The sequence below is a fragment of the Reyranella sp. genome, from assembly GCF_004297405.1.
GTDB lineage: Bacteria > Pseudomonadota > Alphaproteobacteria > Reyranellales > Reyranellaceae > Reyranella.
The window spans coordinates 1-55,404 of the sequence record NZ_SCVC01000021.1 but is presented as its reverse complement, the minus strand read 5'-3'; the positions used below and the strand labels follow the sequence as shown (position 1 = coordinate 55,404).

General features: G+C 65.1%; 56 protein-coding genes, 1 tRNA gene and 1 pseudogene (1 of these 58 only partly in view). 29 read left to right on the top strand and 29 right to left on the bottom strand.

Features of this window, described 5'->3' with window-relative positions; genetic code table 11:
• Positions 1 to 63, top strand: partial view of an MFS transporter gene (locus tag EPO50_RS13910; RefSeq protein WP_296344950.1) — the 3' end only. The gene continues 1,140 nt to the left of window position 1, outside the view; the window shows 63 of its 1,203 coding nt (coding positions 1,141–1,203); its start codon lies beyond the left edge, outside the window; it ends in the stop codon at positions 61 to 63.
• A gap of 43 nt (positions 64 to 106) precedes the next feature.
• Positions 107 to 556: a hypothetical protein gene (locus EPO50_RS13905; RefSeq protein WP_296344948.1), complete on the top strand. Its 450-nt coding sequence runs from the start codon at positions 107 to 109 to the stop codon at positions 554 to 556.
• Between the two features lie 75 nt (positions 557 to 631).
• Here EPO50_RS13905 and EPO50_RS13900 read toward each other — a convergent pair whose 3' ends face one another.
• The 6 genes from EPO50_RS13900 to EPO50_RS13875 form a co-directional block, all read right to left on the bottom strand.
• Entirely contained in the window at positions 632 to 1,813 is a 1,182-nt protein-coding gene (locus tag EPO50_RS13900; protein ID WP_296344946.1) for an acetyl-CoA C-acetyltransferase, read from the bottom strand.
• A complete protein-coding gene (locus EPO50_RS13895) occupies positions 1,810 to 3,030 on the bottom strand; it encodes an acyltransferase family protein (protein WP_296344944.1) in 1,221 nt (406 codons plus the stop codon). The genes EPO50_RS13900 and EPO50_RS13895 overlap by 4 nt, the downstream gene beginning before the upstream one ends.
• 14 nt (positions 3,031 to 3,044) lie before the next feature.
• Positions 3,045 to 4,829, bottom strand: a complete 1,785-nt coding sequence (locus tag EPO50_RS13890; protein ID WP_296344943.1) for an FAD-binding oxidoreductase — start codon at positions 4,827 to 4,829, stop codon at positions 3,045 to 3,047.
• A 124-nt stretch (positions 4,830 to 4,953) separates the two neighbouring features.
• Entirely contained in the window at positions 4,954 to 5,808 is an 855-nt protein-coding gene (locus tag EPO50_RS13885; RefSeq protein ID WP_296344941.1) for a LytTR family DNA-binding domain-containing protein, read from the bottom strand.
• Entirely contained in the window at positions 5,805 to 7,013 is a 1,209-nt protein-coding gene (locus EPO50_RS13880) for an alpha/beta fold hydrolase (RefSeq protein WP_296344940.1), read from the bottom strand. Before EPO50_RS13880 ends, EPO50_RS13885 begins: the two co-directional genes overlap by 4 nt.
• Entirely contained in the window at positions 6,931 to 7,293 is a 363-nt protein-coding gene (locus EPO50_RS13875; RefSeq protein ID WP_296344939.1) for a hypothetical protein, read from the bottom strand. Before EPO50_RS13875 ends, EPO50_RS13880 begins: the two co-directional genes overlap by 83 nt.
• A gap of 154 nt (positions 7,294 to 7,447) precedes the next feature.
• On the opposite strand from EPO50_RS13875, the gene phaR reads away from it, so the two are divergent.
• Genes phaR through coaA form a run of 3 tightly spaced genes read left to right on the top strand, consistent with a single transcriptional unit; the run spans position 7,448 to position 9,231 of the window.
• Positions 7,448 to 8,092: a polyhydroxyalkanoate synthesis repressor PhaR gene (gene phaR, locus EPO50_RS13870; RefSeq protein ID WP_296344938.1), complete on the top strand. Its 645-nt coding sequence runs from the start codon at positions 7,448 to 7,450 to the stop codon at positions 8,090 to 8,092.
• A 7-nt stretch (positions 8,093 to 8,099) separates the two neighbouring features.
• Complete coding sequence (locus EPO50_RS13865) at positions 8,100 to 8,288, top strand: DUF1289 domain-containing protein (protein WP_296344937.1); 189 nt, start codon at positions 8,100 to 8,102, stop codon at positions 8,286 to 8,288.
• 10 nt (positions 8,289 to 8,298) lie between these two features.
• Entirely contained in the window at positions 8,299 to 9,231 is a 933-nt protein-coding gene (gene coaA / locus EPO50_RS13860) for a type I pantothenate kinase (RefSeq protein ID WP_296344936.1), read from the top strand.
• A 16-nt stretch (positions 9,232 to 9,247) separates the two neighbouring features.
• Here the strand turns inward: coaA and EPO50_RS13855 are convergent, their stop codons facing one another.
• The gene (locus EPO50_RS13855; RefSeq protein WP_296344935.1) at positions 9,248 to 10,057 is read right to left on the bottom strand and encodes an enoyl-CoA hydratase/isomerase family protein; all 810 of its coding nucleotides are present in this window, start codon (positions 10,055 to 10,057) and stop codon (positions 9,248 to 9,250) included.
• Between the two features lie 81 nt (positions 10,058 to 10,138).
• Between EPO50_RS13855 and EPO50_RS13850 the strand changes: the two genes are divergently transcribed.
• Positions 10,139 to 11,749 carry a serine hydrolase gene (locus tag EPO50_RS13850; protein ID WP_296344934.1) on the top strand — a complete coding sequence of 537 codons (1,611 nt, stop codon included), beginning with the start codon at positions 10,139 to 10,141 and terminating at the stop codon, positions 11,747 to 11,749.
• A 2-nt stretch (positions 11,750 to 11,751) separates the two neighbouring features.
• Here EPO50_RS13850 and EPO50_RS13845 read toward each other — a convergent pair whose 3' ends face one another.
• From EPO50_RS13845 to EPO50_RS13800, 10 genes are all read right to left on the bottom strand, one after another.
• Positions 11,752 to 12,771 carry an amino acid ABC transporter substrate-binding protein gene (locus EPO50_RS13845; protein ID WP_296344933.1) on the bottom strand — a complete coding sequence of 340 codons (1,020 nt, stop codon included), beginning with the start codon at positions 12,769 to 12,771 and terminating at the stop codon, positions 11,752 to 11,754.
• Between the two features lie 79 nt (positions 12,772 to 12,850).
• The gene (locus EPO50_RS13840; protein ID WP_296344932.1) at positions 12,851 to 14,956 is read right to left on the bottom strand and encodes an alpha/beta hydrolase; all 2,106 of its coding nucleotides are present in this window, start codon (positions 14,954 to 14,956) and stop codon (positions 12,851 to 12,853) included.
• A gap of 4 nt (positions 14,957 to 14,960) precedes the next feature.
• On the bottom strand, positions 14,961 to 15,581 hold the full coding sequence (locus EPO50_RS13835) for a TetR/AcrR family transcriptional regulator (RefSeq protein WP_296344931.1): 621 nt from the start codon (positions 15,579 to 15,581) through the stop codon (positions 14,961 to 14,963).
• Positions 15,502 to 16,317, bottom strand: coding sequence for a methanethiol S-methyltransferase (gene mddA / locus EPO50_RS13830; RefSeq protein ID WP_296344930.1), 816 nt, complete (start codon positions 16,315 to 16,317; stop codon positions 15,502 to 15,504). Before mddA ends, EPO50_RS13835 begins: the two co-directional genes overlap by 80 nt.
• A 182-nt stretch (positions 16,318 to 16,499) precedes the next feature.
• Complete coding sequence (locus tag EPO50_RS13825) at positions 16,500 to 17,279, bottom strand: succinate dehydrogenase iron-sulfur subunit (protein WP_296344929.1); 780 nt, start codon at positions 17,277 to 17,279, stop codon at positions 16,500 to 16,502.
• A gap of 15 nt (positions 17,280 to 17,294) precedes the next feature.
• On the bottom strand, positions 17,295 to 19,139 hold the full coding sequence (gene sdhA / locus EPO50_RS13820; protein ID WP_296344928.1) for a succinate dehydrogenase flavoprotein subunit: 1,845 nt from the start codon (positions 19,137 to 19,139) through the stop codon (positions 17,295 to 17,297).
• A gap of 2 nt (positions 19,140 to 19,141) precedes the next feature.
• Positions 19,142 to 19,528, bottom strand: coding sequence for a succinate dehydrogenase, hydrophobic membrane anchor protein (sdhD, locus tag EPO50_RS13815; RefSeq protein ID WP_296344927.1), 387 nt, complete (start codon positions 19,526 to 19,528; stop codon positions 19,142 to 19,144).
• Positions 19,529 to 19,538: 10 nt separating this feature from the next.
• A complete protein-coding gene (sdhC, locus tag EPO50_RS13810; RefSeq protein ID WP_296344926.1) occupies positions 19,539 to 19,937 on the bottom strand; it encodes a succinate dehydrogenase, cytochrome b556 subunit in 399 nt (132 codons plus the stop codon).
• A gap of 133 nt (positions 19,938 to 20,070) precedes the next feature.
• Positions 20,071 to 21,150 carry a MaoC family dehydratase gene (locus tag EPO50_RS13805; protein WP_296344925.1) on the bottom strand — a complete coding sequence of 360 codons (1,080 nt, stop codon included), beginning with the start codon at positions 21,148 to 21,150 and terminating at the stop codon, positions 20,071 to 20,073.
• On the bottom strand, positions 21,147 to 22,025 hold the full coding sequence (locus EPO50_RS13800; RefSeq protein WP_296344924.1) for a CoA ester lyase: 879 nt from the start codon (positions 22,023 to 22,025) through the stop codon (positions 21,147 to 21,149). Before EPO50_RS13800 ends, EPO50_RS13805 begins: the two co-directional genes overlap by 4 nt.
• Positions 22,026 to 22,104: 79 nt before the next feature.
• On the opposite strand from EPO50_RS13800, the gene pdxY reads away from it, so the two are divergent.
• On the top strand, positions 22,105 to 22,968 hold the full coding sequence (pdxY, locus tag EPO50_RS13795; protein WP_296344923.1) for a pyridoxal kinase PdxY: 864 nt from the start codon (positions 22,105 to 22,107) through the stop codon (positions 22,966 to 22,968).
• A gap of 7 nt (positions 22,969 to 22,975) precedes the next feature.
• Positions 22,976 to 23,671, top strand: a complete 696-nt coding sequence (locus EPO50_RS13790; RefSeq protein WP_296344922.1) for a LysE family transporter — start codon at positions 22,976 to 22,978, stop codon at positions 23,669 to 23,671.
• 68 nt (positions 23,672 to 23,739) lie between these two features.
• On the opposite strand, the gene EPO50_RS13785 is transcribed toward EPO50_RS13790, so the two are convergent.
• The 3 genes from EPO50_RS13785 to EPO50_RS13775 form a co-directional block, all read right to left on the bottom strand.
• Complete coding sequence (locus tag EPO50_RS13785) at positions 23,740 to 24,972, bottom strand: acetyl-CoA C-acetyltransferase (RefSeq protein WP_296344921.1); 1,233 nt, start codon at positions 24,970 to 24,972, stop codon at positions 23,740 to 23,742.
• A gap of 26 nt (positions 24,973 to 24,998) precedes the next feature.
• Positions 24,999 to 25,784, bottom strand: coding sequence for an SDR family NAD(P)-dependent oxidoreductase (locus tag EPO50_RS13780; protein ID WP_296344919.1), 786 nt, complete (start codon positions 25,782 to 25,784; stop codon positions 24,999 to 25,001).
• A gap of 168 nt (positions 25,785 to 25,952) precedes the next feature.
• On the bottom strand, positions 25,953 to 26,534 hold the full coding sequence (locus EPO50_RS13775; protein ID WP_296344917.1) for a malonic semialdehyde reductase: 582 nt from the start codon (positions 26,532 to 26,534) through the stop codon (positions 25,953 to 25,955).
• Between the two features lie 148 nt (positions 26,535 to 26,682).
• On the opposite strand from EPO50_RS13775, the gene EPO50_RS13770 reads away from it, so the two are divergent.
• The 3 genes from EPO50_RS13770 to EPO50_RS13760 are packed head-to-tail and all read left to right on the top strand — an operon-like array spanning position 26,683 to position 28,891.
• On the top strand, positions 26,683 to 27,621 hold the full coding sequence (locus tag EPO50_RS13770) for a radical SAM protein (RefSeq protein WP_296344915.1): 939 nt from the start codon (positions 26,683 to 26,685) through the stop codon (positions 27,619 to 27,621).
• Complete coding sequence (locus tag EPO50_RS13765) at positions 27,576 to 28,304, top strand: TIGR04283 family arsenosugar biosynthesis glycosyltransferase (protein ID WP_296345795.1); 729 nt, start codon at positions 27,576 to 27,578, stop codon at positions 28,302 to 28,304. The genes EPO50_RS13770 and EPO50_RS13765 overlap by 46 nt, the downstream gene beginning before the upstream one ends.
• A complete protein-coding gene (locus tag EPO50_RS13760; RefSeq protein WP_296344914.1) occupies positions 28,301 to 28,891 on the top strand; it encodes a TIGR04282 family arsenosugar biosynthesis glycosyltransferase in 591 nt (196 codons plus the stop codon). The genes EPO50_RS13765 and EPO50_RS13760 overlap by 4 nt, the downstream gene beginning before the upstream one ends.
• 5 nt (positions 28,892 to 28,896) lie before the next feature.
• Here the strand turns inward: EPO50_RS13760 and EPO50_RS13755 are convergent, their stop codons facing one another.
• Together EPO50_RS13755 and EPO50_RS13750 are read right to left on the bottom strand one after the other, a co-directional pair.
• A complete protein-coding gene (locus EPO50_RS13755) occupies positions 28,897 to 30,321 on the bottom strand; it encodes a tetratricopeptide repeat-containing glycosyltransferase family protein (protein ID WP_296344912.1) in 1,425 nt (474 codons plus the stop codon).
• A gap of 132 nt (positions 30,322 to 30,453) precedes the next feature.
• Positions 30,454 to 31,467, bottom strand: a complete 1,014-nt coding sequence (locus tag EPO50_RS13750; RefSeq protein ID WP_296344910.1) for an aspartate-semialdehyde dehydrogenase — start codon at positions 31,465 to 31,467, stop codon at positions 30,454 to 30,456.
• Between the two features lie 196 nt (positions 31,468 to 31,663).
• Here EPO50_RS13750 and EPO50_RS13745 point away from each other — a divergent pair, with 196 nt between their 5' ends.
• The 9 genes from EPO50_RS13745 (at position 31,664) to murJ (ending at position 39,939) form a co-directional block, all read left to right on the top strand.
• A complete protein-coding gene (locus EPO50_RS13745; RefSeq protein WP_296344908.1) occupies positions 31,664 to 32,875 on the top strand; it encodes a CaiB/BaiF CoA-transferase family protein in 1,212 nt (403 codons plus the stop codon).
• Positions 32,872 to 34,110, top strand: a complete 1,239-nt coding sequence (locus EPO50_RS13740; protein WP_296344906.1) for a CaiB/BaiF CoA-transferase family protein — start codon at positions 32,872 to 32,874, stop codon at positions 34,108 to 34,110. The genes EPO50_RS13745 and EPO50_RS13740 overlap by 4 nt, the downstream gene beginning before the upstream one ends.
• Positions 34,111 to 34,132: 22 nt before the next feature.
• On the top strand, positions 34,133 to 34,465 hold the full coding sequence (locus tag EPO50_RS13735; protein WP_296344904.1) for a DUF962 domain-containing protein: 333 nt from the start codon (positions 34,133 to 34,135) through the stop codon (positions 34,463 to 34,465).
• 95 nt (positions 34,466 to 34,560) lie between these two features.
• Positions 34,561 to 35,496: a thioredoxin gene (trxA, locus tag EPO50_RS13730; RefSeq protein WP_296344903.1), complete on the top strand. Its 936-nt coding sequence runs from the start codon at positions 34,561 to 34,563 to the stop codon at positions 35,494 to 35,496.
• Positions 35,497 to 35,512: 16 nt separating this feature from the next.
• Positions 35,513 to 36,226 carry an LON peptidase substrate-binding domain-containing protein gene (locus EPO50_RS13725; RefSeq protein ID WP_296344900.1) on the top strand — a complete coding sequence of 238 codons (714 nt, stop codon included), beginning with the start codon at positions 35,513 to 35,515 and terminating at the stop codon, positions 36,224 to 36,226.
• Positions 36,227 to 36,289: 63 nt separating this feature from the next.
• Positions 36,290 to 36,508 (top strand): Trm112 family protein, encoded by a 219-nt coding sequence (locus tag EPO50_RS13720; RefSeq protein ID WP_020698518.1) that lies wholly within the window; start codon positions 36,290 to 36,292, stop codon positions 36,506 to 36,508.
• Positions 36,509 to 36,518: 10 nt separating this feature from the next.
• Positions 36,519 to 36,932 carry a DUF971 domain-containing protein gene (locus EPO50_RS13715; protein ID WP_296344894.1) on the top strand — a complete coding sequence of 138 codons (414 nt, stop codon included), beginning with the start codon at positions 36,519 to 36,521 and terminating at the stop codon, positions 36,930 to 36,932.
• 4 nt (positions 36,933 to 36,936) lie between these two features.
• Entirely contained in the window at positions 36,937 to 38,190 is a 1,254-nt protein-coding gene (locus EPO50_RS13710) for a flavin-dependent oxidoreductase (protein ID WP_296344892.1), read from the top strand.
• 162 nt (positions 38,191 to 38,352) lie between these two features.
• Complete coding sequence (gene murJ / locus EPO50_RS13705) at positions 38,353 to 39,939, top strand: murein biosynthesis integral membrane protein MurJ (protein ID WP_296344890.1); 1,587 nt, start codon at positions 38,353 to 38,355, stop codon at positions 39,937 to 39,939.
• Here the strand turns inward: murJ and EPO50_RS13700 are convergent.
• Positions 39,908 to 40,849, bottom strand: coding sequence for a succinylglutamate desuccinylase/aspartoacylase family protein (locus EPO50_RS13700; RefSeq protein WP_296344887.1), 942 nt, complete (start codon positions 40,847 to 40,849; stop codon positions 39,908 to 39,910). The genes murJ and EPO50_RS13700 overlap by 32 nt on opposite strands.
• Positions 40,850 to 40,919: 70 nt before the next feature.
• On the opposite strand from EPO50_RS13700, the gene EPO50_RS13695 reads away from it, so the two are divergent.
• A complete protein-coding gene (locus tag EPO50_RS13695; protein ID WP_296344885.1) occupies positions 40,920 to 42,203 on the top strand; it encodes an MFS transporter in 1,284 nt (427 codons plus the stop codon).
• Between the two features lie 4 nt (positions 42,204 to 42,207).
• Here the strand turns inward: EPO50_RS13695 and EPO50_RS13690 are convergent, their stop codons facing one another.
• Entirely contained in the window at positions 42,208 to 43,998 is a 1,791-nt protein-coding gene (locus EPO50_RS13690; protein ID WP_296344883.1) for a peptide ABC transporter substrate-binding protein, read from the bottom strand.
• 243 nt (positions 43,999 to 44,241) lie between these two features.
• Here EPO50_RS13690 and trpS point away from each other — a divergent pair, with 243 nt between their 5' ends.
• Positions 44,242 to 45,342 (top strand): tryptophan--tRNA ligase, encoded by a 1,101-nt coding sequence (gene trpS, locus EPO50_RS13685; protein ID WP_296344881.1) that lies wholly within the window; start codon positions 44,242 to 44,244, stop codon positions 45,340 to 45,342.
• Between the two features lie 40 nt (positions 45,343 to 45,382).
• Here the strand turns inward: trpS and EPO50_RS13680 are convergent, their stop codons facing one another.
• Positions 45,383 to 47,110, bottom strand: coding sequence for a heparinase II/III family protein (locus EPO50_RS13680; RefSeq protein ID WP_296344879.1), 1,728 nt, complete (start codon positions 47,108 to 47,110; stop codon positions 45,383 to 45,385).
• 263 nt (positions 47,111 to 47,373) lie between these two features.
• Between EPO50_RS13680 and EPO50_RS13675 the strand changes: the two genes are divergently transcribed.
• Both EPO50_RS13675 and EPO50_RS13670 read left to right on the top strand, forming a co-directional pair.
• Complete coding sequence (locus EPO50_RS13675) at positions 47,374 to 47,838, top strand: Hsp20 family protein (RefSeq protein WP_296345793.1); 465 nt, start codon at positions 47,374 to 47,376, stop codon at positions 47,836 to 47,838.
• Positions 47,839 to 47,876: 38 nt separating this feature from the next.
• A complete protein-coding gene (locus EPO50_RS13670) occupies positions 47,877 to 48,098 on the top strand; it encodes a DUF1150 family protein (protein WP_296344877.1) in 222 nt (73 codons plus the stop codon).
• 25 nt (positions 48,099 to 48,123) lie between these two features.
• Here EPO50_RS13670 and EPO50_RS13665 read toward each other — a convergent pair whose 3' ends face one another.
• From EPO50_RS13665 to EPO50_RS13650, 4 genes are all read right to left on the bottom strand, one after another.
• Positions 48,124 to 48,594 carry a PTS sugar transporter subunit IIA gene (locus EPO50_RS13665; RefSeq protein ID WP_296344875.1) on the bottom strand — a complete coding sequence of 157 codons (471 nt, stop codon included), beginning with the start codon at positions 48,592 to 48,594 and terminating at the stop codon, positions 48,124 to 48,126.
• A gap of 116 nt (positions 48,595 to 48,710) precedes the next feature.
• Positions 48,711 to 50,249 carry an RNA polymerase factor sigma-54 gene (gene rpoN, locus EPO50_RS13660; protein ID WP_296344873.1) on the bottom strand — a complete coding sequence of 513 codons (1,539 nt, stop codon included), beginning with the start codon at positions 50,247 to 50,249 and terminating at the stop codon, positions 48,711 to 48,713.
• Between the two features lie 82 nt (positions 50,250 to 50,331).
• On the bottom strand, positions 50,332 to 50,943 hold the full coding sequence (locus EPO50_RS13655; protein WP_296344871.1) for a ribonuclease H-like domain-containing protein: 612 nt from the start codon (positions 50,941 to 50,943) through the stop codon (positions 50,332 to 50,334).
• 26 nt (positions 50,944 to 50,969) lie between these two features.
• Positions 50,970 to 51,054: transfer RNA gene (locus EPO50_RS13650), tRNA-Leu, on the bottom strand.
• Positions 51,055 to 51,155: 101 nt separating this feature from the next.
• On the opposite strand from EPO50_RS13650, the gene EPO50_RS13645 reads away from it, so the two are divergent.
• The 5 genes and pseudogenes from EPO50_RS13645 to EPO50_RS13625 form a co-directional block, all read left to right on the top strand.
• Positions 51,156 to 52,109, top strand: coding sequence for a complex I NDUFA9 subunit family protein (locus EPO50_RS13645; protein ID WP_296344870.1), 954 nt, complete (start codon positions 51,156 to 51,158; stop codon positions 52,107 to 52,109).
• A gap of 254 nt (positions 52,110 to 52,363) precedes the next feature.
• Positions 52,364 to 53,806 (top strand): NAD(P)-dependent oxidoreductase, encoded by a 1,443-nt coding sequence (locus EPO50_RS13640; RefSeq protein ID WP_296344867.1) that lies wholly within the window; start codon positions 52,364 to 52,366, stop codon positions 53,804 to 53,806.
• A gap of 4 nt (positions 53,807 to 53,810) precedes the next feature.
• On the top strand, positions 53,811 to 54,422 hold the full coding sequence (locus EPO50_RS13635) for a glutathione S-transferase family protein (RefSeq protein WP_296344866.1): 612 nt from the start codon (positions 53,811 to 53,813) through the stop codon (positions 54,420 to 54,422).
• Positions 54,349 to 54,621, top strand: a complete 273-nt coding sequence (locus EPO50_RS13630) for a 4-oxalocrotonate tautomerase (RefSeq protein WP_296344864.1) — start codon at positions 54,349 to 54,351, stop codon at positions 54,619 to 54,621. Before EPO50_RS13635 ends, EPO50_RS13630 begins: the two co-directional genes overlap by 74 nt.
• Before the next feature lie 24 nt (positions 54,622 to 54,645).
• Positions 54,646 to 55,404: pseudogene (locus tag EPO50_RS13625) on the top strand (glutamate synthase subunit alpha); the annotation flags it as partial.

Here is a 55,404-nt window from a genome sequence, read left to right as displayed (position 1 = left end):
TCCACCCTCGTCATCGTGCTGTCACCGCTTGCCCGCTTGCGGGTCATGCCGGCTGCCGCTTGACCCGCAGCCGCGGCCGTCGGACTTTGCGGCCGGAGGTCGTTGCATGAAGACGTTGTTGTGCGCCGTTGTCGTGGCTCTGTCAGTGGCCGCCTGTCAGCAAGGCGGTTTGAGTTCATACCAGCAGGCCTACGGGACGAACTTTCCCGGGCCGAAGGATGGCATGGCCGCGGTCTATCTCGTGCGCGGCGCGGCGGCGCCCGACGCGCCACCGATCCCGATCTCGGAAGGCCGTCAGGCTGTCGGCAGTCTGGCCGGCTCGACCTGGATACGCCTGGATGCCTTGCCGAATCCGCTCGATCTCAGGGCCTACGGCAGCCAGGACAGCACCGAACTCATCATCACCGTCGCGGCCGGTGAGACGTATTTCCTGATCGCAGAGCCGGTAGGCACCACCAATGCCAAGCTCATGACGATCTCGTGGGACCAAGGCCGTCGCCTCGTCCGTCAGGGTCAGCAGGTTCCCAGCAACTACTACACAGGCATCAGTAACTAAGCCTGACCACCAAATGAAAACGCCCGAAGGATATCCTTCGGGCGTTTTGTTTTAGGCCGAGGCCTTCATCGTATCTCAGTCGCGCTGAACGCACATGGCGATGCCCATGCCGCCGCCGATGCAGAGCGTGGCGAGGCCTTTCTTGGCATCGCGCTTCTGCATCTCATAGAGCAGCGTGGTCAGCACGCGGGCGCCCGACGCACCGATCGGATGGCCGAGCGCGATGGCGCCGCCGTTCACGTTCAGCTTCTCCGGATCGAGGCCGAGCTGCTTGCCGACCGCAACGGCCTGCGCCGCAAACGCTTCGTTGGCTTCGACGAGGTCCAGGTCCTTCACGGTCCAGCCCGCCTTCTTCAATGCCGCCTGCGACGCGGTGACGGGGCCGATGCCCATGATCGCCGGATCGACGCCGGTGGTCGCCCAAGACACGATCTTCGCGAGCGGCTTGACGCCACGCTTCTTGGCTTCATCGGCGCTCATCAGCACCAGCGCCGCCGCACCATCGTTGATGCCCGAGGCATTGCCGGCCGTGACCGAGCCGCCTTCCTTGGTGAAAGCGGGACGCAGCTTGGCCAGCGCCTCGACGGTGGTGCCGTGACGGGGGAACTCGTCGGTGTCGACCACCACTTCGCCCTTGCGGGTCTTCACGGTGACCGGAACGATCTCGTCCTTGAAGCGGCCGGCCTTCTGGGCCGCCTCGGCCTTGTTCTGCGACGAGGCCGCGAACGCATCCTGCTCGGCACGCGTGATCTGGAACTTCTGCGCGACGTTCTCGGCGGTGTTGCCCATGTGATAGCCGTGGAAGGCATCCCACAGGCCGTCCTTCAGCATGGTGTCGACCATCTTGAGCTCGCCCATCTTGGTGCCGTCGCGCATGTGCGCCGCATGCGGCGCCTGGCTCATGCTCTCCTGGCCACCGACCACCATGATGTTGGCGTCGCCGTTGCGGATCGCCTGCCAGCCGAATGCGACGGCGCGCAGGCCGGAGCCGCAAAGCTGGTTGATGCCGAGGGCGGTCTTGTCGACCGGGATACCGGAGTTGACTGCCGCCTGACGCGCCGGGTTCTGGCCCTGACCGGCCCCCAGGATCTGGCCCATGATGACTTCGTCGACTTCCTCGGGCTTCACCTTGGCGCGCTCAAGGGCACCCTTGATGGCGACCTTGCCGAGGTCGTGCGCGGGTACGGAACCAAAAGCCCCGTTGAACGAACCAACAGGCGTGCGCGCTGCGCTCGCGATGACGATTTCAGTGCTCATAGAGTCCTCCTTGGGGCCGCCCTGGGAACATTTATAGGCTCGCCGTACGGGCGGGGCAAAGCCCCCTGCTCCCTCACTCCCAACGGCTTCATGCCGAACAGCGGCCTTACCCAACTCCAGGGACGCACGAGCCCTGCATAAACACACCAGGTGCCCAGGAAGGTCGCCAGCACAGTCAGGATGAAACCAGCCACCGGCGGAGCACCCGCCGCCAGCAACCAATAGACGACGATCACCGCGACGGTCTGATGGATCAGATAGAACGGAAAGACGGCCTCAGTCGCTTCGGCGAGGAACACAGGCCGACGCGTGAAGTAGCGGTGGCCGAACCCCAGGATGGCGAACAGCCAGGCCATCGTGTTGATCGCCGACAGAAGGGAGTAAGCGAGCCGCAGCTCCGGCGCGATGACCGGCCGGACCGCCCCGGCAAAGAACACCACGTACAGGCAGGCGTAGGCCACGATTCCAATCGCCAGCGAAACACGGCGCTGCCGCTGCAATGCCACGAGGAGTTCCGGCGAGGCGAACAGGAACGCGCCGTAAAGCAGCAACGCCCCGTAGTAAGCGAGGCCATACCAGTCGCCGATCAGGCCGTTGGTATTGTGCGAGATCGGCGCCAGCCACAGAGTCGCTGCTGCAAGCGGAAGCGCCATTGCCCAGTGCAGGCCCGTGCGCGCGATGAAGCGGCCGGCTGCACCTTGGGCTGCCTGCCCGGAGGCGCTGCGCGCCCAGAGGAAGTACGGCAGCAGGACGAGCGTGAGCACCAGGACGTAGGCCACGAACCAGAGATGATGCCAACTCGTGTTGCCGCTCGGATAGACACCCTGGAACGCATGCGGCAGCCACTCGAAGAACGATCCGGTGAACTGCCCGCGATAGAGCCGCTCCAGATAGACCTGCGGCGGCACGAGGACGAGCATGCCGAAGACCAGCGGCAGCAGCAGGCGCTTGAGGCGATCGACCACGAACGCGCCCGGCGTCCGTGCACCCAGCGCCAACATGATGGCCGCCCCCGAGACGACGAAGATCAATGGCATGCGCCAGCGATTGAGGAAGCGCATCACCTCGCGCAGCCAGGCGATGTCGTCGGTGCTGGTCACGTGCCAGCTCCATCCCGACCACGCCATGCCGGCGTGGTAGAAGATGAGGAGAGTGAAGGCGAGGACACGCAGCCAGTCGAGGTCAGCGCGCCGGGCGGCGAAAACAGCGGCGGGCATGATGTCCTCCGCCTTCAGCTACGCCGGCTGAAACCGTCGGCACTCCACGCCTCGCTGCCCACACCGTGATGCACGAAGAAGAGCCCATTCGGGTCGTACTTCTGCTTCACCGCACGGAGCCGCGGATAGTTGGCACCCCAGAAAGCCTGCTGCCAGTCCGCTTCGAAGTAATTGGACTCCGAAACGTAGGCTCCAGGTTCCGGCACCAGCTTGCGCAACTCGCCCATGGCGGCGGTAACATCGCGCGCCGTGATGCGTGCCTTTGCGAGATCGGGTTCATGACCGGCGATGCCTGCAAAGGCCGGCGGCCCTTCGCCGGCACTGATCGCCAGCGCGAAGGCCTCGACGGCGGCCGGGTTGGTCGCCGTGTCGCGCGCTGCGGCAATCTCTTCGGGCGGCGCTCCCGCCAGGCCTTTGTTGAAGTGCAGCGACATCTGCCAATGCCGCGAGCTAGCGAACAGCGCATCGACGAGCTGGCCGCGACGCTGGTCGTCGAGCAGCGACGCCGGCATCCAGGTCGATTGATAGGCGTGCAGGAACCAGCCTGCCTCGCCGAGGTTGCTGCTCCAGAAGATGTTGTCGGCTGACGCACCAGGGCGATCGTCGCTCAGGACCAGGTGCGGCGCGTTCTGTTTCAGGAACGTCGGATCCCACAAGAACTTCGCCGGAAGCGCCACTATGGCCGACGGCTCGCTCCACGTGTAGTCGCCGCCTTGAGCTGCGATCCAGGAGAGGAACGGTTGCCATACCGCTGCCGCGGCATCGCGATCGAGGCCCTCGAACACCATGCTGATGGCCATCGTATTGTCGCGGCGGAAGCGGACCTGTTCACCCCAGCGCAGGTTGAACAGGCTTTCGCGATAGAAGGTCATGAAGCGGTCGATCAACCGCCGGAACGCGGCATCCGAATTGGCCTTCACGGCACCGAAGATGGCGCCGACGACTGCCGGCAGGTCGTGCGTGCGCAAGGTGAGCCGCGTGACCACACCGAGGCTGCCGCCGCCACCGCCCTTCAATCCCCAGAACAAATCAGGGTTCGTACAGGCATTGGCGATACGCACCTCGCCATCGGCCGTCACGACTTCGGCCTCGAGCAGGCCTGCGGCCGCCAAACCAAAGCGCTTGGAGAAGCTGCCGAAGCCGCCGCTTTGGATGAGACCGGCCACACCCACGGTGAGGCATCCCCCGCCCTGCACATAGCGGCCGGCCTTGGCGGCGGCGCCATAGGCATGCAGCCACAGTGCGCCCGCGCCAACCGACAGGGCCGGCTGAGGCGGGGTGTTGCAGCCCTGCGCCACGAACGCGTCGTGCACGACCGTGCTGTTCATGTGCCGCGTCCAGACAAGCAGCGAATCGGGCGCGCAGGAGGTGCCCTGATAGCTATGCCCACCACCCTTCACGACGAGGCGCAGGCGGTGCTCGCGGGCGAAGTTCACGGCCGCCGCGACGTCCTGGGCGCTGCGGGCAGCGACGCAGTAGGCACTGGGTGAAGATGTCCAGGCGTCAGCCCAGCCGCTGGTCTGGGTGAGCCCCGGCGTGTCGCCGATGTACCAGGGGTTCTTCAGTCGCTGGAACAGGGTCTCGCACTCGGGGCCGGTGGGGGCGGCACGGCAGGCATCGAGCGGCGACTGCACCTGGGAGAGCTGGCCGGCCACGCGGGCCTTGAGCGCGTCCCATTGCGCCGGCGACGGCCAAGCCGGATCGCCGGGACGGTTACGCCGGAAAGGGGTCCCTTGAGCATAGGCGGTCGACATCAGCGGCAGCCCTCCAGCGAGTTTGAGCAGGTGGCGTCGGTTCATGACAAGCCTCCAGGAAGATCAGGTCGGACGCTGGCCGTTTACTCTCCAAGCCATTGATATCGCTAGAAATTGTGACGACCGGCTTGCCGAATGGGATGACCGGCGAAGGCGCCGGGACGATCGGTCAGCTACGAACCGGCACCAGGGCCTCGAAGCGCTGGCGATAGCGCCGGCTGAGGTTCACCTCGGCGCCATCCTGCAGGCGAATCCGCCAATCGCCACTAACCCAGGGCGTCACCTCGACGATGCGCGCGACATTAACCAGGTGAGATTTATGGACGCGCACGAACCGTTTCGGATCGAGCTCACCCTCGAGCTTGGTAAGGGAGGACCGGATCTCCAGGGTTTCCCCACCGACATGGAGGACGGCGTAGTTGCCGGACGCCTCGACCCAATCGATGTCGGCGACCTCGACCATGATCTCCTTGCCGCGACGACGCACGGCGAAGCGCTCGGGCAGGCGCGGATCGACAACAGGCGGCGCGGCAACCGGCTGCGCTTCTGCCTGGATGGGCGCCGGCGACAGCCGCCCGAACAGATAGCGAAGACCGAGAACACCGCCGCTCAACATGCCGTAGGAAAACACATCCTTGGCGAACTCGTAGGCGAGGCGCTCGAAGGTCAGCGGAAAGCTATAGGCCTCGCCCAGGATGCCGCTGAACCACAGGAGACGAAGCGCCGCCATGCCGAGCGTATGCACGATGCTGAAGGGGACGACAGCCAGAACGTGGATCGCGGCGTTGCGCAGCCCGCCCGTGATCGGCCAGCGCCGATGCAGCCAGTAGAGGACCGGCACCAGGGCGCCGACGACAATGTGGCTGGCCACTTCAATGGCAAAGACGCGGCCGAAGGCGACGGGATGGCCGCGCCACGCCGTATCGGCGACCCCGACATAGGTCCGCGTGACGATCGATACGACGAAGATGGCCGTCCAGACCGCCGGCACGCGCCAGTCGAAGGGTCGCTCCTCCGCCGTCATCTACGCTGCTTGGCGGGGATGTTGCTGAGCCATTCCAGCAGTGGCGTCCAGCAGAGATCGCGCGCGCGGCTGCTGACGACCATGCCGATATGGCCGAGCGGCAGATCGATCCGCGTGGTGTTGCGCAACCCCTTCACAGGATCGGCGAGCGCGGCTGCCGACAGAGGCGGCACGATGCGATCGCCCGACGGGATCATGACCAGCGATGGCACGTTGATCTTGGATGGCACGATACGCCGGCCATTGACGACCCACTTGCCGGCGCCGGGCGTGTTCTCGCCATACCAGCCGACCAGACATTCGCGCGCCGTCGGACCGGCCAGCGGCGCACCGTCATTCAGCCAATCCTCGAGCAGCACGAACTCCCGGGCGGAATCGCCCTGCTGGTCCATGCCGAGGAACCGGCCGAACTTCTTCACGGCAAGCCAGGGATCGAGCGACCAGAACAAGGTCTGCAGGATATCGACCGGCAACTCGCCGACCTTGTCGGCCACCTGGGCCAGCAGCGGACCGCTGGCAACGAGAAAGGCCTGGCCGGTGCGATCGGCATGGAAATCCCAAGGGGCCGCAAGCAGAGCAAGGCCGGCGACGCGGCGCGGCTGGCGTGCGGCGAGCGCGACTGTGAGCGTGCCGCCCATGCAGTAGCCCATCACCGCCGGCGCGCGCCGCGCCCGCTTGGCAAGGAACGCGACCGCCCGCTCCAGCCGCGCGACATAGGCCGTCGTATCGAAGCGGCGTTCCTCGGCATTGGGCGTTCCCCAATCGACCAGATAGGGCCGCAGCCCGTGCGCTGCCATGGCACGCAACAGGCTCTTCTCCGCCGTGAGGTCGAGCACTTCCCAGCGGTTGATCAGCGACGGCACGACCAACACCGCCCGCGCACCGCGGACCCGCGCCGCACGATGGGTGGCGCCATAGTCGAGCAGGCGGGTGTTGCCTTCGCTCCAGGCGGCCGGCGGATTCTCGAGCGTGCGGTGAACGTGGTGGCGGCGATAGGCCAGTACGCCATCGGCCAGCCGCTCCATCCGCCGGCCGACCTCGCGCCTCAGCGCCTCCTCGAACTTGCCCGCGCCGGCGCGCGCTTCGAGGGCGGCGATCTCCGGCAGCAGCGCTGCGATGGCTTCAGGCGCGGGAGAGGCGGGATTCGAGCTCAGCGACCCGGATTTCCAGAGCCTCAAGGCGCTTTCGGAGCTCGCCCACGTCATCAGCGCCGTCCCCAGATGCAGCGGCAGTGGCCGGGGTCCCAGTCGGCTGCCAACCTGTCGTGCCTGCATGAGCTGCTCCCTGGGTCGCTTGCATTGCCGACGCGACCTGTGTGTTCGCGGCCGCGAACAGGCGGGCGATCTGCTCGGTCACCGCCTGGTCCGAGGACAATCCGGCAAGCTGGGTCTGCCAAAGATCGAGGTAACGCCGGGCCAACTTGTCGAAGTCGGCACCAGTATCGGTGCCGTGACCGGCAGTCTTGTCGTCGTTTTCAGAAGCCATGGCCGCACTATAGCCGATCGCATCGCGGCGTCGTGTGAAGGCTGTATTCGCAGGCGCAAAGCTCGCCTTGTCGCACTGCGGCATCGGCGCTAAGGTGGCCAATCCGAAGTAAACGGGCGTTCACTGCGCGCGGGGGCTAGAGGAGCGAAGCGTAATGGCCGATCAGGCAGTACCCGAGGGCGGACCGAAGCCGGCGCCTGTGGTCATCAAGAAATACGCGAACCGGCGTCTCTATAATACTGCGACATCGGCATACGTGACGCTTGATCACCTGTCGCAGATGGTGAAGGACAAGACTGACTTCGTCGTCTACGACGCCAAGACCGGTGACGACATCACACGATCGGTGTTGACGCAGATCATCTTCGAGGAAGAGAGCAAGGGCGGGCAGACGCTGCTGCCGATCCCGTTCCTGCGCCAACTCATCTCTTTCTACGGCGACAGCCTGCAAGGCGTCGTGCCGCAGTACCTCGAAATGTCGATGACGCAGTTCGCCCGCAATCAGGAGCAGATGCGGCGCTATATGCAGAACGCGTTCGGCTTCAACCCGTTCCAGCAGTTCGAATCGATGGGCAAGCAGAACATGGCGATGTTCGAGCAAGCCATGCGCATGTTCAACCCGTTCGGCACAGGACCCAACGGCCAGCCGATGCCCCGACCGCCGGGTGCCGCCAATGGACAGGAGCCGCCGAAATCCGACGCCGCGGCGCCGGCCAGTGGCGAGACGGCGATCGACGACCTGAAGCGTAAGCTCGACGAGTTGCAGGCACAGCTCGCGGAACTCGGCAAGAAGCCCTGACGACGCCATGGCTGTGCCGACATCATCGATGACGCGGCGAGTCATGTCGCCCTGCATCGGCATCTGTAAACTCGACCAGAAGAGCGGCTTCTGCATCGGCTGCAAGCGTACGATCGAGGAGATCGGCCGCTGGGCGATGCTCGAAGATCCCGAACGCCAGGCCATCCTCGACAAGCTTCCGGGCCGTAAACTCTAAACTTTAAGACATGCGATCAGACACCTATCGGGCATTCGCCCGCGACGAATGGGCGTCGCTGCGCGCCCACACGCCCCTCACGCTCTCCCTCGACGAACTGAGCGCGCTGCGCGGCATCAACGACAGCGTTTCGCTCGAGGAGATCGCCGATATCTACCTGCCGCTGACGCGCCTGCTCAATCTGCATGTGCGGGCGGCGCGCAACCTGAACAGCGTGGCGGACACCTTTCTCGGCAAGCCGGTCGGCTCTCGCACTTATGTCGTCGCCATTGCCGGCAGCGTGGCCGTGGGCAAGAGCACCTTCGCGCGCGTCCTGCGGGCGCTGATGGCGCAGTGGCCCGATCATCCAAGGGTCGATCTCGTCACGACCGACGGCTTCCTGCATCCCAACCGCCAGCTTGAGGAAGAGAAGCTGATGCGGCGCAAAGGTTTCCCGGAGAGCTACAACACCCGCGAGATGGTGCAGTTCCTGGCCGACGTGAAGGCCGGCCACGCGGAAGTGCGTGCACCGGTCTACTCGTTCCAGACCTACGACATCGTGCCGGGCGAATGGCAGACCGTGCGCCGGCCCGACGTGCTGATCTTCGAGGGTCTGAACGTCTTGCAGCCCGGCCTTGCCGGTGGCCGGCCAGCCTCGGTGATCCTCTCCGACTTCTTCGACTTTTCGATCTATCTCGATGCCGAGATCGCCGATCTTGAGAGTTGGTATCTCGCTCGCTTCCAGTTTCTGCAGCGCACCGCCTTCCAGAAGCCGGCCTCCTACTTCCATCACTACAAGGATCTCTCGCCGGAAGAGACACGCGAGGTCGGCCGCCGCCTCTGGGCGGAGATCAACGAGGTGAACCTGCGCGAGAACATCCTGCCGACGCGCGAACGCGCCGACGTGATCCTGCGCAAGCGCGCCGACCATTCGATCGGCCAAGTGTCGCTGCGCCAGCTCTGAGGTCGAGCGCTCTTCCCTACCGCCCCTTGAAGACCGGCTTGCGCTTCTCGCGGAAGGCCGAGGTGCCTTCGACATAATCTTCGGTCAGGCCCGTCAGGATGTTCTGATCGGCATCCATGTGAGCCCCGAGATCGTCGAGCGCATGGGCGAGCCGGTTCACCGTGCTCTTGGTCATGCGCACCGGGATCGGCGGCTGGCGCGCGATGCGTTCGGCGAACTCCATCGAAGCGGCGAGCGCCTGTCCGTCATCGACGACCTTCTCGACCAGGCCCCAGTCCAGCGCTTCGGCCGCGCCGATCCGGTCGGAGGCCAGGATCACGGCCTGCTTGGTGCGGGCCGGGCCCATCAGCGCCAGCATGCGCGGGATCGAGCCCCAGCTCATGTTCATCCCGAGCTCGATCTCGGGAATGCGGAAATGGGCGGAGCGGCCGCAGGTGCGAAAGTCGAGCGACACGACCAGCGCGGCGCCACCGCCGACGCAATGGCCTTCGATGGCCGCAATGGTGACCTGGTCCATCTCCTGCCAGGCCCGACACATCTTGGGGCCGAGCCGCTGCTTGTGAATGCGCTCGCCGACCGACAACCCATCGCGCGCGCGTCCTTCGGGATCCTTGAGATCGAAGCCGGCACAGAACGCTTTGGCCGAACCGGTCAGGATCACGACCGACGTTTCGAGATCGTCTTCGAAGTCGCGCGGCACGTCGCGCAGCTCGCGCATCGCCTGCTGGCTCATTGCATTGATGTTGTCGCCGCGGTCAAAACGCACGACCGCTATGCGGCCCTGCGGACCCAGACCCTTCTCGATCTTCACGAACTGGCGGCTCATCGCGGTCATTCCCTCCAACATTTCAATCGACCCTAGCGCCTCGCCTTTACAAGCGCGAGTTGCTTCGATTGACTGCGTCTCATGTCGAAATCGATTGGTTCCATTGCTCTCGAACGCCGCGTCGACGCGCTGTTCGCCCGTTACACCGCGCCCGGTTCACCCGGCGCCGTCGTCGCCGTCATGCAGGGCGGCGAGGTCGTGCTCAGCAAGGGCTATGGCCTGGCGAGCATCGAGCTCGGCGTGCCGATCACGCCCGCAACCCGCTTCCGCATCGCATCGGTCAGCAAGCAGTTCACGGTATCTGCGGCGCTGATGCTGGCGGCCGAGGGCAAGCTCGACCTCAAGGCGGCGCCGCACAAGTACCTGCGCGAGCTGGCGCCTCTGCCGGTGACCATCGACCAGATGATGCGCAACTGCAGCGGCCTGCCGGACTTCCTCGAACTGCTGCGGCTGGGCGGCCACGGTCTCGACAAACCGGCGCGGCCCGAGGATCTCTACGCTGCCTGCGTACGCAACCGGCACCTCAACTTCACGCCGAACAGCCGCTTCCTCTATAGCAACACCAACTTCCTGCTCCTCGGCCTGATCGTCGAGCGGCTGTCGAAGATGAAGCTTGGCGATTTCCTGGCGGAGCGCATCTTCAAGCCGCTGGGCATGAGCTCGACCATGCTGGCCGCCAGCGTCGACACGGTGATCCCCGGTCTCGCCACCGGCTATCTCGGTGATGCCAAGAACGGTTTCCGGCGCGCCGCACATGCCTATCCGCAGGGCGGCGAAGGCGGCCTCACCTCCTCCGTCGAGGACCTGCTGATCTGGAGCCGGCACTTCGATCAGCCGACGCTCCAACCGAAAAACTTGCCGGCACAGCTTGCGGCCGTGTCGCCCCTCACCGGCAAGCACACCAACAAGTATCGCCGTGGCGTGCAGGCAGACGACCTGCGCGGCCTCACGACGATCGGGCATGGCGGCCTGTGGCCGGGGTTCCGCACCGAATTCCTGCGCGTGCCCGAGGCCGGCCTCACCGTCGTGGTGATCGCCAATCTCGGCAGCATTGACCCGTGGCGGCAGGCCCGCGCCATCGCCACCCTGGCATTGGAAAACAACAAGAAGCTGAAAGCCGCTCCGGCACCGATCACGGAGGCCGAGATCAAGCCGCTGGCCGGTACATGGTTCAATGCCCAGGAACCGTCGATGTTCGAACTGGCCTGGCAGAACGGCGAGGCAACGGTCACGCAGAATGGCTTGCCCTTCGTGCTCGGCCGGCGTGCCGACGGATGGCTGGCGGCCGAGCGCGGCTCTTTCGAGTTCGCCATGAAGCCAGGGGCCAAGGGTACGGTGCGTGTCGATCTCGGCGCAGGTCGCGTGATGACCTTCGCCAAGCTGGGACGCCGTAAGGCCGTACCGGCGGCGCTCGCCGGCACCTATGTTTCAGCAGATAGCGGGGCCATCTGGCAGGCCGAACGCAAGGGTGACGCCTGGGAGATGATTGTCAGCGGCCCGTTGATCGCAGGCGGCGCGCCATGGATGGTCCAGGGGATCGACGACGATACGGTCGAGGTCGCAAGCCCGGCCGGGAGCTGGATCAGCGTCACCCAGCTCGCCCACATCGTCCGTGACCGCAAGGGCAAGATCACGGCTCTCGAAGTCTCGACCGGCCGCATCAAGAAGATGCGGTTCGAGCGAGAGGACTGATTTCAGCGGAACGGGATCGCGTACATCAGGCCGCCGTTGGTCCATAGCGCGTTCTGGCCACGCTCCAGCTTCAGCGGCGTGGCCGGGCCGACATGGCGGTCGTAGCTCTCGCCGTAGTTCCCGACCTGCTTGATGACGTTGTACATCCACTTCTCGTCGACGCCGACGGCCTTGCCGAAGCCCGGCGTGACACCGAGGAAGCGCTTGATCGCAGGATCCTCGCTCTTCAGCATTTCATCGACGTTCTTGGAGGTGATGCCCATCTCCTCGGCCTCGATCATGCCCATCAAGGTCCACTTCACGAGGTCAAGCCACTGGTCGTCGCCATGGCGCACGATCGGCCCCAGCGGCTCCTTGGAGATGCGCTCCGGCAGGATCGTGTGCTCGCCCTTGCCGGCAAGCTGGCCGGCGCGGACGGCGGCGAGGCCCGAGGCATCAGTCGTATAGGCGTCGCAGCGGCCGGCGGCGTAAGCCTGCAGCAGCTCGTCGAGCTTCTCGATCAGCACCGGCTTGAAGGTCATCTTGCTCTTGCGGAAATAGTCCGCGAGGTTGAGCTCGGTCGTGGTGCCCGGCTGGACGCAGATCGTGGCGCCGTTCAGTTCCTTGGCGCTCTTGATGCCGCTCTTGGCCGGCACGATGAAGCCCTGGCCGTCGTAGAAATTGACGCCGGCAATGTTGAAGCCGAGCGAGGTGTCGCGCAGCAGCGTTTGCGTAGCGTTGCGGGTGATGACATCGACCTCGCCCGACTGCAGGGCGACGAAGCGCTGCTGGGCGGTGGTCGGCGTGAACTTCACCTTCTCGGCGTCGCCGAACAGGGCCGCCGCAATCGCCTTGCAGAGATCGACGTCGAGGCCGGTCCACTTGCCCTGGCTGTCGGCGAAGGAGAAGCCCGCCAGGCCGGTATTGACCGCGCACTGGACGAAGCCCTTGGCCTTGACGGCATCGAAAGTCTGGCCGGCCGATGCCGGCATCGCCGCAGCGACCGAAAGGACCGCCACCGCGGTGAGACGTTTAAGAAACATTTGCTGAGCCCCCTACCCTAATCATGTTGCGCTCACTCTAGCAAAAGCAGAGCCGATCCATCACCGGCCATTCTTGCCTCTAGAGGAGTTCGGCGATCATGCGGGCTGCCCGCTGGGCACCATCGGCCTCCACAGGCGCGAAGGCCACCGGCGATCGCAACGCGGCGATCATCGCATCGGCGATGATTTCGGGTGTGGCTGTCTCGTAGTCCATACGCTGGCCGGCGCCATAGCGGTCGAGGCGATGGGCGACGTGGAAGTTCTGCTCGAAATGGTTCTTGAGCGGGAAATACAGGAAGGGCGTTCCTGCCGCCGTCAATTCCATGCAGGTCGTGAGGCCGCCTTGCACGAGCGCCAGATCGCAGACTGCGAGATGGCGATCGAGATCGGGCACGAACGCGCGCACCTCGACGCCCGCTGGCGCGACGAGCGAGCGCGAATCGATGCGAGGCCCCGTCACCACGACGATGCGCAGCTCCGGCAGCCGGCGCCGAACGATCGGATAGCTCTGCAGGATCCGACGGATCAAAGGGAGGCCGACGCTCGAACCGCCAACCGTGACAATGCAGACCCGTTCGTCGGGCCGGTAGCCGAGCCTCTGGCGCAGCTCCGCCCGGCTGCCCCAAGCCTGGGGATGCTCGCCCATGATGTAGCCGGAGAAGTCGAAGTGGCGGGCAATCCAGTCTCCCATCTCGGGCAGGTCCTTGCCGAAGGATCGCGGCAGGATGTCGGCTGGACCGCCGACGAAAATGGCGCGGTCGCGTACGCCGGGAGAGCCTTCGACATGGGCGATCATCTCGGCGTTGTAGTCGGTCGTGAGGAATTCCTCAACTTCGCCGCCCGTCGGCATCGGCACGAAGCCCACGAAGTCGGTGAACCAGGCAAGCTTCGCCTTCTTGAGTTCCGGGTGTTCGTGCCAGTAATGGTCGACGTCCCAGGCTTCGTCGGCGATCACCAGGTCGTAGCCGCCCTCGTCGATTGCCTCCTGGAAGGTCATGAAGTTGGCGATCAACACCTCGTCCATGCGTCGCAATGCCTGGAAGCAGTGCAGGTCATGCTCGCCCGCTTCCAGCTCGATGTGCTGCGATTCACTGACCAGTCGCGAGCTCAGGGGATGGAGGCGCTCGCCCGCGGCGTCGAGCAGGCGCGAGACGGGATCCTGCGCCAGCCAGTCGACCTGCACGCCGGGATGCAGTAGCCGCAACTGTCGCGCGACGGCAATGTCGCGCCTTCCGTGTCCCAGGCCGATCGGCGAGGAGAGATAGAGCACCTTCTTGCCGCGACGAGGCTGTGCCGCCTTCCACGTCGATGTGGCGGCAGGAAGCCGGCGGCTCAAAAAATCAGCAATGAGGGTGTTGGCCTTCGCTGGAATACGGCCGAGCGGATTGTGGCCGCCACCCGCGATGGTCACGAGTTCCGCGCCGGTCACCGAAGCCACGGCCTGCGCGCGGGCGTAGGGTTGAATGTGGTCGTCATCGCCGTGGATCATCAGGATCGGGCATCGGATCTTGCGATACATCGCTTCGCTGATGTCGAAAGCCGGCATCATCGGACGGGCTTCCACCGTCCTGGCGAGCACCTCGCCCGTGGTCTCACCGGCCCAACCGACGGCATCCTCGATCTGCTTGGTCGAATGGGGTTCGGAGAAGATGTTGCGGACGAAGAATTCGGCGAAGTCCGGATAGGACGTCATCCAGTAATCGCGATTGAACTTGTCCCAGCCTTCGACGGATGACTTCTTGTCCCGGAAATTCTCGATCGTCGTGTGGGGATGGCTTGGCCCAATGCTTGCCGACGTCCCTACCAGGACCGCCGCCCTCACCCGTTCGGGATGATGCGCCGCCAGGACGGAGATGAGCATGCCACCGAAGGAAAGCCCGACGAAAACCGCACTGTCCGTTGCGGTCGCCTCCATGACGGCCAAAACGTCGGCGACGTAGTTCTCCAGGCTGTAGGCCGCCACTTCCTGCGGCCGGTCAGACTTGCCGTTGCCACGACCATCGTAGGTGATGCAGCGGTATCGTCTGCTGAAGTAGGGCAGTTGCGCCTTGTAGACGCGGGAATGGACGATGCTCCACGGCGGCACAAAGATCAGGGTTTCAGGCCCAGATCCGTAGATTTCGTAGGAGAGCCGAACGCCGTCACGCACGACGAATCCGGTCTCGTCGGGCAGCTTGGCGCGCATGGCATCACCTCGCCAAAGTGTTCGCCTCCAGGGTACGGATCAGATCGCCGACGCGACGGAGGCCGAGGCGAGCCGGCGAGCCTTTCTTTTCGACGCCGAGCAGGTAGAGGCTTTCTGCACCGATGAACGCGTTGGCAACGAGGGCGCCGAATTCCTCGGGCGAGAACGGACCGAGAGTGCCGAATTCAACCTTGGCCCTGCGTGCCGCGTCGACAATCAGATCGATCCAACCCATCAGGCCTGTCCGGACGATCTCGGCGACCGCCGGATCGGCCCAGCTTGCCGCGATCATCTCCTGAAGGACGCGCACATAGCCAGAGGCAATGTCGTCTTCGAGATAGTCGCAAGCCCGATCCCATTGTTCAGACAACTTGAGCGTCGGATCGCCGAACAAGGCATCCTGGCGGCCGAGCAGCTGGACGTTGAGATACTCGAACAACGCCAGCACGAGGCCCTGCTTCGATCCGAAGTGATAATGGATCTGGCTGAGCGGAACGCCCGCCGCCGCGGCGACGTCCCGCGTCGACAAGCCGGCGTAGCCTTTGTCATGCAGCATCTTCCTGGCGGCTTCGAGCAGCGAGATGTCCGTCTCGGCCTTTTTCGCCGTTGTCTGCTTCAGCTTCATCAAGGCCTCTCTTGCGTGGCAGAGGGAGGAGCATCGATACCTGCTCACGGTAGCGGCGGTACTGATCGCCGAACAAGGCGATGAGGTCGCGTTCTTCGAGATAGATTCCGATCAGGATGTAGCCTGTCGTCGCAACGGCAAACAGCAGATGGCCTTGCGTCATCGTCGGCGTCGCCCAGAACGCCAGCAGGAAGCCGAGATAGATCGGGTGCCGCACGTTCTTGTAGATCAGCGGCGTCCTGAAGACCGGCTCGGGCACGCTCGTGCCGCGCAGCCGGGCATAGACCTGGCGCAGGCCGAACAGCTCGAAGTGATTGATCAGGAAGGTGCTGAACAACACCAAGCCCCACCCCAACCAGAACAGGGCAGACAGGGCGATCACGCCAACCGGATGCGTCACCGACCACACGAGTTCGGGGATCGGCCGCCATTGCCAGTAGAGCAGCGCCAGCGCGAGGCTCGCCAGCAGCACGTAGGTCGTGCGCTCGACGGGCGGCGGCACCAGCCGGGTCCACCAGCGCTTGAAGCCGGGCCGCGCCATCACGCTGTGCTGGACCGCGAAGATCCCGAGCAGCAGGACGTTGATTATCAGGGCCGCGCCGAGAGGACCTGCTGGCCCGCTGTCGATGGTTTTGGGAACTGGCAGATTGCCGACGAAGGCGATGGCGTAGAGGAAAGTGCCGAGGAAAAAGACGTAAACGACTGCGCCGTAGAGAGCCGAAGCAATACCGCCCATGGTTGCCTCCTGATCTAATTCGGTCGACCGACCGATATATGGGCAGATATAGTTCGGTCGACCGACCGAGTCAAGATCAGCGCAACGGGCGATCAGGACGTCTACGCTCGGATCAGCGGGAGTTCATCGACGCCGCAGCCACATCGCTGGGGCCAGCCCCCAGCGACGGCAAGAGACGGCGCTCAGACCGTCCGTTCGACCATCAGCTTCTTGATCTCGGCGATGGCCTTTGCCGGGTTCAAGTGCTTCGGGCAGGTCTTGGTGCAGTTCATGATCGTGTGGCAACGATAGAGCCGGAACGGATCCTCGAGCTGGTCGAGGCGCTCGCCCTTGGCTTCGTCGCGGCTGTCGGCGATCCAACGATAGGCCTGCAGCAGGATGGCCGGGCCGAGATAGCGCTCGCCGTTCCACCAGTAGCTGGGGCACGAGGTCGAGCAGCAGAAGCACAGGATGCACTCCCACAGGCCGTCGAGCTTGGCGCGCTCCTCCGGCGACTGCAGCCGCTCGCGGGTCGGCGGCTGGGTCGTCGACTTCAGCCACGGCTCGATCGAGGCAAGCTGCGCGTAGGGCACGTTGAGGTCAGGCACCAGATCGCGCACCACCGGCATGTGCGGCAGCGGGTAGATCTTGATGTCGCCCTTCACCTCGGAAATGTATTTGGTGCAGGCCAGCGTATTGGTGCCGTCGATGTTCATCGCGCACGAACCACACACGCCCTCGCGGCAGGAGCGGCGGAACGTGAGCGAGCTGTCCATCTCGTTCTTGATCTTGATCAGCGCGTCCAAGATCATTGGACCGCAGGTGTCCATGTCGACTTCGTAGGTGTCGACCGACGGGTTCTTTCCGTCGTCGGGCGTCCAGCGGTAGACCTTGAACGTCTTGATGTTCTTGACGCCCGCAGCCGCCTTGTACGTCTCGCCGACTCCGATCTTGGAATTGGCGGGAAGAGCGAACTCAGCCATTTCTTCCTCTCGAACTCAGTAGACGCGCGCTTTGGGCGGGAACGACTGAACGTCGTTGCTCATCGGCTGCAGGTTGACCGGGCGATAGTCGATCCGGGTCTTGCCGGTCTTCTCGTCGACCCACACGACCGTGTGCTTCAACCAGTCCTTGTCGTTACGCTCGGGGAAATCCTCGTGCGCGTGCGCACCACGGCTTTCCTGGCGGTTGGCGGCGGAATAGATCGTGCCCTGGGCCTGGAGGATCAGGTTCTCGAACTCCAGGGTCTCCATGAGATCGGAGTTCCAGATCATCGAGCGATCCTTGACGCGGATGTCGTCCTTGCCGGCGAACACCTTGTCCATGTTCTGACAGCCTTCGGCCAGGCTCTTGGTCGTGCGGAACACCGCGCAATCGTTCTGCATGGTCTTCTGCATGTTGGCGCGCAGTTGCGCCGTGCCCGTGCTGCCCGTGGCGTGGCGCGCCCTGTCGAGGCGGGCAATCGCCTCCTCGCCGGCATTGCGCAGATCCTTGTGCGTCTCGCCCGGCTTCATCATCTCCGCCACGCGGTTGGCGGCGGATCGGCCGAACACGACCAGTTCGAGCAGCGAGTTGGAGCCCAGACGATTGGCGCCGTGCACGCCGATCGACGCCGCTTCACCCAGCGCCATCAGGCCCTGCACGACGGTGTTCGGATCGCCGTTCTTCACGGTCATGACTTCGCAGTGATAGTTCGCCGGGATGCCGCCCATGTTGTAGTGGCAGGTCGGCAAAATCGGGATCGGCTGACGGGTGACGTCGACACCGGCGAAGATGCGCGCGGTCTCGGCGATGCCCGGTAGGCGCTCGTGGATGACCTTCGGGTCGAGATGCTCGACGTGCAGCTCGATGTAATCCTTGTTGGGGCCGCAGCCACGGCCTTCGCGGATCTCGATGGTCATCGACCGGCTGACGACGTCGCGCGAGGCGAGGTCCTTGGCCGACGGCGCATAGCGCTCCATGAAGCGCTCGCCGCTGGCGTTGGTGACGTAGCCACCCTCGCCGCGCACGCCTTCGGTGATCAGGCAGCCCGCACCGTAGATGCCGGTCGGATGGAACTGCACGAACTCGAGGTCCTGCAGCGGCAGACCGGCGCGTAGCGCCATCGCGCCACCATCACCGGTGCAGGTGTGGGCCGACGTCGCGGTCGCGTAGACACGGCCGTAGCCGCCGGTCGCCAGCACCACGCGATGGGCGCGGAAGCGATGGATCGTGCCGTCGTCGAGGTTCCATGCCATGACGCCGCGGCAGACGCCGTCGTCCATGATCAGGTCGAGCGCGAAATACTCGATGAAGAATTCGGCGTTGTTCCTGAGCGACTGCTGGTAGAGCGTGTGCAGGATGGCGTGGCCGGTGCGGTCGGCTGCGGCGCAGGTGCGGTGGGCGATGCCCTTGCCGTACTCAGTCGTCATGCCGCCGAACGGGCGCTGATAGATCTTGCCCTCGGGCGTACGGCTGAACGGCACGCCGAAATGCTCGAGCTCGATGATCGCCGGGATGCCGTCGCGGCACATGTATTCGATCGAGTCCTGGTCGCCGAGCCAGTCGGAGCCCTTGACCGTGTCGTACATGTGCCAGCGCCAGTCGTCCGGGCCCATGTTGCCGAGCGCCGCCGAGATGCCGCCCTGCGCTGCCACGGTGTGGCTGCGGGTCGGGAACACCTTGGTGATGCAGGCCGTTTTGAAGCCCTTGTTGGCCATGCCGAAGGTGGCGCGCAGGCCGGACCCGCCGGCACCGACCACGACCACGTCGTATTCGTGATCGATGATCTTGTAGGCGTTGCCGCCAATGCTGAACGTACCTGCCGCCGCGCCGTTGCTCTTGCCGCTGCTTGCCTCGGCCATGTTCAGCCTCCGAATCCGATACGCAGGATGGCCACCGTCGCGGCCAGCCCGAAGAATACTGCGATAAACCTGATGGCGACGATCGACGCCAGCTTCAGCCCCTCGTTATGGACATAGTCCTCGATCACGACCTGCATGCCGAGCTGGGCGTGGTGCAGGCCGATGACGATCGTCAGGATCAGCAGCACCATCACGACCGGCGAGCCGATCCAGGTGCGGGCCGCGGCCAGATCGGCGCCGCTCAGCATCACGAGCGAGACGGCGAACCAGACGACGAGCGGGATGAGCGCGACAGCGGTGAGGCGCTGCGCCCACCAATGGTGCACTCCCTCCTTGGCAGAGCCAAGACCGCGGGCGCGGGACAGAGGTGTTCTGAGGTCGCTGTTCATGTGCCTCTCCTCAGATCAGCCGCAGACCGACGATCCACGACACAGCGGTCGCGACCAGCGACACCACGACGACCAGCCAGCCGCTGCGGTAGGCGTCCTTGAGCTCGAAGCCATAGCCTGCATCCCAGAAGAGATGCCGAATGCCGTTGAACAGATGATAGAAGACGCAATACAGCCAGCCGCCGAGGAAGATGCGGCCGACGATCGAGCTGTTGAAGCTCTGGAACATCTCGTAGGAGCGGGCGCCGCTGGCGGCGCAGATCACCCAGACGGCGAGATAGAGCACGCCGACCGAGAGCGCGATGCCCGTAGCGCGGTGCAGGATGGAAAGAACGGACGTGAGCTGCGGCTTGTAGACCTGCAGATGCGGAGAAAGCGGCCGGTGCACCGGCCGATTGGCGACGCTCATCGCGTTGAAACCTCAAATGCCTTGAAGCGGCTGCGCTTTTGTACCTCGCAACCGCTTCAAGTCAACGAATGTCGGCTTTGCGAGTGCGTTAAGCCTTAGATTCTGCAATGGAAATTCGTCTACCGAACGGCGCTCACGCCCTGCGCCGCGGCATCAGCAGCCAATAGTCGAGATCGAGCACGACGGCGGGGTGGTACTTGCCGTCCGCGCCCTTGCCCGGCCACGTGCTACAGGGGCAATCTTTGGCGGCAATGCTTCTCATTCGCAACGCGCCGAGATCAGCATGGCCTGGCAAGGTCGCTTTCTCCAGCACCTCCGACCAGGCATAGATCGTGTCGCCGCCGAAGGTCGGCGCGACATGGCTGCCGGCGTTGATGGCGGCAACGCGGAAGCCGTTGGCCAGGCCGTTGAACGACAGCGCCCGCGCCAGCGAGATAACGTGGCCGCCATAGGCGAGGCGCCGGCCGAAGCGCGTGCTCTTGCCGGCGAAGGCATCGAAGTGAACGCGCGCGGTGTTCTGATAGAGCCGCGTCGAGAACATGTGGTCGGAGTCCTCGAGGGTGATGCCGCTCACATGGTCGATGCGCTCACCGACCTCGTAATCGTCCCAACGATAGGACGATCCGGCCGCGACATCGTCGTAGCCCTTGAGCGACAGACCCTTTGGCACAATGAGATCGGCGGGCGCGACCGATGGCGCCGTCTTGGGCACGACGGTCTCCGGCACCGCAGCGGCGGGATCGCGCTTGTGCACCATCACCCAGCGCACATAGTCGAGCACCATCTCGCCGCGCTGATTGAGGCCGGTCGAACGCACCCAGACGACGCCGCTCGCACGGTTGGAATTCTCGCGCAGGCCCAGCACGGTCGAATGCGCCGACAGCGTATCGCCGGGATAGACCGGAACGCCCCAGCGGAACTCGGCATAGCCCAGGTTAGCGACGGCATTCAGCGAGATGTCGGGCACGGTCTTGCCGATCACGACATGGAACACCGCCAGATCGTCGAGCGGCGCCCGCGGCAATCCAAGGGCGCGGGCGAATTCGTCCGACGAGTTGATGGCGAAGCGCGAGCCATAGAGCGCGACGTTCAGCGCCGCATCCGCTTCCGTCATCGTGCGCGGCGTGGCGTGGCGGATCTCCTGGCCGACGCGGAAATCCTCGAAGAAGTTTCCGGCGACCGCTTCGCTCTTGGTCTTGGCCTGGGTGCTCATGCCGCCTGCAGCTCCTTGATCGCGGTGGCCAGCGCCAGCGCGCGCTCGGCCTGCTCGACGTGAAGGTTCTCGATCATACGCCCATCGACGGTGACGACGCCCTTGCCCTCGGCCTGCGCCGTCTTGAAGGCGGTGACGATCTTGCCCGCCATCTCGAGCTCGGCGGCCGACGGCGCGAACACCTCGTTGCAGGGTTCGACCTGGCTGGGGTGGATCAAGGTCTTGCCGTCGAAGCCCATTTCCAGCCCCTGCTGGCAGACGGCGCGGAAGCCTTCGGCGTCCTGAATGTCATTATAGACACCGTCGAGGATCGTGAGCCCATGCGCACGGGCCGCGAGCATGCCGAGCCCCAGTGCTGTCGCCATCGGCAGGCGCATCGGCGTGTGACGTGCGCGCATGTCCTTCACCAGATCGTTGGTGCCCATGACGAACAGGGTGAGCCGCGGATGCGATCCCGCCACCTCGTCGGCGCGCAGGATGCCCTTCGGCGTCTCCATCATCGCCCACACCGCCATCGACTTGGGCGCGCCGGCAGCATCGAGCTGGGCAACCACGCTGGCCACCTCGGCCGCACTTTCGACCTTTGGCACCAGCACTGCGTCTGCGCCCGACTTGGCGATGGCCGCGATATCGGCCTTGCCCCACGGCGTTGAGAGGCCATTGCAGCGAATCACGATCTCGCGCTTGCCGTAGCCCTTGCTCTGCGCCGCGGCCACGACGTTGGCGCGCGCGGCTTCCTTCGCGTCGGGCGCCACGGCGTCCTCGAGATCGAAGATCAGCGCATCGGCCGGCAAGGTCCGCGCCTTCTCCAGCGCGCGTGTATTGGCACCCGGCATGTAAAGGACGCTGCGGCGCGGACGAACGGTTGTCGACATGTCAGGGCTCCCAACGATCCTCGGCGAAAACGCGGCGGACTATAATGGCGGACCTCCTTGTGGCAAGGTGCCTGCGTCCATGCGCTTCCTCTCGCTCCAGAGCCATGTTGCCTACGGCTACGTCGGCAATCGGGCGGCAACCTTTCCCCTGCAACGATTGGGCCACGAGGTCTGGGCGGTGAACACGGTCGAGTTTTCCAACCATACGGGCTATGGCGCGTGGCGTGGCCGCGCCGCCTCGGCCGAGCAGGTCGGCGAAATCGTCCAGGGCATCGAGGCGCTGGGCCAGTTTGCACGCTGCGACGGATTGCTCACCGGCTATGTCGGGGATGCAGCGCTCGCCACCGTCATCCTCGATACCGCACGGCGGGTGCGGGCTGCCAATCCGCGCGCCCTCTGGTGCTGCGACCCGGTGCTGGGCGACATCGACACCGGCATCTATGTGAAACCGGGGATCGACGTTTTCTTCCGGGAACATGCAATTCCTGCCGCCGACATCGTGACCCCCAACCATTTCGAGCTCGAACACCTGACCGGGCGTCGAATATCGACCCTGGACGAGGCGCTGGAGGCCGCGCGTACGCTCCTCGGCGGTCCCCTCAGCGGCCCCAAGCTCGCCCTCATCACGAGCCTGCGCCGCGCCGACGCGCCGGTGGACCTCATCGAGATGGTCGCGGTTACCCACGAAGCCGCCTGGCGCGTGGCCACGCCGCTGATCGGCTTCCCGATTGCACCGAATGGAACCGGCGACGCCGTCGCGGCGCTCTTCACGGCCCACTGGATCGCCGGCAACGACGTAGCCGACGCCTTGGGCAAGGCAGCTTCATCGATCTTCGCGGTCCTCGAAATCACGCTGGCGATGGGCGAACGCGAGCTTCAGCTCGTGGCCGCCCAGGAGCGGCTGGTCGCGCCGCCGCGGCGTTTCACGGCAGAGAAACTGTAGCGCCGCGATGCAGGTTCCGGGCTTCGTGTTCAATCCCATCGCGCTCGCCATCGAGGGCGCGGCCATCGGCTTTCTGATTGCCGTTCCCGTGGGGCCGGCCGCCGCCCTCTGCATTCGCCGCTCCATCACCGTCGGCGCTGTCGCAGGCTACATGACCGGAATCGGCGCGGCCCTGGGCGACGCGGTGTTTGGTGCCGTTGCTGCCTTCGGCCTGTCGTTCGTGCAGACTTTCGTCGCTGAACACGAGGCCTGGCTTCTCGGCGTCGGCGGCATCGTGCTGGTGATCATGGGATGGACGACGATGCGGCACCGGCCGCGCAATGTCGGCGACCCCGTGGCCGACGATCGCGAGCATCAGCTCTCGACACATCTCCACTACGCGACGTCGAGCTTCTTCATCACCGTGTTCAATCCGCTGACGGTGATGGCGTTCGGCGCCGCCTTCGCCGGCCGCAACCTCGCGGGCGTCGGCAGCAGCCTGCCCGATGCGTCCCTGCTGGTCGCCGCAGTGTTCTGCGGCGCACTCGCCTGGTGGACGATCATCTGCACGGCGTCGGTGGCGCTCAGGACGCGCTTTACCGGCACCGGCATGTTGTGGCTCAACCGTGGCTCGGGTGCGGTGATCCTGGGCTTCGGCCTGGTTGCCCTGATTTCGCTGCTGCCCTTGCCGTGGAAGCAGATCGGCAAGACGCTCGGCGTCTGACGCGGCCGCTCAGCAGAGCATGCGACTGAAAATCGCCCCTTCCACAACCGCGGAAGGGGCGATGCGTCTCAGATCCGCTCGATGATGATCGCCGGCGCCATGCCGCCGGCGGCGCACATGGTGACGAGACCGAACTGCTTGTTCTGCCGCTCCAGCTCGTCGAGGACGGTGCCGATCAGAATGGCGCCGGTCGCCCCGATGGGATGGCCGAGCGCGATCGAGCCGCCGTTGACGTTGACCTTGTCGCGATCGAGATCGAGATCGCGCACGAACTTCTCGGAGACGACAGCGAAGGCCTCGTTGATTTCCCAGAGGTCGATGTCGGACTTCTTGAGACCGGCCTTCTCCAGGACCTTCTTGGCCGCCGGCACCGGCGCGTTGAGCATCAGCTCGGGGCTGTCGCCCATGTTCGCCATGGCGACGACGCGAGCGCGCGGCTTGAGGCCGTGGGCCTTGGCGTAGTCAGGCGACGCGAGCAGGACGGCGGCCGAGCCGTCGACGACGCCGGAGGAATTGCCGGCATGATGGACGTGCTCGATCTTGAGGTCGGGATAGGCCTGCAGGATGAGCGAACGATAGGTCATGCCCTTGTCGTCGAGCGGGGCATCGGCCATCGCCGTGAAGGCGGCCTTGAGCTGCGCCAGACCCTCGCGCGTCGTCTGCGGACGCGGATATTCCTCGCGGTCGAGGGCGAGCGTGCCGTCTTCCTTGTAGACGGGGATCAGCGACTTGTTGAAGCGACCCTCGGCAATGGCGATGGCGGCGCGCTGCTGGCTGATATAGCCGGCCTCGTCCAAGGCCGTGCGCGGAATCTTCTCCAGCGTGGCAATGGCGTCGGCGCAAATGCCCTGATGCGTCTGCGGATGATGCAGGCGCAGGCGCAGATTGCCGTTGTCCATGACTGGCGGGCCGCTGCCGCGGCTGCGGTCCATCGACATCATCTCGGTGCCGCCGGCGACCACCAGATCTTCCATGCCCGACTTGATGCAGGCGGCGGCGAGGCTCACGGCGCTGATGCCCGAGCCGCAGAAGCGGTCGATCGTGATGCCGCTCGCCTTGACGTCATAGCCGGCATCGAGGGCCGACATGCGGCCAAGGTCGCCGCTTTGCTTCGAGACCTGGGCGGCAGTCCCCCAGATCACATCGCCGACCTCTTTCGTGTCGATCTTGTTGCGCTCGGCGAGCGCCTTGAGAACGGTCGCACCGAGCTGCTGCGGATGAACCTCCCACAGCGCGCCCTTGCCGGCCTTGCCGACGCCGCGCGGCGTGCGGCAGGCGTCGATGATCCATGCTTCGGTCATTGCTTTCTCCTTCCTCGGGTTTCAGCTCAGCGCGGCGCCATGCGGATGGCGCCGTCGATGCGTACGTCTTCGCCGTTGAAGTAGCCGCAGGTGATCATCGTGTGGGCGACCTGCGCATATTCCTCGGGGCGGCCCAGGCGCTTGGGGAACGGCACGGAGGCAGCCAGGGCAGCCTTGACGTTCTCCGGCGCACGCGCGAGCAGCGGCGTGTCGAAGATGCCGGGCAGGATGGTGTTGCAGCGGATGCCTTCGTTCGAGAGGTCGCGCGCCACGACGAGCGTTATGCCGACAACGCCAGCCTTCGAGGCGGTGTAGGCCACCTGGCCGATCTGGCCGTCCTCGGCCGCGACCGATGCCGTGTTGAGGATCACGCCGCGATCGCCGTCGGGCTGCGGCGCTAGCGTCAGCATCCCCGCCGCCGACTTGGTGATGCAGCGAAACGTGCCGATGAGGTTGACGTTGATGATCCGCTCGAAGTTCTCCAGCGGATATTCCTTCGGCGCACCGGTCGTCCTGTCGAGCGACGCGGTCTTCTGGGCACCGCCACCGACGCCGGCGCAGTTCACCAGAATGCGCTCCTGCCCGTTGGCGGCCCGCGCCTTCGCGAACCCTGCCTCGACCTCTTCGGTCGAGGTCACGTTGACCTTGCAGAAGACGCCGCCGATTTCCTTGGCGAGCTTCTCGCCCTCTTGCTCGTTGAGGTCGAAGATCGCGACCTTGACGCCGTGCGAGGCGAGCATGCGCGAGGTGGCGGCACCGAGGCCGGAGGCGCCGCCCGTAACGACCGCCGATACTGTCTTGTCGAGTTGCATTGTGGTCACTCTCAAATGATTGCCCCGTCGACGGGGCCACCCCGAGTGTTAGAGCATCACCCTCATCACCACCAGCTGGGCCGTCAATGTCAGCCAGCGCAGAGCGAACCCGAATTTTCGATCAGCGGTTTGTCGCGCAAGGCGCCGCAGCGCCCCGCGCCCAAGACCTTACGCCAAAGTGCAGCTTTCCTCGAAGGTGAAGCGCGGGCTGCGGGTGAAGAGCTTTGCCGGATCGCCGTAGCCGATGTTGCACAGGAAGTTCGACTTCACCTTGCCGTCCGGAAAGAAGGCCTGATCGACCTTGGCATTGTCGAAGCCGCTCATGGCGCCGCAATCGAGGCCGAGCGCACGCACGGCAACGATCAGATAGGCGCCCTGCAGGCTGCCGTTGCGGAAGGCCGTGGGCTCCGCCGACGGCTTGCCCTTGAACCAGGTGATCGCCGTCTGGTCGTGCGGGAACATCCGCGGCAGGTGCTCGTAGAATTCCGGATCGTAGGCCACGATCGCCGTCACCGGCGCGGCCATCGTCTTCTCCGTGTTGCCGGCGCTAAGCGCGGGCCGGAGCTTCTCCTTGCCTTCCTTGGTACGCACGAAGACGATCCGCGCCGGCTGGCAATTGGCCGAGGTCGGGCCCCATTTCATCAGGTCGTAGATGGCGCGGAGTTGATCGTCCGTTACTGGCTTGGGCAACCAACCATTGTGCGTGCGGGCCGAGCGGAAAATACTGTCCAGCGCCTTGTCGTCGAGCATCGAATTCCTCTTTGAAGTTGGTGAACCCTAACCAAGCCCACCGTGGCGGTCGAGGCACGCAGCCGTGATCGGGTTACGAGGTCGCAACCCCTTCCCGCTACGCGGATTGTGCTAAGTTTATCGCCAGCCGCACACAGGGTTTTTGTCGATGCTGCCCGTTCTGCTCGATCCTGCGAAATTCAAGGATGCATTCATCACTGCCAAAGGTGAGCAGCGCGCCCATGTTGCGCTGAAGGCGCTCGATACGCTGTGGTTCAACACCGGCACGCTCTGCAATCTCACTTGCCGCAATTGCTACATCGAATCCTCGCCACGCAACGATCGGCTGGCCTACCTGACGGCCGCCGAAGTCAGCGACTATCTCGACGAGATCGAACGCGATGGCCATGCCACCCGCCTGATCGGTTTCACCGGCGGCGAGCCCTTCATGAATCGCGAGCTGCCAAAGATGCTCGACGATGTGCTGTCGCGCGGACTCAAGGCGATGGTGCTGACCAACGCCATGAAGCCCATGCACAAGATGAAGGCGGAGCTACTCACCTTGCTGCAGAAGCACGGTCGCAACCTCACCGTCCGTGTCTCGGTCGATCACTACGGCCGCGACCTGCACGAAGAGGAGCGCGGCACGCGAAGCTGGAAGCCGACCCTCGACGGGTTGAGGTGGCTCTGCGACTCGGGCTTCGATGTCCATGTCGCCGGGCGGCGCTTCTCGATCGAGACCGAAGAAGAAGTGCGCGCCGGCTATGCCCGCCTGTTCGATGAACTCGGCGTGTCGATCGATGCACAAAACCCCGGAACGCTCGTGTTGTTCCCCGAGATGGATCCGACGGTCGACGTGCCGGAGATCACGACGGCCTGCTGGGGCATCCTGAAGAAATCACCTGACAGTGTGATGTGTGCCTCCGCCCGCATGATCGTGAAACGCAAGGGCGCGGCGCGGCCTGCCGTCGTCGCCTGCACGCTCCTGCCCTACGATCCGCAGTTCGAGCTGGGCGAGACCCTGGCCGACAGTGTCGGCGCGGTGCCACTCAACCATCCGCACTGCGCGAAGTTCTGTGTCCTGGGCGGTGCCGCCTGCAGCCAGTAGCGACGGACCTCGACGTCGTCATTCCGACTCTCAATGCGGGCCGCACCCTGGCTCGCACGCTTTCCGCGTTTCGCGACAGCGACCTGGGCCTCCACATCACCGTCTGCGATGGTGGATCGACTGACGACACCATTGCTATCGCGCAGCAGGCCGGTGCCACGGTCGTGACAGCGACCATTGCTGGCCGCGGCCCGCAGCTTGCAACGGGCGCTAACGAAGGCAGCGCACCCTGGATCCTCTTCCTGCATGCCGACACGGTTCTCGGTCCAGGCTGGAACGCCGCGGTCCGCAGCTTCACGTCTCGCAAGACAAATGCCGGCAAGGCCGGTTACTTCCGGCTGCACTTCGACACACTTGATCCGCGTGCACGCCGCATCGAAAGGCTCGCCACCCTGCGGTGTCGCCTGCTCGGACTGCCCTATGGTGATCAGGGTCTGCTGGTCTCGCGGGCGCTCTACGAATATCTCGACGGGTTCAAACCCTTGCCCTTGATGGAGGATGTCGAGCTGGTGCGCCGCGTTGGTGCGAAGAACCTGATGCCGCTCGACGCCGAAGCCCTTACGTCAGCGGCGCGCTACGAGCGCGATGGTTGGCTGAGACGGCCATTGCGAAATCTCTGCTGCCTCTCGCTCTATTTCCTGGGCGTGTCGCCACAGGCCCTTCAACGGTTCTACGGCCGATGAGGCGCCATCTCGTCATCTTCGCGCGCGCGCCGCAGGCTGGCCGCGTCAAACGCCGACTCGGCGCGGAGATCGGCGTTCTGGAAGCGGCGCGCTTCTACAGGTCGCTGTTGGCTGGGCAGATCGCGCGACTGGCCAAGGATCGTCGCTGGACGGTCTGGCTGTTCATCACGCCTGATCACGCGCTCGATCACATCGTCTGGCGCAATCTCGTACCGGCAGCGCGACGACAGCCGCAGCGACAGGGCGATCTCGGCCGGCGCATGAAGCTACCCTTCCTGTCGTTGCCGCCAGGACCGGTCGTGCTGGTCGGCAGCGACATTCCGCATTTGCGTCGCCATCACATCGCCCGCGCTTTCGCGCTGCTGGGACGGCACGACCTCGTCTTCGGTCCGGCAAGCGATGGTGGCTTCTGGTTGATCGGCGCCAAGAGGACGCGACCGCTCCCGTGGACGCTGTTCGCCGGGGTGCGCTGGTCGACGTCGACAGCGCTGGCCGACACGCTGGCCGGGTTGCCGCGCCACATGACGACTGCTCTCGCGGACACGCTGGATGATGTCGACGACGCCGAGGCCTATCGCCGGCTCTGAGCCTGCTATTGGTGCTTCAGGGTGTGGAGCTCAGAGCGCACCGCGGCGAAGACAGGCGACCAGTCGCCGGAGACGGATTGCCGGAACAGGCGCGCCGAGCGGTACCAGGGCGCACTTTCACCGCCGAGCTGCCAACGCCAGTCGGCCGCCGACGGCAGCAACACCCAGGTCTTGATGCCCATCGCGGCGGCGAGATGGGCGACCGGCGCATCGATCGAGATCAGCAGGTCGAGCTGCGACAGCGCGGTCGCGGCTTCGGCAAAATCGAAGATGCCGCGACCGACATCGTGCACCAGGCCACCAGCGCCGAACTGCTGGATATCTTTCTGGTGCACGCCACCTTGCAGGCTGAACACCAGCAGCTCGGGATCACCGGCAAGGGGGAGGAACTGCGAGAACGGTACCGAGCGTTGGCGATCCTGCGCCTGGCCGGGCATCGCGGCCCAGTAGATGCCGACCCTGAGCTTGGCGCGGTCGAGCGTGCCGAGCTTGATGCGACTGTCGTCCGGCGCACGAAGATAAGCAGGCTCGGTCGACAGCGCGATGAAATCGACACAGCAAAGATGCGGCAGCGACACCATCGACGCGTGAAGATCGAACGAGGGCAGCGCTTCACCCTCGGCCACGACCTCGTCGACATAGTCGACGGCGCGTAGCAATTCCTTGAGGAGTGCCTGGCAGAGCACGATCACCGTCGCTCCACGGCGCTTCAACTCGCGCGCGAAGCGCACGAACAACAGCACGTCGCTCAGACCCTGTTCGGGATAAAGCAGGATGCGCCGGCCTTCGAGTGGTCCGCCATCCCAAGCGGGCTGCGGGAACTCAGGCGTCGGTGTTTCCGGCAGGCGCTTGCGTGCTTCGTAGGCGGCGAAGCCCGGCGCGAGTTCGCCGCGCATCAGGAGGGCGATCGCAAGCTCGACACGAGAGCGACGGCTGTCGGGGTTGAGCGTCAGCGCGCGGCTGAAGCAGCCGACGGCTTCGTCGAGACGACTGAGGTCGCGCAGACAGAGCGCGAGATTGAAGAAGCCCTCGGCATAATCGCGATTGAGCGCGATCGACTGGAAATGATGCTTCACCGCTTCGTCAGGACGATTGGCGGCGCGCAGAGCGTTGCCGAGATTGGAATGCAGCGCTGGGTTCTGCGGATCGGCGGCCAGCGACAGGCGATGATGCGCCACCGACGCTTCGAGCTTGCCTGCCAGCCGCAATGCGACACCGAGATTGTTGTGCAGCTCGGCATGATAGGGCCGGACGGCGAGCAGCCGGAGATAGGAAGCGATCGCCTCGTCGAGACGGCCGGCGCGATGCGCCTGCGAGGCCAACCGAAGCTGTTGCACAAAGCTGTCGGCATCGCTGCCGAACAAGGGCGTCGGCGCGTCGGTGGCCGTGGACTCCGGCCTCGTGGGATGCAGCGTCGGCGTGTCGTTCACGGCACTCGCTCGTACGGGAGCAACGTATCCTACATCAGCCCGTCATCTTAAACATCTGCGGGCCCATAGAAAAACGGCGCGGTCCCGAAGGTTCCGCGCCGTTTCAATGTCCGGAAAAGCGGACGATCGCAGCTAGATATAGCCTTTGATCAGTTCCTCGGCGATCTGGACGGCGTTCAGCGCCGCGCCCTTGCGCAGATTGTCGCTGACCACCCACATCGACAGGCCGTTATCGACGGTCGGATCGACACGCACGCGGCTTACGAAGACGCCGTCCTGGCCGGTAATCTCCTTCGGCGTCACGTAACCGCCCGGCTCGCGGCGGTCGACGACGAGCACGCCAGGAGCGGCCGCGAGCAGGCGCCGCGCCTCGACCTCGTCGAGCGGCTTCTCAAGCTCGACGTTGATGGCCTCGGCATGGCCGACGAAGGTCGGCACGCGCACGCAGGTCGCGTGAACCTTGATCTTGGGGTCGAGGATCTTCTTGGTCTCGGCCACCATCTTCCACTCTTCCTTGGTCGAGCCGTCTTCCATGAAGACGTCGATCTGGGGAATGACGTTGAAGGCGATGTTCTTCGTGAACTTCACGGGGTCGAGCGTCTGGTTGACGAAGAAGCTCTTGGTCTGGCTGACAAGCTCGTCCATCGCTTCCTTGCCGGCGCCCGACGTCGACTGATAGGTCGACACGACGACGCGCTTGATGCCGGCGGCTTCGTGGATCGGCTTCAGCGCGACCACCATCTGGATGGTCGAGCAGTTCGGATTGGCGATGATGCCGCGGCCCTTGTAGCCGGCGATCGCCTGGGCGTTGACCTCGGGCACGACCAGCGGCACGTCGGGGTCCATGCGCCAGAAGGACGTGTTGTCGATCACCACGGCGCCGGCCTTGGCCGCGCGCGGGCTGTGCTCAGCCGACACCTTGGCGCCCGGCGAGCTCAACACGATGTCGATGCCCTTGAAGTCGAATTTCGCGAGGTCCTGGACTTTAAGGATCGATTTGTCGCCGAACGAAGCCTGCGCGCCGACCGAACGGGCGGACGCCAACGCAACAACGTCATCAGCCGGGAAGTTTCTCTCGGCCAGGATCTGCAACATTTCGCGACCAACATTTCCGGTCGCGCCGACGACGGCGACTCTGTAGCCCATGACTTTATGCGCTTTGTGTGCGCGCTCCTCTGATTGGAAGGACAGAGGGAGATACGCGCCGAGTCCCCCTTTTGCAAGGAAACCGCCGAAAACAGCGGTTTGTTGCGGCATCTGGCCGATCTACGAAACCCTGTCGACGGCCAGCCTTGACGGCGACCGAGGCCCCACGCCCATATCGGCGCGAAAGGGAGATTCAATGACCGAGACAGGCCTGCCACTCGCAGGATTGCGCGTACTGGATATCAGCTCGTTCATCGCAGCCCCCGCAGCGGCCGTCGTGCTGGGCGACTGGGGCGCCGACGTGATCAAGATCGAGGGGCCGGACGGCGACGCCAACCGCAAGATCATGCACGACTCGGCCAACTACCCGAAGGCGGACGTCGACTACCCCTGGCAGATGGACTCGCGCAACAAGCGCTCCCTGGCGCTCGACCTCAAGCAGCCCGCTGCGCGTGCCGCGCTCGACCGGCTGCTCGCCGTCTCCGACATCGTGATCTGCAACTTCCCGCCGCCGGTGCGCGACAAGTTGAAGCTCACCTACGAGGACATGAAGAAGGTCAACCCGAAGCTGATCTACGCCTCGCTGACGGGTTACGGTGAAACCGGCCCCGATCGCGACCGGCCGGGCTTCGACGTCACCGCCTACTTCGCGCGCTCCGGCCTGCTCGATGCGCAGCGCTACGAAGGCGGCCCGCCGGGCGTGCCCGTACCGGCGCAGGGCGACCGCGCGACGGCGATGACCCTCGTCTCCTCGATCCTGCTGGCGCTAGTCCATCGCATGAAGACCGGCGAAGGCTCCTGGGTCGGCACGTCGCTGCTGGGCAACGGCCTGTGGTCGTGCGGCGTGATCGCCCAGGCCGCGTTGGTCGGCGCTTTCCTGCCGCCGCGCCCGCCACCGGAACGTCCGCGCACCGCACTGGGCAACATCTACCGCACCAAGGACGATCGCTGGATCCAGCTCACCATCGTGCGCGAAGACAAGCTCTGGGCGCCGCTCTGCCGTGCATTGGAGAAGCCGGAGCTGCTCGACGATCCACGCTTCGTCGAGATCAGCGAACGGCGGCAGCGCTCGGCCGAGCTTGCCGCGATCTTCAGCGAGACCTTCGCCACCCAGCCCTACGAACATTGGCGCAAGGCGCTGGCCGCCCACGAGATCACGTTCGGTGTCATCAGTCGGCCACAGGATATTCCCGACGACGAGCAGGCGGTCCATGCCGGCGCCGTGGTCGAGACCGCCATTCCCGCGATGCCGCGCACGCTCGCCAATCCAATCCGCGTGAGCTTCGCGGAACAACGGATCGCTCATGCCGCCCCGACGCTCGGTCAGCACACCGATGAAATCCTGGGTGAGATCGGCCTCTCGACGGATGAGATCGCCGGCCTGCGATCGACGGGCGCGGTGAGATGAGCGAAGACGCCAGTAACGAAGAACCGCTGCCGCTCGCTGGCCTCCGCGTCCTCGACATCAGCTCGTTCATCGCGGCCCCCGCCGCGGCGGTGGCGCTGGCCGATTTCGGCGCCGACGTGATCAAGGTCGAGCCGCCCGTCGAGGGCGACCCGCACCGCAACAGCTACCGCAACGCGAGCTACCCCCAAAGCGATCCGCCGGACGACCGGAACTTCCCCTGGCAGCTCGACGGCCGCCACAAGCGCTCGATCGCGCTCGATCTCAAGAACGACGACGCCCGCACGATCCTCGATCGCCTGCTGCAGAAAGCCGACGTGCTGATCGTCAATTTCCCGCCACCCGCACGTGAACGGCTGCGGCTGCGCTGGGAAGACATCGAACCGATCAACCCGCGCCTCGTCTATTGTTCGCTGACCGGCTACGGCGAGAGCGGCCCTGATCGCGACCGCCCCGGCTTCGACATCACCGCCTATTTCGGCCGTTCGGGCATCCTCGATTCCGCCCGCTATGAAGACGGTCCGCCTGGCCTGTCACTGCCCGCCCAAGGCGATCGCGCCACGGCGATGACCCTGGTGGCCGCGATCCTGCTGGGGCTGCGGCGACGCGACCAGACCGGCAAGGGCGGCTGGGTCGGCACGTCGCTCTATGCCAATGGCGTCTGGGCCAACGGCACGTCCGCCGCTGGAGCGGTGATCGGCGCCAAGCTGCCGCCGCGCCAGCCACCCGACAAGCCGCGCAACGCCCTCACCAACCTCTATCGCACCAAGGACGATCGCTGGTTGCAGCTCCTCATGGTGCGCGACGATCGTCTCTGGGAGAAATTCTGCGCAGTCATCAAGCGGCCGGACCTGTTGGCCGATGCGCGCTATGCCGGACGCCCCGAGCGCCGCGCCCATGCCCTCGAGCTGGGGGCCGAGCTGGCGTCGATCTTTGCCACCCGGACCTACGCGGAATGGGAGCAGGCGCTAGCCAGCACCGGCATTCCTTTCGGCGTCATCGGACGTCTGGTCGACGTGATCGGCGACGAGCAGGCAGAGCATGCCGGCATCTTCGCCGACACGACCAACCCCGAGATCCCGCGCACGGTGAACAATCCGATCCGCCTGGGTTTTGCCCGGCCCCGTCCCGCCGGCCCGCCGCCCGCGGTCGGCCAGCACAACGACGAAATCCTGCGCGAAACCGGTTTCGACGAGGCCGAGATCGCGGCCCTCAAAAAGGCAGGCGCCCTAGGCTAGGACTTTGCGCTAAACTGGGCTCATGGCCGCGCGCTTCCAGACCTACGCCGAGTTCTGGCCGTTCTACCTTCGGGAACACGCCAAGCCAGCGACGCGCGTCGTGCATTATTTCGGCACCATCGCCTCGGCTGTCGTCCTGATCTGGGCTATCGCCACCCAGAGCTGGTGGTGGCTGATCGCGGTTCCGTTCTTCGGCTACGGCCCGGCCTGGTTCGGCCACTTCTTCATCGAGAAGAACAAGCCGGCGACCTTCCAGGCGCCGTTCTGGTCGCTGATCAGCGATTATCGCATGTGCGGCCTATTCCTGACCGGCCGACTCGGCGATGAGCTGATGAAACACCAGATTCGCGGCTGATTCCGCTCCCGCTTACCCCTGTTTGAGGCCCCCTTGCGCCGATGGGGAGCGGAGGCCACATTGCGGACAACACAAATTCCCCCGTCCGAGGACCTATGGAAACGATGCTGAAGGGCGCCGCGCCGCAGGCTGCCCCCGCCGATCTGATCAAGGACAGCGACCAGACCAAGTTCGCCAAGGACGTGCTCGAAACCTCGCGCACGGTTCCGGTGATCGTCGACTTCTGGGCGCCGTGGTGCGGACCCTGCAAGACGCTGCAGCCGATCATCGAGAAGGTGGTCAAAGAAGCCAAAGGCGCGGTGAAGCTGGTCAAGATCGACATCGACAAGAACCAGATGCTGGCCCAGCAGCTGCGCATCCAGTCGATCCCGGCGGTCTATGCCTTCTTCGGCGGCCGGCCGGTCGACGGCTTCATGGGCGCCGTGCCGGAAAGCCAGGTGAAGCAGTTCGTCGATCGCCTGATACAGGCGGCCGGTGGCGCGCCCGGAGCGGACGGCAATGCCAATGAGATCGCCGAACTGCTCGAACAGGCGAAGGCCGCTGTCGCGCAGAACGACATGGAAACCGCGGCGCAGATCTACAGTGAGATCCTGGGAGTGGAGCCCACGAACGTGCCCGCGCTGGCGGGTCTTGCCCGCTACCAGGTCTCGCTCGGCGATCTCGAGCAGGCGAAGGAATTGCTTGAGCAGATTCCCGCCAAGGAACGCACCAGTGCCGATGTCGTGGCGGTTCAGGCCGCCATCGATCTCGCGGAGAAGGCCAAGGAAGCGGGCCCGATCGGCGACCTCAAGGCAAAGGCTGCCGCCGATCCCAAGGATTTCCAGAGCCGCCTCGACCTCGCCATGGCCTATTGGGCCGGCAACCAGAAGCAGAAAGCCGTCGACGAGCTGCTTGCCATGATCAAGGCCGACCGCAACTGGAACGAGGCCGCCGCGCGCCAGCAGCTGCTGAAATTCTTCGAGGCGCTGGGCTTCACCGATCCGATTTCCGTCGATGGCCGCAAGCGGCTGTCGACCATCCTGTTCTCCTGAGGATCGTACGCGACCGATGAGCGACAGCGCCCCGGTTCGCAATCCCTTCGACCTGTCCTTCGAGCAGCTCCCCGAGACGCTGCCGATCTTCCCGCTGTCGGGCGTGCTGCTGCTGCCCGGCGGCCGCTTGCCGCTCAATGTGTTCGAGCCGCGCTATCTCGCGATGGTCTTCGACGCGCTGGCGGGCCATCGCATGATCGGCATGGTGCAGCCCCAGCAACCCGGCGGCTTCGCTGGCGACGGGATGCCGACCAACGACGGCGCGCCCAAGGTGCACAAAGTGGGCTGCGCCGGACGCATCGTCAGCTTCAACGAAACCGAGGATGGCCGCCTGCTGTTGGCCTTGGCCGGCGTGTGCCGTTTCGAGATCGTGCGCGAACTCGAGCCTGCCCAGGGCGGCTATCGCCGGGTTTCTTCCGTGTTCTCGCCCTATCGCGCCGACCTCGACCATGCCGACGAGCTGGTCGAGCTGGATCGCGAGCGCCTGATGGCGGCTCTCGCCGCCTTCTTCCGCTCGCGCAACCTCTCGACCGACTGGGATGCGGTCAAGCAGGCAGCCGATGCCAATCTGGTGACTTCGCTCTCGATGGTGCTGCCCTTCGGGCCGGCCGAGAAGCAGGCATTACTCGAAGCCGCCGACAGCTCGGCGCGCGCCAAGCTGCTGCTCGCCTTTCTGGAAATGAACGCGTTCGGCCAGCCTTCCGACACGCCGCCGCGCCGGACCAATTGAGAGCAGCCCGCCCGCGGGCATGCTATAACGGCCGTCATAAAGACCCAAGGAAAGCAGCGCACGATGAGCCCTCCATCGGACGAACCTGCAGCTCCGCGCCGTGGCGGCGTGGACCCCAAGCTGCTGGAGATTCTTGTCTGCCCGGCGACGCATGGACCGCTCGAATACGACGCGGCCGCCGGCGAACTGATCAGCCGCAAGGCAGGCCTAGCCTATCCGATCCGCGACGGCATTCCCATCATGCTGGTGAGCGAAGCGCGCCAGATTCGCGACGTGCCGTGAGCGCCAGGCCATGACCGCCGACAACTTCCCCAAGGCCGTTCCCGACGGGGGCAGCTATGAATCGACGACGGCGCCCTGGCCGGTCGAGTTGCGTGTCTTCAAGGAAGAGGGTCGGCTTGAAATCGATTTCTCGGACGGCCACGCCTGTTCGCTGACGGCGGAATATCTGCGCGTCGAAAGCCCTTCGGCGGAAGTGCAGGGCCATGGCCCCAGCCAGAAGAAGATCGTCTCCGGCCGCCGTCACGTGAAGATCGCGGCCGTCGAAGCGGTCGGCCACTATGCCATCCGCATCGTCTTCGACGACAAGCACGACAGCGGCATCTACAGCTGGGCGTACTTGCGCGAGCTCAGCGAAACCCACGCCGAACGCTGGGCCGCCTACCAGGCAGCCCTGCTCCATCGCGGCCTCAGCCGAGACCCTTGATTAGATGAAGATCATCATCGCCGGTGCCGGGATCGGCGGGCTGACGGCAGCGATGTGCCTGCATCGCGCCGGCTTCGACGTTCACGTCTTCGAGGCCGTGACTGAGATGCGGCCCTTGGGCGTCGGTATCAACATCCAGGCCGGCGCTGTGCGCATTCTCTCGAACCTTGGGTTGGAGCCCGCGCTGGCGGCCACGGCCATCGAGACGCGCGAGTTGCGCTACGCCAATCGCCATGGCCAGACGATCTGGGCCGATCCGCGCGGGCGACATGCCGGACTGCCGTGGCCGCAATTCTCGATCCATCGCGGCGAACTGCAGATGATCCTGTTTCTCGCCGCGCAGCAGATGCTGGGTGCGGACCGCATCAAGTTCGGTCGGCGCATCGCGGATTTTGCACAGGATCAAACGAAGGTCACGGCGCATTTCGCCGATCGTGACGGTCACATTGTCGAGGAAGCCACAGCCGACCTTCTGATTGGCGCCGACGGCATCCATTCGGCCGTACGGGCACACTTCTATCCGAACGAAGGGCCGCCCAAGTGGCAGGGCATCCTGATGTGGCGCGGCGTCACCGTGGGCAAACCTTATCTCGGCGGCGCGACCATGGTGCAGGCCGGCCATCACAATCAGAAGTTCGTCTGCTATCCGATCAGCCGCGCGCATGCCGAACGGGGCGAAGCGCTGATCAACTGGATCTGCGACCTGCACATGGGCGACGGCGCCCTGCCCTCGCGCGAGGACTGGAACAAGCCCGGCAAGCTGGAAGACTTCCTGCCGCGCTTTGCCGACTGGAATTTCGGCTGGCTCGATGTGCCGGAGGTGATTCGCACCGCACATACGATCCTGGAATTCCCGATGGTCGATCGCGATCCGTTGCCGCGCTGGAACCATGGCCGCATCACGCTGCTGGGCGATGCAGCGCATCCGATGTACCCGATCGGCTCGAACGGCGCGTCGCAGGCGATCCTCGATGGCGAAGCCATCTCGCAGGAACTCAGCGTCGGTGACGACCCCGAAGCGGCGCTGAAGCGCTATGAAGAGCGGAGGCTGCCGCCGACAGCGCGCATCGTCGAAAGCAACCGCCGCAAGGGCATCGACGTGATGCTCGACATCGTCGAGCAGCGCGCGCCACAGGGCTTTACCAATCTCGAAAGCGTGCTGCCATCGGACGAGCTCGAAAAGATCGTCGGCGACTACAAGAAACTCGTCGCCCAGGACCGCGAGACGCTGCTCAAGCTCGCCGGGCGTCCGGCGTGACGACCACAAAATGAAACCGGCCCCTTTCGGGACCGGCCGTGGTGGCGGTTTAAACCGGCCATCACATCGCCGGCCACCACCGATCAAGACTATCGCATTCGACGATGACAGGATTGTGGCACCTGTGACGGACGCAAACAGCCTCGAGTACGGCCTAGAACGATGAGTCTCGCCCGCGCCATCGCGACGGTCGGCAGCTTTACCTTGCTGAGCCGCATCGTGGGCTTCGTGCGCGACATCGTGCTGTCGGCAGTGTTGGGCTCGGGCGCAGTGGCGGATGCTTTCTTCGTCGCCTTCAAGCTGCCGAACTTCTTTCGCCGCCTGTTTGCCGAAGGCGCCTTCTCGGCAGCGTTCGTGCCGTTGTTCGCGCGCGAGCTGCAGGGCAAGGGACGCGAGGAAGCGTTGACCTTCGCGCGCCAAGCGCAGGCCGCGCTGCTTCTTGTCCTGATTCCTTTCACGCTGCTGCTGATCCCCGGCATGCCGTGGGTGATGTCGCTGCTGGCGCCGGGCATGCGCGACGATCCGGCGTCCTTCGCATTGGCCGTCGAGTTCGGCCGCATCACCTTTCCCTATCTTCTGTTTATCTCGCTGGCATCGCTCTATGGCGGCGTGTTGAACAGCATCGACCGCTTCGCCCATGTCGCGGCGACTCCGGTGCTGCTGAACCTCGCGCTAATCGGTGCCGTACTGGGGCTGACACCGCTCCTGCTTAATTCCGGCTACGCCGCTTCGATCGGTGTGGCGATCGCGGGACTTCTGCAATGGTTGTGGCTGCTGATCGCCTGTCATCGCGACGGCGTCAGCATGAAGCTGGTCCGGCCACGCTGGACCGAACGGGTGGCGCGACTGGTGAAGCTCGCCACGCCGGTCGCAATCGGCGGTGGCGTCCAGCAGATCAGCGTCATGCTCGATGTCGTCTGGGCGTCGCTGCTGCCCGTCGGCACGATCTCCGCGCTCTACTACGCCGACCGTATTGCGCAGCTCCCGCTGGGCGTGGTCGGCATCGCTGTCGGCACGGCGCTATTGCCATTGCTGGCGCGCGAGCTGCGGGCCGGCAACGCCCAGGCGGCGATGACCAGCCAGAATCGCGCCATCGAGTTCGGCCTGCTGTTCAGCCTGCCGGCAGCCGTCGCCTTGTGGCTGCTGGCCGATCCGATCATCCGCATCCTGTTCGAGCGCGGCCGGTTCGGGCCCGAAGACACTTGGCGTACCGCCGGCGCACTGGCGGCCTTTGCGGTCGGTCTGCCGGCGTTCGTCCTGGTGAAGGCGCTCACGCCCGGCTTCTTCGCGCGCGAGGATACACGCACGCCGCTCTATATCGCGGTTGCGGCCATCACCACCAACATCGCGCTGAACCTGTTCTTCCTGTACGCCACGACGCTCGCCCATGTCGGCATTGCGTTGGCCTCCTCGCTCTCGGGATGGCTGAACGCCGCATTGCTGGCGGGCGTGCTGCTGAAGCGCCATCACTGGGTGCCGGACAAGCGCCTGGTCTCACGCGCCGTTCGCGTGGCCGGCGCGACCCTCGGCATGGGCGCGGCGCTGTGGGGGGTGATGATCTGGCTGGCCGCACCGCTCGCGCGCCCCGACATTTCGGGCGGCGTTGCGCTCGCTGCGACCTGCGTTGCAGGTATCGCCGCCTATGCGCTGCTGGGTGGTGTGCTGGGAGTCGTGCGGATGTCGGAGCTGCGTTACGTGCTGCGCCGGCAGCCCGGCCTCAAGTCAGCCGACCCAGGCGAACCACAGTGACGCCAGCCTTCAGCGGCCGGCTCGACGACGGCATCACCAGCACGCAATCGTCGTAGGGCGTCGTCACCGCCTCGCCATCGTCGTGGCCCAGCACTGTGCCCGCCTTGGCGATCGTTTCCTGACCCTCGAAGTGCCGCGCCGGCGTGAAGTTGCCGCTCTGCGTCGCGATGGCATGCGTCACCTCGACGACGCGCTGCTTGGCGGGCGTCGGCTGGCGCCAGTCGGCGGGCAGGTCTCCTGCTTCGACGGCTCCCGTCTCGACCAGGAACCGCGCCGCCACATCCTTGGCCACGACGACCGACGAGGCGCGCCAGTGCTGGCCGGTCTCGATCAGCAAAGCGTTCTTCGGACTCTTGGGATCGCCGAAGCCGCCGAAGTCGCGCATGCGCATACCGGCGGCATGGCCAGCATCGCGCACGATGTCGACCGGCGTGCCGATCTTCTTGGCAAAGGCCACACCCTTGTCGAGCGGGCCGGACAGCATCAGCGGCACGCAATCGTCGTGCATGGAGTGCAGGTCGAGCAGCAGGTCGGCGCGCTCGACGAACGGCCTCACGATCTGCGCCCGCTTCGTCTCGACCGTCGTCGCCGGCTGGTCGAGGCGGCCCCACACGCGATTGAAATCCTCGTCGACCAGACGCGACTTGAATGGCGTCTTGGGGTCGAACGAGTGATAAGCGTCGATATTGTTGAACGACAGGATCAGCGTGCCCTGGCGCGGCTTCACGCCCGCGGCGAGGAGCGCATCGACCACGATTGCGCCCGATACTTCGTTGCCGTGCGTCAGCGACGCCACCATGACGGTCGGCCCGGGCTTGCCGCTCTCGAGGACATGGATGTAAGGCGCGGCGCCCTTTTCCCAGCGACGGAGCTCGGGAAACGCGTACTCGATCGGCGGCAGCTCGGACATCGGCGTCAAACCATCCCGGAAAACTATTCGTTCCTTCGCATGCTACCTTGCATCGGACAAGGAGAAGCAGATGTCGCGTACGCGGTTCCGGTGGTTCATCGTCTTCCTGCTGTTTGCGATCACCGTGGTGAACTACGTCGATCGCGCCGCCATCGCCTATGCAATCCCGATGATCCAGCGCGATCTCGGCTTGTCGCCGGCAGCCACCGGCGCCGTGCTGGGCGCCTTTGGTCTGGGCTATGCCATCACCACCCTGCTGGGCGGCTTCGCCGTGGACCGCTACGGCGCGCGGGCGGTGCTCACGATCGCCGCGATCCTGTGGAGCCTGTCGATCGGCATGACCGGGCTGGCGACCACCGTCGCCGTCCTCTACGCCGCGCGCGTGCTGCTCGGCATATCGGAGGGCCCCAACTTTCCCGCCCTCACCGGCGCCGTCAGCCACTGGCTGTCACCGCACGAGCGGGCAACCGCATTGGGCAACACCCTGCTGGCCGTGCCGCTGGCGCTGGCCGTCGGCGGCCCCATCGTCACTCAACTGCTGGGCTGGCTCGACTGGCGGCTCACCTTCATCGTGCTGTTCACGCTGTCCATCGCCTGGGTGCCGCTCTGGTATTTCTTCTTCCGTGACGATCCGGCGGATTCACGCTTCGTCGACAAATCCGAACTCACCCATATCCGCAAGAGCGATCCCGGCGCCTCTGCCGCTCCGCATGCGCCGCTGAAATCCTGGCCGAGTGCTGCGGTGCTGAAGCTCATGCTCACCAACAAGACTCTGCTGGCGAACTACTGGGCCTTCTTCGTCTTCGGTTATTTCCTGTTCTTCTTCATGACCTGGCTGCCGAGCTACCTGGAAAGGCAGTATGGGCTGAACCTCGCCGCCATCGGCCTGTTCTCCGTGCTGCCCTGGCTTTCGGCCGCCCTCCTGCTCTGGGCGCTCGGCCGCTGGTCCGATTATCTCCTGAAGACCACCGGAAGCCTGCGCATCTCGCGCTCCTACCTTATCGCCGGCAGCCAGTTCGTGGCGGCCCTTGCGGTGATCCCCGTGGCGCTCACCAGTGACCTTACCGTCGCCATCGCGGGCATCACAGTGGCGGTCGCGGCGTCGATGGGTGCCAACGCCGCCTACTATGCGGTGAATGTCGACATCGTGCCGCAGCGCGCGGCAACAGCGCTCGGCATCATGGATTTCGGCTTCGCCGTTGCGGGCTTCCTGGCGCCTGCCATCACCGGCTGGGTGCTGGGCCTGCGCGGCTCCTTCGCCGACGGCTTCTTCCTGATGGCAGGCCTTGCCCTGTCATCCGTACTGGTCGTGCTGCTGTTCCATCATCCCGACCGCGATCGGCAGCCGACCTAGGCGATCACCCGTCGCGATACCAGTTGGCGATATCCCAGGTGTTGTTGTCCCAGCCGCTCATCTCGGCGACGAGCTGATTGTTCATCCCCACCGTTTGAGGGCGGGCCACGATCGGGATGACCACGACATTGTTCACCACAAGCTCGTTCAGCTTGATCAGCATCGCCGCGCGCTTGACGGGGTCGAGCTCGACCTGTGCGGCCTTGTGGATGTCGTCGTATTCCTGGTTCTGCCAGCGCGTGATGTTGCGGCCCTGCCACTTGTTCTCCTTGGTGGCCGCCTCCCACGAACAGAACTGGCGCAGGAAGACCTCGGGATCAGGCGCGTTCATACCGTTGCTGTATTCCTGCAGGTCGGCGTAGAACTTCGTGTAGGTGTCGGGATTGGCCACGTCGGACGAGAAGAACACCGACGCCGTCACCGACTTCAGCTCCATCTCTATGCCAGTTTTTTGCGCGGCCTGCTTCACGATCGCCTGCGTCTTCTGGCGTGGCTGGTTGATCGAGGTTTGGTAGACGAACTTCAGCCTCTTGCCGTCCTTGGCGCGGATGCCGTCCGCTCCCCGCACCCAGCCCGCCTTGTCGAGAATGGCATTGGCCTTGTCGACATCGAACTCGAACCTGGTTGTCTTGGACCGGAAGCGTTCGGGATTGTTGATGTAGTTCGCCGTCGCAATCCCGATACGGCCGTAGATGTGATCCTGGATCGACTTCTTGTCGATCAGCAGGGAAAGCGCCTGGCGCACCGCCGGATCGGACAGGAGCGGATGCTTGGTCTTCAGACTGGACCGTTCACCATCGACCTCCGTCCAGGGGTCGGTGTTGTTGAGCTGCATATGCTCGATGCCGCCGCCGTGGGTCACCAGCACGCGACCCCGGCCGCCCTTCTCGAGACGGGTGAGGATCTCGTCCTCGACCTGCAGGTTCCAGGCGAAGTGATACTCCCCGGTCTGCAGGACCGCGCGCGCCGCCGAGACGGCATCGCCGCCGCCCTTCAACTCGATGGCGTCGAAGTGAGGTCGGTTGGGCTCGTGATAGTTGGGATTGATCTCGCCGGTGATGAGATCGCCCGGCTTGAAATCCTTGAAGAGGTAAGGACCGGTGCCGACCGGCTTCAGATTGGTCGGCGCGTCGCGCGACTTGGCGCCGATGTAATCGCCGAACAGATGCTTGGGAATGATGCAGCCCGCCCAGCCGACGAAGGTGTCGGCCCAGAACGGCGTCGGCTTCTGGAACTTCACCAGCACCGTATATTTATCGATCTTCTCGACCGCGACATCCTTGTAGGAGCCGCTGCTGACGGTCGCCGTCGCGGGATTGCTGGAATATTCCCAGGTGAAGACGACATCGTCGGCGGTGAGAGGCTTGCCGTCGTGCCAGGTCACACCCTGCTTGATCTTCCAGATCACCGACCGGCCGTCGGCGGCGAGCGTGCCGTCCTCCCGGCTCGGAATCGATGCGGCCAACTTCGCCCGAAGATTGCCTTCGCGGTCCCAGGCCGCCAGCGGCTCATAGAAGAGACGCGAACCGTCCTGGTCCTTGGTGCCGACGGCGAAGTGCGGATTGAGAAGCGTCGGGCCCTGCCACCACAAGACCTTCAGCAGACCGCCACCGCCGCGCTTGGTCGGTTTGTAGACTGGTCGGCTGTCCGCCATCGCCACGCCCGACAGAGCGAGGAGCTGCGTCGCCATCGGCGCCGTGAAGCCCACCACCGCCATGCGCCGCACGAAGGCACGGCGGGACATCCCGCCCGTCTTCACTTGGTCGATCAGACCACGCAAGCCACGCTCGTCCATTGGATGCCTCCGTCCAGGCTGTCGTATCCGTCCCCGACGCTCCTGCTATCCTGCAAGATGCGTGCGAGGAGGATGGGACCAGTGCAGGCCGTCGCCGTCAACGCCAGTCGAACCGAGAGCTGACAGGAGTTCGCTTGATTAGCGGGCCGGTCTGCGCGATACCCGCCCGCCCCCAGCCTTCCACCGGCGGGGTGCGCGATGGTCCAAACCTCGCGCTTTCGACCTTGAGCGGAGTCCACACCCATGCCTGACGCGACCACGAGTCCGAATCCCGGCGCTGCTGCCCTCGCTGTCCCAGCTGCTCCCAATCCGCACCTCGCGCCCTATGCCGCTCGCGGTCTCAAGGGCCGGATCTTCTCCGGCGTGCAGCCCACGGGAAATCTCCATCTCGGCAATTATCTCGGCGCGATCCGCAACTTCGCGCGCCTGCAGAACGACTATGATTGCATCTACTGCGTGGTCGACCAGCACGCGATCACCCAGTGGCAGGAGCCCAAGGAACTGGTGAGCCAGACCCGCGAGATCGCTTCGGCCTTCCTGGCCGCCGGTGTCGACGGCTCCAAGCACATCATCTTCAACCAGTCGATGGTGCCGGGGCATGCGCAGCTCGCCTGGGTCTTCAACTGCGTCGCACGCATGGGCTGGATGAGCCGCATGACTCAGTTCAAGGAAAAGGCCGGCAAGGACCGCGAGAATGTCTCGCTGGGCCTGTTCGCCTATCCCGCGCTGATGGCCGCCGATATCCTGCTCTACAAGGCCACGCATGTGCCGGTCGGTGAGGACCAGAAGCAACATCTCGAGCTGACGCGCGACATCGCGATCAAGTTCAACAACGACTTCGCCGTGCCGGACTTCTTCCCGGTGACCGAGCCGCTGATCTTCGGCGCAACCACGCGCGTGATGAGCCTGCGCGACGGCACCAAGAAGATGAGCAAGTCCGATCCGTCGGACTACTCGCGCATCAACCTGACCGACGATGCCGATGCCATCGCCCAGAAGATCCGTCGCGCCAAGACCGATCCGCTGCCGATGCCGGAAACCTTGGCCGATGCCGAAAAGCGGCCCGATGCCGACAATCTGCTGGGCATCTACGCCGCCCTCGCCGATCAGGAGAAGGAGGCAGCCGTTGCCGCCTTCGCGGGCAAGCAGTTCTCCGAGTTCAAGGCGGCGCTGACCGAACTCGCCGTCGCCAAGCTCGGCCCGATCGGCGCGGAGATGCAGCGGCTGATGAAGGACCCCGGCCACGTCGATGGCATCCTGCGCAACGGCGCCGAACGGGCCCGCACGCTGGCGGCGCCGATTCTGGACGAGGTCTACAGGACGGTCGGCTTCCTGAAGCCCTGATACGAGGAGCGCCCCTTCGCAGGAACGGGTGCGCCCGGCGTTATCCTTCCATCCGCGTCAGGGCCCACTTTATGGTGATGCCCTCGACCGGCACCTGGCCGACCAGGACGATCTGTTCGGTGCGGCGCACGCGGCCTTCTTCGCCGAGATAGATGCTCTCGGCGAGGCCGATGCCGGCGCCCGAGGCACGCAGCCGCCAGCCACGGCCGCTCGGCAAGCGCATCAGCACCGCCTGGCCGCTTTGCGCCAGGGTCGCCTTGACGGTGGGATGCAGATGGAAGCGCACGATGAAACGCTGGTCCGGCACGGTGATCGGCCGGCCGTCGTAGCCCAGGAAGGCATCCTCGCCGCGCAGATCACCGCCGTCGGGCGACAGCCATAGCCTCCGGCGATGGATGATGCCGTAGAGCGAGCGATAACCGTCGTGGCACATGTCGAGCCACTGTGCGCCGGCATCGTCGGCACGATCGATCAGCACGTTCCCGGCGCGATACTCCAGCGCACCGTGATTGGTGATCTCCGTCGAGTTGGTGTCGTCGACGACCGCGGTGCTGTGTGCAGCCGTGTAACGCATGAAGTGCTGCCAGTCGCGCGGCGCACCGGGATAGGTGCCGCAGTTCACGATCAGGCGCTCGTGCGCTGCACTCATCTCGAAGGAGAGCGTGCCGGCATGGGCGATTCCGTCCATGCCGCGGCCCGGCGGACTGCCGGCGTCGGCGATCACCAGCGAAGTGCCGGCAACCAACCGCTGAAAACCGCTGACCAGCGCCATGGCCGGCGCCGCCTCGCCCGAGCCCGTACGGGCCAGCACGAGATCGATCATCCGGCGATCGCCTTCCCAGGTGCCGTTGAACAGCGCGAGCCCGCCATCGCCATGGCGGAAGAAGCGCAGCATCGGCGCCATGCGATCGATCGCGGCCACCAGTTCGGCCGGCGCCCGACGCTCGGCCGAGGCAAGCGCCGCGCGGACATCGAGCAGATGGCGCAGCACGGTGAGCTGCAGATGCGGCGCACGCTCGGAAACGATGCCGTCGTGCAGCACATAGCGCTTCACGAACTTCGCCAGCCGGGTCAGCGACTGTTCCAGGCTCTTTTCGAAGTGCTTGCCGTCGCGGATGAAGGCGAGATCGGCGAAGATCAGCGCCTTCAGCACGGCCACGGCCTCATGGCCGATCATGCCGCGATGCGCGACCCGACGCAGATGGACGCGCTGGCGGGCGATCGAGAAGACGAAACGCGCCGCGAAGCCGGGATCGGCGGCAGCAGCCATCCATTCGTAGTGGCGGATCCAGGCAACGATGCGGGCGGCGACCACGTCGCGCTTCCACGTCACCGGCGACCAGCGCCATTCCTTGTTGGTCCAGTCGTCGACCAGCCGGGCGGCAAGCAGGCCGGCCGCCGCATCGCCGCTGTCGCGCAGATCACGCAGCCAGCCGAATCCGTTCAGGGCATCGAGCCACAGCGGCGACGCGCCGGCGCGCTGCCACGGCGGATCGTCGGAATCGGGCAGGACCGTGCCGGCGCTGCTGCAGGCAGAAAATTCACCCGCCATGAGCAACCGCTGCCCCAAAGCCGGATCGCCGGGCCAGCCGTCGGGCGCCACGGCAAAGAAGCTTTGCGGCGAGTTGTAGCCGAGCGTCAGGGAATAGAGAGACGAGCCCAGGAACCAGCGGCCGAGCTTGCGGCCTTCCTTGATGGCGGATTTACCCGCCGATTTGGCCGTGGGACGGGCCTGAACCGAACGGATCGGACGGGCTCCGGGAACCAAAGGCTCCCCGGGCCGTCTTGTATCAGAGGCGACCAGCGACATTCGTTTCGTTCTTTGGCCCGGACGCTCCTGCCCGGACGGTGGAGGGGTTCCGGATATTTTACCCCACCTAGGAGGCTATGGCGATGGGGTGTGGAACCCTAGTCCAGCCGCAGAATCGACCCTCAGGCTGGCCCTTGAACCGGGCGGCCGGCTCCCCAGATTCACACAATGGGAAGGCCTTAATGGATTCCCTGCCGCTCGCTCCTCGGAGGAGGGTCTCTATGAGTCGTGTGTCGATGTTCAACTCGCCCCTGCTGCTGGGTTTTGACCAGCTCGAGCGCACGCTCGACCGCCTAGCGAAGAACGCCGAGGGCTATCCCCCCTATAATATCGAGCGGATCGGCGAAAATGGCCTGCGCATCACGCTGGCCGTGGCCGGGTTCACCAGCGACGACCTCGTGATCGAGTTGGTCGAGAACCAGTTGATGGTTCGCGGCAAGCAGGCCGAGGAAGGCGATCGGGTTTATCTTCACCGCGGTATTGCCGCACGTCAGTTCCAGCGGGCTTTCATGCTCGCCGATGGCATCGAAGTGATAGGCGCCCGTCTCGACAATGGCCTCTTGTCGATCGACCTGGTGCGCCCCGTTTCGGAGCCGCGCATTCGCACCATTCGTATCGACGCCGGCAGCAACAACGCCGCCGCGCCGAGCAATACGATCGATATCACCGCGCGTGGCAGCCGCTGAACGGCGGGCTCGCGTTGACTGCTGCCAAGGAGGTAGCCATGGAAAACAACGAAGTTGTGTTCAAACCCCTCGCCGAAGAGGCCTTTCTCAGTCTCGGCTCCGAGCAGATCGCCTACGTGAAGGCGATCAACCTGCCTGACGGCGCGCACGCAATCGGCATCTTCTCCGCCGACGGCAAGCCGATGGCCGCAGCGCCTTCAGTGGAGATCGCCCAGGCGCTCATCCGCCAGCACGAACTCGAGCCCGCGCTGGTTCACTAAAAGCGGACGCAGCGCGCAGAGTGCCCTAGGCGGCGCTCTGCGCCTGGACTGACTCGACCAACAGCGCATAGAGCGCTTCGGCCTTGTCGGTCGCCCGCAGCTTCTCGACGAGGCTGCGGTCGCGCAGCAACCGCGAAACGCGGGCCAGCGCCTTGAGATGGTCTGCGCCCGCGCCCTCGGGCGTCACGAGCAGGAAAACGATATCGACCGGACGCTCGTCGATCGCATCGAAATCGACGGGGTGGGCCAGGCGTGCGAACAGCCCGACCGGCTTCGGAACCGAGGCGAGCCGGCCGTGCGGAATGGCGATGCCACCACCGATGCCGGTCGAGCCCAAGCGCTCACGCTCGAGCAGGCGGTCGAACAATTTGCGTTCGTCGATCTTGAAGACATTGGCGGCGCGGGCGGCCAGTTCGGCCAGGAGCGCTTTCTTGCCGGATGCCTTGACGCTTGCCAGAACGGCATCCGGGCCGGACAGCAAATCGACAATTTCCACAATATCACCAAAGGGTTAGCGGGCACGAACTCGATTCGCCCTGCGAGGGGTGCGCCCCTATAGGCGTGTCCCTCGGGCGGGTCAAGGGAGGGTTCGCACGGCCGCAGACCCTCGTGTCAGTCGGCCGGACCGGTCAGCGCCTGGGCAGCGAGAGCTGCACCCGGCATCGCCGAGGGCATCTGGCGGCTCATGCCCAGCCGGCCCAACCGACGACGCTCGGAAGACGACGGAATGCGCATGGCTTCGCGATACTTGGCGACGGTGCGGCGCGCGATCTCGATGCCCTCGCCCTTCAGCAAGTCGACGATGCGATCGTCGCTCAGCGGCTGGCGTGCGTTCTCGCTGCCCACGAGATGGCGGATGCGCGACCGCACCGACTCCGATGAGACGACGACGCCCGGCGTACGCGCCGGCAGCGCCGACGTGAAGAAGTACTTCAGCTCGAAGATGCCGCGCGGCGTAGCGATGTACTTGTTGGAAGTGACGCGGCTCACCGTACTTTCGTGCAGCTCGGTGGCGACGGCGATGTCGCGCAGCACCAACGGCTTCAGCGCGCTGACGCCATGACGGAAGAAACCGTCCTGCTGGCGCACGATCTCGCGGGCGACCTTGAGGATGGTCGTGGCGCGCTGCTCTAGGGTCTTCACCAGCCAATTGGCCGACTGGAAACGCTCGGCGACGAAATCGCGATCGGTCTTGACGCGCGCGCCCTTCATCAAAGTCGCGTGGTAGTGGCGATCGACCAGCACCTTGGGCAGCGCATCGGTGTTGAGTTCGATGTGCCAGCCTTCTTCGCCGGTCTCGGGATCCTTCGCCGGACGCAGATAGATATCGGGCGCTACCGGCTGGATCGGCTCGTAGGTGAAAGCCTGGCCGGGACGCGGATCGAGCGTACGCAGCTCGGCCAGCATGTCGCGCAGATCCTCGTCGTCGACGCCGCACCGCCGGCGCAACTGGCCAAGTTCGCCAGCTGCCACGAGGTCGAGATTGTCGAGCAGCGCTTGCATCGCCGGATCGAGGCGGTTGCGCTCGGCGAGCTGGGCGCCGAGGCACTCGGCAATGGTGCGCGCGAAGAGGCCGGCCGGCTCCATCTGACGCAATCGCGCCCAGATCACCTCGACGACGGCGATGTCGGTCGCGACGGCTTCGGCAACGGCGGCCGCATCGAGGCGGCAGTAGCCGGCATCGTCGAGACCTTCGGCGAGCTTCAGCGCGATGCGCCGCTCCACCGGATCCTTGAACAGGAGTTCGAGCTGTTCGAGCACATGGACGGCGAGCGAGCGCTGGCGCTCGGCGACGAAGTCCAGGGCATCGGGAGCATCCTCGCGGCCGGCGGTGCGGCTTGCAGCGCCATCGCCGCCGCGATCTGCATGTTCGCGGGTCCAACGGTCATCGGCATCTGCCAGCGCCGGGGACGCGGCGGCCAGCGCTTCTGCCGTGTCGCCGACCGGTTCAGGGGTTGGCATCTCGATCTCGGCGACCGGTCCGTCTTCGGCCGCGCCCTCCTGGAGCAGGGGGTTCTTTTCGAGCTCCTGCTGGATGAAGGCGGCCAGTTCCAGGTGCGAAAATTGCAGCAGCTTGATCGCCTGCTGCAGCTGCGGAGTCATCGCCAGGGCCTGGCGTGACGTGAGGATGAGACTCGGACCGATACGCATATGACCCCCACCCGGAGGTCGACCGGACCCCCGATGACAGGTCTAGAGCAAGAAGCGTGCCAAAGTCAGCACAGATCCTGTTTCAGTGTGCGAAAATGTCCGTCTCCGGCCAGCCCGCCACGTCCAGCCGCGCGCGGACAGGCAGGAACTTGAACGCCGCCTCGGCCAACTCCCGCCGCCCCTCGCGCTCCAGGAGCGCATCGAGCCTTGCCTTGAGGGCATGCAGATGCAGGACATCCGACGCAGCATAAGCGAGTTGCTCGTCCGTTAGGGTGTCTGCCCCCCAGTCGGACGTCTGCTGCTGCTTGGACAGGTCGACGCCCAGCAGTTCGCGGCACAGGTCCTTGAGGCCGAACCGGTCGGTGAAGGTACGCACCAGCCGCGCCGCGATCTTGGTGCAGTAGACCGGCTCACACCGCACGCCGAGCGCATGCTCGAGGACAGCGATGTCGAATCGGCCGAAATGAAAGAGCTTCAGGACCTTCGGATCAGCGAGCAAAGCCGCAAGCCGCGGCGCCTTGTAGGGGCCACGCGGGATCTGGACGAGATGGGCGTTGCCGTCGCCTCCCGAAAGCTGAACCAGACAGAGCCGATCGCGATGCGGATTGAGGCCCATCGTCTCGGTGTCGATGGCCACGATCGATCCGAACGAAAGATCCGCCGGAAGGTCGCCGCGGTGAAGACTGATCGCCATCTATAGGGTGTCCCGACTGCCCTGCATGGTGCCCAGGAGAAGACTCGAACTTCCACGCCTCTCGGCGCTAGTACCTGAAACTAGTGCGTCTACCAATTCCGCCACCTGGGCACGGCATGCGGGCTAGTGCGGGCGCTGAGTTAGGGCGAGGCCGCGCAGATGTCAACCACAGTGCCTTTGCGCCTTCTGTCCATTGAGCTATAGGCACCACCATGAGCATCAAGCAGGTCACGGTTTTTGGCGGCAGCGGCTTCGTCGGCCGCGCCATCGTGCGGGCACTGGCGCAGGAGGGGCTGCTGGTCCGCGTGGCCTGCCGCCGCATCGAGCTGGCGGAGCGCACCAAGACGGCGGGCGACGTCGGTCAGATAACGGTGATGCGCACCAACTTGCGTGTTCCTGCGTCGGTAGCGGCAGCCGTTGCGGGCAGCCAGGCCGTGGTCAATGCCGCTGGCATTCCGTTCCAACGTGGTCGTCAGCGTTATCAGTCGGTCCACGTGGCCGGTGCTCGCGCCATCGCCGAAGCCTCGCGCGCCGCGGGCGTGCAGCGCCTGGTGCATATTTCCGGTGTCGGTGCGGAGCATCGTAATTCACCGAACAAGTACGTCCGCTCCAAGGTCGAGGCCGAGGACGCAATCATCTCGGGCTTCGGAAACGCCACGATCCTGCGGCCGAGCGTCGTGTTCGGGCCGGAAGACGTGATGTTCAATCGCATCGCGCAGATTGCCGCCCAAGCGCCGTTCCTGCCGGTCGTCGGCGACGGCTCGGCGAAGGTGCAGCCGGTGTTCGTGGGCGATGTCGGCAGCGCCGTTGCGGCTGTCTTGGCACGTCCCGAGACGGCCAAGACCGTGTTCGAGCTGGGCGGGCCCCGCGTCTACACCTATCGCGAGATTGCCGCGCTTACCTTGCGCGTGATCGACCGACAGAAGCCAATCGTCGGCGTGCCGGCCGGCTTGATGAAGATCGCGGGCTTCTTCGCCGAGTTCCTGCCGGTGCCGCCGCTTACCTATGATCAGGTGGGCCTGCTCACGGCGGACAATGTCGCGCGACCGGGAGCGCCTGGGCTGGCGGAGCTGGGGATCGAGCCGACGGCAGCGGAGGCGATCCTGCCGATGTACCTCGACCGCTATCGGCTCCGCGGTCGCTACAACAATCACGCGCCAGCTTAATAGCTGAAATTATTGGATTTTTTGGGGCATGCCGCTCGGTTTGGAATAATAGTCCCATATTGGAAATATAATCGCTCTGTTCGAATCTCGTAATGAGCTAGATTTACTTTCGCGACAGAGGACGATTCATAATAGGTCAGTATTATTGACTATTGTTGGCTGACATGGTCTAAGCGGATCAACAACGCAGCAAAGGCGCGGTCGGCGCGCTTCTTGCGTAATAAAATTTCACAATCTGTCCGAGGAGGCCGGGGATGGCCGAAAGGATGCTGAAGTTCGTCGGAACGCCACAAGCCATGCCCGACAAGCGGCCGGCTGCCGAGCGCCGTCGCGACTTCGACGAGATCTACGAGCGCTATGCCCGGGACAAGGCAGCCGAACAGGCTGCCCGCTGCTCGCAATGCGGCGTGCCCTTCTGTCAGGTGCACTGCCCGCTGCACAACAACATCCCCGACTGGCTGAAGCTCACGGCGGAAGGCCGGCTCGACGAGGCCTACGAACTCTCCTCGGCGACCAACAACTTCCCGGAGATCTGCGGCCGCATCTGCCCGCAGGACCGCCTCTGCGAAGGCAACTGCGTCATCGAGAAGGGTTTCGAGTCCGTCACCATTGGCTCGGTCGAAAAGTACATCACCGACACGGCCTGGGATCGCGGCTGGGTGAAGCCGATCCAGCCGCGGCGCGAGCGGCCGGAGAGCATCGGCATCGTCGGCGCAGGCCCCGCCGGCCTGGCCGCCGCCGAGCAACTGCGCCGCAAGGGCTATCAGGTCGCGGTCTACGACCGCTACGACAGGGTCGGCGGCCTGCTGATCTACGGCATCCCGAACTTCAAGCTCGAGAAGGAGATCGTGCAGCGTCGCGAGAAGCTCCTGCGCGACTCCAAGGTCACCTTCCACCTGAACTGCGAAGTCGGCCGCGATGTCACGCTCGAGGAGCTGCGCGACCGCCATCAGGCCGTGCTGGTCGCGACCGGCGTCTACAAGGCGCGCGACATCGCCGCGCCCGGCGTCGGCCTCACCGGCATCGCTGCCGCACTCGACTACCTCACCACCTCCAACCGGCACGGTCTCGGCGAGATGACTGCCGCGTTCGAATCGGGCCTGCTCGACGCCAAGGATAAGAATGTCGTGGTGATCGGTGGCGGCGACACGGCGATGGATTGCGTGCGCACCGCCGTCCGCCAGGGCGCCAAGTCCGTGAAGTGCCTCTATCGCCGCGACCGCGCCAACATGCCGGGCTCGCAGCGCGAGGTGAAGCACGCGGAAGAAGAAGGGGTGGAGTTCGTCTGGCTCTCCACCCCGCAGGCTTTCCTCGGCAAGGACGCTGTGAGCCACGTCCGCACCGTGCGCATCCATCTCGGCATGCCCGACGCTTCGGGCCGCCAGATGCCGCAGGAGATTCCCAACAGCCACTTCAACATCGAGGCCGACCTCGTGCTGATGGCACTGGGTTTCGATCCCGAAGACCTGCCAGCGATGCTGGCCGCGCCCGACCTCGGCGTGACCGGCTGGGGCACGCTCAAGATCGATTGGCGCAGCATGATGACCAATCTCGACGGCGTGTTCGCCGCCGGCGACATCGTGCGCGGCGCTTCGCTGGTGGTGTGGGCGGTGCGCGATGGCCGCGACGCCGCCGAGCGCATCCATTCCTACCTGACGACCAAGGTGCAAGCGGCGCAACGCATCGCGGCGGAGTGAGCAGATGCTGACGCTCTACGACTACATGGACTCCGGCAACGGCTACAAAGTGCGGCTCGTGCTGGCCGCGCTCGACCTGCCCTACAAGCTCATCGAGTGCGACATCCTGAAGGGCGAGACGCGCACGCCGGAATTCCTGGCGCGCAACCCCAACGGCCGCATTCCGACCCTGCAGCTCGAGGACGGATCGTTCCTGGCCGAGTCCGGTGCCATCATCTGGTATCTCGCCGACGGCACGCCGCTCGCGCCCAAGGATCGCAAGGCGCGGGCCGAGACGCTGCAGTGGATGTTCTTCGAGCAGTACAGCCACGAGCCCTATGTCGCCGTGGCGCGCTTCTGGAAGCACTACCTACCCAAGCTCTCACCGCTGCAGGAGATGGACCTGCCGAACCGCATGAAGGGCGGCTATGCCGCGCTCGACATCATGGAGAAGCATCTCGCGACGCACCGCTTCTTCGTCGACGATCGCTACGGCCTCGCCGACATCGTGCTCTATGCCTACACGCACGTCGCGCACGAGGGCGAGTTCGACCTGTCGAAGTATGCAAATATCAACGCCTGGATGGCGCGGGTCGCCGGCCAGCCGAAGCACGTCACCATCAGCCACAAGAATTGAACCGAGGGAGAAGACAATGCCGATGATCAACGTCCAGATGTTCGAGGGCCGCACGATCGAGCAGCGCCGAAAACTGGTGAAAGAGCTGACCGACGGCACCTGCCGCGCGCTCGGCTGCACGCCCGACGCCGTGCAGATCGTCCTCACCGACATCAAGAAAGAGAACTGGGCCGAAGCCGGCAAGCTGTTCTCCGACTAGACCTCTTTTTCAGGATACGACGTCATGTCCGCACGTCCCTTTGATGCCAAGCAGTTCGTCCGCGACTATCAGGACGAGACCGCCAAGCTGACCGACGCCTACGGCTACAACCCCGCCCAGGAGATCGACTCCTGCGGCGTCGGTCTGGTCGTGGCGCTGGACGGCAAGCGACGCCGCGACGTGGTCGCGGCGGGCATCGATGCGTTGAAGGCCGTGTGGCACCGGGGCGCCGTCGACGCCGACGGCAAGACCGGCGACGGCGCGGGCATCCACGTCGAAATCCCACAGGACTTCTTCAAGGAATATGTCCGCGCCTCCAGCGGCGAGCTCCCGCAAGTCGGCCGCCTCGCCGTCGGCATGGTGTTCCTGCCGCGCACCGATCTCGGCGCGCAGGAACGCTGCCGCACCATCGTCGAGACCGAGATCCTGCGTTTCGGTCACACGATCCTGGGCTGGCGCCAGGTACCGGTCGATATTTCCTCCATCGGCGCCAAGGCCAACGAGACGCGGCCGGAGATCGAACAGATCCTGATCGGCCGCGGCGATGCCAAGCTCGACAACCGCGAGTTCGAGAAGCAGCTCTACATCCTGCGCCGGCGCATGGAGAAGGCGGCGATCGCCGAGAACATCGCCGAGTTCTACGTCTGCTCGCTCTCGTGCCGCTCGGTCGTCTACAAGGGCATGTTCCTCGCCGAGCATCTGTCGGCCTTCTATCCCGACCTGCTCGACGAGCGCTTCGTCTCGCGCTTCGCGATCTTCCATCAGCGCTATTCGACCAACACC

Coding starts and splice junctions, on each gene's coding strand:
- EPO50_RS13800 (WP_296344924.1), bottom strand. CDS start 22,025: ATGTCGACAACCGTTCGTCCGCGCCGCAGCGTCCTTTACATGCCGGGT.
- EPO50_RS13695 (WP_296344885.1), top strand. CDS start 40,920: ATGTCGCGTACGCGGTTCCGGTGGTTCATCGTCTTCCTGCTGTTTGCG.
- EPO50_RS13645 (WP_296344870.1), top strand. CDS start 51,156: ATGAGCATCAAGCAGGTCACGGTTTTTGGCGGCAGCGGCTTCGTCGGC.
- EPO50_RS13895 (WP_296344944.1), bottom strand. CDS start 3,030: ATGCCCGCCGCTGTTTTCGCCGCCCGGCGCGCTGACCTCGACTGGCTG.
- EPO50_RS13845 (WP_296344933.1), bottom strand. CDS start 12,771: ATGTTTCTTAAACGTCTCACCGCGGTGGCGGTCCTTTCGGTCGCTGCG.
- EPO50_RS13760 (WP_296344914.1), top strand. CDS start 28,301: ATGAGGCGCCATCTCGTCATCTTCGCGCGCGCGCCGCAGGCTGGCCGC.
- EPO50_RS13890 (WP_296344943.1), bottom strand. CDS start 4,829: ATGAACCGACGCCACCTGCTCAAACTCGCTGGAGGGCTGCCGCTGATG.
- EPO50_RS13825 (WP_296344929.1), bottom strand. CDS start 17,279: ATGGCTGAGTTCGCTCTTCCCGCCAATTCCAAGATCGGAGTCGGCGAG.
- EPO50_RS13900 (WP_296344946.1), bottom strand. CDS start 1,813: ATGAGCACTGAAATCGTCATCGCGAGCGCAGCGCGCACGCCTGTTGGT.
- EPO50_RS13630 (WP_296344864.1), top strand. CDS start 54,349: ATGCAAATATCAACGCCTGGATGGCGCGGGTCGCCGGCCAGCCGAAGC.
- EPO50_RS13790 (WP_296344922.1), top strand. CDS start 22,976: ATGCAGGTTCCGGGCTTCGTGTTCAATCCCATCGCGCTCGCCATCGAG.
- EPO50_RS13885 (WP_296344941.1), bottom strand. CDS start 5,808: ATGACGGCGGAGGAGCGACCCTTCGACTGGCGCGTGCCGGCGGTCTGG.
- EPO50_RS13740 (WP_296344906.1), top strand. CDS start 32,872: ATGAGCGAAGACGCCAGTAACGAAGAACCGCTGCCGCTCGCTGGCCTC.
- mddA (WP_296344930.1), bottom strand. CDS start 16,317: ATGGGCGGTATTGCTTCGGCTCTCTACGGCGCAGTCGTTTACGTCTTT.
- sdhC (WP_296344926.1), bottom strand. CDS start 19,937: ATGAGCGTCGCCAATCGGCCGGTGCACCGGCCGCTTTCTCCGCATCTG.
- trpS (WP_296344881.1), top strand. CDS start 44,242: ATGCCTGACGCGACCACGAGTCCGAATCCCGGCGCTGCTGCCCTCGCT.
- EPO50_RS13775 (WP_296344917.1), bottom strand. CDS start 26,534: ATGCTCGACGACAAGGCGCTGGACAGTATTTTCCGCTCGGCCCGCACG.
- EPO50_RS13770 (WP_296344915.1), top strand. CDS start 26,683: ATGCTGCCCGTTCTGCTCGATCCTGCGAAATTCAAGGATGCATTCATC.
- EPO50_RS13850 (WP_296344934.1), top strand. CDS start 10,139: ATGTCGAAATCGATTGGTTCCATTGCTCTCGAACGCCGCGTCGACGCG.
- EPO50_RS13880 (WP_296344940.1), bottom strand. CDS start 7,013: ATGACGTGGGCGAGCTCCGAAAGCGCCTTGAGGCTCTGGAAATCCGGG.
- EPO50_RS13675 (WP_296345793.1), top strand. CDS start 47,374: ATGAGTCGTGTGTCGATGTTCAACTCGCCCCTGCTGCTGGGTTTTGAC.
- sdhD (WP_296344927.1), bottom strand. CDS start 19,528: ATGAACAGCGACCTCAGAACACCTCTGTCCCGCGCCCGCGGTCTTGGC.
- EPO50_RS13905 (WP_296344948.1), top strand. CDS start 107: ATGAAGACGTTGTTGTGCGCCGTTGTCGTGGCTCTGTCAGTGGCCGCC.
- EPO50_RS13780 (WP_296344919.1), bottom strand. CDS start 25,784: ATGCAACTCGACAAGACAGTATCGGCGGTCGTTACGGGCGGCGCCTCC.
- sdhA (WP_296344928.1), bottom strand. CDS start 19,139: ATGGCCGAGGCAAGCAGCGGCAAGAGCAACGGCGCGGCGGCAGGTACG.
- EPO50_RS13835 (WP_296344931.1), bottom strand. CDS start 15,581: ATGAAGCTGAAGCAGACAACGGCGAAAAAGGCCGAGACGGACATCTCG.
- EPO50_RS13745 (WP_296344908.1), top strand. CDS start 31,664: ATGACCGAGACAGGCCTGCCACTCGCAGGATTGCGCGTACTGGATATC.
- EPO50_RS13690 (WP_296344883.1), bottom strand. CDS start 43,998: ATGGACGAGCGTGGCTTGCGTGGTCTGATCGACCAAGTGAAGACGGGC.
- EPO50_RS13710 (WP_296344892.1), top strand. CDS start 36,937: ATGAAGATCATCATCGCCGGTGCCGGGATCGGCGGGCTGACGGCAGCG.
- EPO50_RS13670 (WP_296344877.1), top strand. CDS start 47,877: ATGGAAAACAACGAAGTTGTGTTCAAACCCCTCGCCGAAGAGGCCTTT.
- pdxY (WP_296344923.1), top strand. CDS start 22,105: ATGCGCTTCCTCTCGCTCCAGAGCCATGTTGCCTACGGCTACGTCGGC.
- murJ (WP_296344890.1), top strand. CDS start 38,353: ATGAGTCTCGCCCGCGCCATCGCGACGGTCGGCAGCTTTACCTTGCTG.
- EPO50_RS13735 (WP_296344904.1), top strand. CDS start 34,133: ATGGCCGCGCGCTTCCAGACCTACGCCGAGTTCTGGCCGTTCTACCTT.
- EPO50_RS13715 (WP_296344894.1), top strand. CDS start 36,519: ATGACCGCCGACAACTTCCCCAAGGCCGTTCCCGACGGGGGCAGCTAT.
- EPO50_RS13725 (WP_296344900.1), top strand. CDS start 35,513: ATGAGCGACAGCGCCCCGGTTCGCAATCCCTTCGACCTGTCCTTCGAG.
- EPO50_RS13750 (WP_296344910.1), bottom strand. CDS start 31,467: ATGGGCTACAGAGTCGCCGTCGTCGGCGCGACCGGAAATGTTGGTCGC.
- EPO50_RS13840 (WP_296344932.1), bottom strand. CDS start 14,956: ATGCGCGCCAAGCTGCCCGACGAGACCGGATTCGTCGTGCGTGACGGC.
- EPO50_RS13700 (WP_296344887.1), bottom strand. CDS start 40,849: ATGTCCGAGCTGCCGCCGATCGAGTACGCGTTTCCCGAGCTCCGTCGC.
- EPO50_RS13785 (WP_296344921.1), bottom strand. CDS start 24,972: ATGACCGAAGCATGGATCATCGACGCCTGCCGCACGCCGCGCGGCGTC.
- EPO50_RS13720 (WP_020698518.1), top strand. CDS start 36,290: ATGAGCCCTCCATCGGACGAACCTGCAGCTCCGCGCCGTGGCGGCGTG.
- rpoN (WP_296344873.1), bottom strand. CDS start 50,249: ATGCGTATCGGTCCGAGTCTCATCCTCACGTCACGCCAGGCCCTGGCG.
- EPO50_RS13875 (WP_296344939.1), bottom strand. CDS start 7,293: ATGGCTTCTGAAAACGACGACAAGACTGCCGGTCACGGCACCGATACT.
- EPO50_RS13805 (WP_296344925.1), bottom strand. CDS start 21,150: ATGAGCACCCAGGCCAAGACCAAGAGCGAAGCGGTCGCCGGAAACTTC.
- phaR (WP_296344938.1), top strand. CDS start 7,448: ATGGCCGATCAGGCAGTACCCGAGGGCGGACCGAAGCCGGCGCCTGTG.
- EPO50_RS13655 (WP_296344871.1), bottom strand. CDS start 50,943: ATGGCGATCAGTCTTCACCGCGGCGACCTTCCGGCGGATCTTTCGTTC.
- EPO50_RS13855 (WP_296344935.1), bottom strand. CDS start 10,057: ATGAGCCGCCAGTTCGTGAAGATCGAGAAGGGTCTGGGTCCGCAGGGC.
- trxA (WP_296344903.1), top strand. CDS start 34,561: ATGGAAACGATGCTGAAGGGCGCCGCGCCGCAGGCTGCCCCCGCCGAT.
- EPO50_RS13635 (WP_296344866.1), top strand. CDS start 53,811: ATGCTGACGCTCTACGACTACATGGACTCCGGCAACGGCTACAAAGTG.
- EPO50_RS13640 (WP_296344867.1), top strand. CDS start 52,364: ATGGCCGAAAGGATGCTGAAGTTCGTCGGAACGCCACAAGCCATGCCC.
- EPO50_RS13865 (WP_296344937.1), top strand. CDS start 8,100: ATGGCTGTGCCGACATCATCGATGACGCGGCGAGTCATGTCGCCCTGC.
- coaA (WP_296344936.1), top strand. CDS start 8,299: ATGCGATCAGACACCTATCGGGCATTCGCCCGCGACGAATGGGCGTCG.